The organism is Paraburkholderia sp. GAS42 (assembly GCF_050436565.1).
GTDB lineage: Bacteria > Pseudomonadota > Gammaproteobacteria > Burkholderiales > Burkholderiaceae > Paraburkholderia.
Genome location: NZ_JBNDML010000032.1, coordinates 1 through 57,671 on the forward strand (window position 1 = coordinate 1; position 57,671 = coordinate 57,671).

Sequence of the window (57,671 nt, forward strand, 5' to 3'; positions counted from 1 at the left end):
GGCGGGCACTTCCCGCGATCGAGTCCGGATATAAGTCCGCAACCACCCTCCTCGCCACGCACAATCGCCTTGCAAAAGGGAGGCGACCATATAAGAAATGTCGTGTTTCTGAACGCTGGATGCCTCAGTGAACCATCGTCACGGGTGTGATCGTCCGTATCGAGAGCGCCGCAAGCGTTGCCAGTCTTCTAAACAACCCCATATGACTGGCGTCGATCACCATCACGTCGGGCCGGGTCGTTGCGGCGTAGGCGGCAATGGCTTTCGTGCGGCGGCCGAATACCCGTTTCCATTTGTACGGTACGCCGGCCTCTTCGAGGATCGCGCGAGCGTCGACCAGCGCCTTCAGCATGGCCCGTTTTTCCAGCCGCGCCAGTGAGCTTCGGGTATGAAAGGCTGCCGCGCGTCCCTGATCGACGGGTTCGAGTATTTCGAGCAGTTCGACCTCGGTAACGCAGCGCTCCAGATACATGAACGCCGCAAAGCGCGCGGCCTCTGCTGCACCTTCGTGATCGAGAACAGGGATTAGCATGCGGAACATCGAAAACTCCTGACGGATATCCTGTTCCTTCAGGTTAGCTAAAGCCGCGTTAACGCCGCGTAAAAGTTGCTGTGAGTAGCGCGCGTGTGCAATCTGGCCTGGTGGGCACCGCGATTGGATACGCCGCATTAACGGCGCTCCCCTGTCCTTTTATAAAATCGCTACACCGTTGCTGGGAGAATCTCCCTATCGAAGAGTGGGGTCGCAAATGCCGGGGTTTCGTCCATATGGAGATGCAGCGGAAGATCACGTGGAAACAGGTGAGCACGGCGCCGTAATCGTCCGCCGTCGAATGCTTCGCCGCTTATGCTTCGGACTTGCGGTGACTTCCAGCGTGCTTGCGCTGCTGGCGATGAGCCTGGGCTTTTCCACGATTGGCGTCGCCGGCTATGTCGCAGCAATCTTGCCGTTTGCGTTCTTTTCGTAGAAGTCTGTCGCAAGCGCTTGTGGGAACACGCCAAGGCGTGATGGGGGCGAAAACAGCACGAAGTGTATGAATCGGACATAGGCCGACGATGTGCTCTTACGAACGCTTGCGACAGCCTGGTTTTAAAACGACAAAGCGGGAACTGAACTGTATTGAACTAGACTAAATCTGACAGTGGTCGGTTTCTCGTGCTGATGTGCGCTGGCGCGAAGGGCGTAGCCCGAAGCGACAACGCACGCGGCAAACCGCAAGGAGTCCACCATGACTCAGGAACAGAAAGTCATCCGCGCCAAGGTCGGGATGCTGGAGCTGGCCCGGCAACTGGGCAACGTCAGTCAGGCCTGCCGTGTAATGGGCTATTCGCGCGACAGCTTCTACCGTTTCAAGGAACTGTACGATAAGGGCGGTGAAGCGGCCCTGCAGGAAATCTCCCATCATCGTCCGGTGCTGAAGAACCGCGTGGATCCGCAGGTCGAGGCCGCCGTGCTCGAACTGTCGCTGGAACTGCCCGCCTACGGCCAGATCCGTATCGCTAACGAAGTGCTCAAACGCCATGCCCTGAGCGTCTCGCCACAGGGTGTGCGCGGCGTCTGGTTGCGTCATGATCTCCAGACCATGAACCATCGTCTCAAGGCTCTGGAAGCCAGATCCGCCCAGGAGGGGATGGTACTGACCGAATCACAGCTGGCCGCGCTCGAGCGCGCCAAACTGGAAAAGGAAACACACGGCGAATTCGAATCGGAATGCCCCGGCTACTGCGGCGCCCAGGACACCTTTTACGTCGGCACGCTCAAAGGCGTGGGTCGCGTCTATCAGCAGACCTTTGTCGATACCTACTCGAAAGTGGCGTTTGCAAAGCTCTATGACCGCAAGACGCCGCTGCCGGCCGCCGACCTGCTCAACGATCGCGTCGTACCGTTCTTCGACAGCTACGGCATCCCGCTCGCACGGGTGCTGACCGACCGGGGCACGGAGTATTGCGGCAACCCGGAACACCATGAATATGAGCTCTATCTGGCGCTGGAGAACATCGACCACACCCGCACCAAAGCGCGTTCTCCGCAAACCAATGGCATCGTCGAACGGCTACACAAGACCATGCTCAACGAGTTCTATCGTATCGCCTTCCGCAGGAAGATCTACGACTCGATCGCAGCCCTGCAGACCGATCTGGACGGGTGGCTTGACCAGTACAACAATGAGCGCGAACATCAAGGCCGATGGTGCTACGGCAAGACGCCTATGCGTACCTTCCTCGATTCACTCGAACTCGCCAGGGAGAAACTCATCCCTCACTGAATCGACTTTGTTACTTCACTCTCCGACTACCTGTCAGATTAAGTCCAGGCTAATACAACTGAACACTCAACCGTCCGTGGATACCCGATCCGCCAGCAACAACCGCCGTGCCTCGGTCACCGCACCCGCCATATCCAGCCGCAACGATGCATAAGCGGACCGCTTCACGTTATCCGGCAACGTCCAGTCCCACTTTTCGTTATCGACGTTCTGGATCGCCTGCAGCGCTGCGGTCGTTTCCGATACCGTCATCGTCGAAATCCGCTGCAACGCATCCCGAACCGCGCCAACGCCCGAAACCCGAACGCTCACGGCCGGCCCCTGATTCCACGCATCCAGATTTTCAGCACGCAGCAGAACGACCAGCGCATCGTTCAGCCAGTCGCCAGCCCACGTCGCCAGCATCACGCTGTTGCCTTCGACGAAAATCGATCGCGTCGCCAGGTTAGCTGAAGCAAAGTATCGACGCGCTTCGTCCAGCAGTGCGCGACCCTTCGTGTCCAGAAACACAACGGGCTCCGTTTCAGCGAGCACGCGAAACATCTCGCGCCGCACTTCGTCATGAACTCTCGCGCCCGTGCCGTCGAAGACGGGTGGCGCACCGCCCCGGTCCGGATGAACGAACACCGTCTTCCTTTCGGCGTCGACATCCTGCACGCGCCAGCGCTGCCCGGCGAAAATGATGCTCTGGCCCGGCGTCAACGGATGCGTAACCGGCAGCGAACCGAGTTGCCGGCTGCCGGCCACCACACGGAATTCGTCGTCGCTCGAAAACGACGCGTAGAACTCGTAGTGATTCACGATCCGCTCGCCAGCAGAGCCATGCAGCAGCAAGCCACCCTTTAAGCCGCCCTTTTCCTGGACAATCAGATCCCTGCTGCCGAGGCTGTGCAGAATGGCCGCAAAAGCCGGCTTGTCGATGCTGTCGAAGGGACCGTCCACGACGAGCGTCTGCCACAGTTCGACAGCCGTGACGCCGCCGCGCTCGGCGATGATCGACAGTATCTGCTGCACCAGTGTCGACGGATGCAGCCCACCTGCGCGTGGCGGCTCAAACCAGCGTTGCAGCAGCAGCCTGACCATTGCAATCGATTGCACCAGTCCTTCGCGCAACCGGTCCGAAAAATCTGAATCGTCGCGCAGCTCTGCCTCGACGCAATAGCAGCGCAGGATCGCAGCTTCGCCCTTGCGACGACCCGAGCGTCCGAGCCGTTGCCGCAGGCTCGCCACGGAAGGCGGCGGCCCGATCTGCGCCACGCTCTTCACGGCGCCGATGTCGATGCCGAGTTCGAGCGTCGTCGTGCAGACGGCGCTCGCCGGGCGGTCGCCCGCCTTGAGCGCGCGTTCCGTCTCCTCGCGCAACTCCTTCGACAGACTGCCGTGATGCGGCCAGAATTCGTTTGGATAACCGTCTCGTTCGCACGCGCGACGCAAGAGGCTCGCGTAGTTTTCCACCAGCCGGCGACTGTTCGGAAAGATCAGGTTGTTCGATCCGCGCAACGCGCGATAGATCTGGTTCGCCACTTCGAGCGTACTGCCGGGCACGTCGTCTTCGAGCGCGGGCCGCTCGTCCGGTGCCAGGTCAAAGTCGAGCCGCGCGCCCTTCTCCACGAATCCCTTGATCAGAACCTTCAGTTCCTGGTCCGCGCTTGCCGACTCGATGATGTCGATGGGCCGCGTTGCCCGCGCGCGCAGAAAATTTGCGGCAAGCTGCATGTCGCCGAGCGTCGCCGACAACCCCACGCGCGGCACCGCCCTGCCGCAGACGCGATCCACACGATGCATCAGCGACTGCAGTTGCATCCCGCGCTCGGAGCCGATGAACGCGTGCAGTTCATCGACGACCACATACCGGAGCGCGCTGAAGATCGAAGCCAGCGACGAACCGCGATTGACGAACAACGCTTCGAGCGATTCCGGCGTGATCAGCAGCACACCCGCCGAATGCTTCAGGAAGCGCTGTTTGCGGCCCGCGGACACGTCGCCATGCCATCCGGTCACCGGAATGTCGAGCGACTCACAGAGCCGCTCGAGACGCAACCATTGATCGTTGATCAGCGCCTTCAGCGGGCTGATGTACAGCACGGATCCGACACAACGCTCATCGCGAAGCAGATTCGACAGGATCGGCAGAAACGCCGCCTCAGTTTTTCCGGCGGCGGTTGCGGCCGCGATGATGACATCGCGGTCCGCACCGATCAACGCGGGCACCGCCCGCTCCTGCGCGTCGCGAAGTTCCGTCCAGCCTTCGCGCCAGATCCATCGGCGGATCCGTTCGTCGAGCAGGTCGAAACTTCGCGAGTCAGTTGAGCCGGAAGCTGGTGAGCTCATCGTCGCTGTCCGTTGCGATGTCCGCTGCACCGCCGGTGTCGCGCTCGACTTCAAGGCCGCCGATCATCTGCCGCCAGTCCGCCTCCGGGTTCTGTTCCAGCACGGCCAGCAGGTTGACGAACGCGGTAATCGTAGTGCGTGGCGTGCGGAAATACGCTTCGCCCAGACGTGACGCGCAATGCGCCATGAAATCCTGGATCGCTTCGGCGGGAAGGAGCGCCCTGCCCGCGTCGCCGAATGCGTGGACGATGCGGATCTTGTCGAGCAGCACGTAGAAATCTTCCGGCGTGAGGCTCGCGAGCCGGATCACCGGCCCGCTATAGTCGACGAGCCCGTTCGTCGCAAACGCGTTTTCCGCGAGGCGCGACTGCAACGCCGGATAACTGTAGAGACCGCGCCGCGTATCGAGCAGAAACTCGGGCGTGCCGCCCAGCACGAAACCCAGCCCGACGGCCGAGCCTTGCAGCGAATCGTTCAGGATGCGCAGGATCTGTTCGTAGTTGGCGTTTCTCGCCTGCACGTTCGCGAGTTTGTACAGGTTCACCAGTTCGTCGAGGCACACCATCAACCCGCTGTAGCCGGCCATTCGCACGAAGCGGCCGAGCAGCTTGAGCTGGTCGTACATATTGGCGTCGTCGACGATGGTCCGCACGCCCAGCGCGTTGCGCGCGTCGGTGCGCGTCGAAAATTCGCCACGCAGCCAGCGAACCGCGTCGCTTTTGAGCTGCTCGTTGCCTTCTTCGAAACCACGGCAGTACGCGGCGATAACGTCCGCGAAATCGTAGCCGTTGACCATCTCGGTCAACTGTCCCAGCTGCGCGCGAATGACCGCTTCGCTCGTGCGGCCCGTTGCCTTCGCTTCAGTCTTCGCCTGACCGATAAACTTTTCGACGACGCCCGCCAGCGCTCCGCCTTCGGGCTTCGTACGCGTCGCCATGTTCTTGACGAGTTCGGCGTACAGCGACCTCGCCTGACCGCCCGACGCGTGAAGACGCCGGTCCGGATTCAGGTCGGCGTGCACGGTGACGAGCTTTTTCTCGAGCGCGATGGCCCGGACCAGGTTCAGAAAAAACGTCTTGCCCGCGCCATACTCGCCCACGACGATGCGAAAGCTCGAGCCACCATCGGCGACGCGTTCGACGTCCTGGAGCAGCGCTTCAAGTTCGCGCGCACGGCCCACCTGAATCAGATGCTGCCCGACCCGCGGAACAACGCCGGCGCGAAGAGACTGCAAAACCGCGTCGCGGTCTTTGGGGCGAATCGTTGTCATGCTGCCAACCTTTGAGCTAGATCCTGATTGATCTCTACCGGGTCATCCCCGTCTGTGAGCGGCTCGTCCCAGTGATCGAGCGACGCCTCGTTGACCTGTTCGATCGCGCCGTCGAGCATCAGCTCGAGGTCCGCCGCGGCATCGGCGAGCTCGGCGCGCGTCCATGTGGGACGGGAAACCAGAAGCCGCAGGAAGGTCGAATGCGCGTCGTCCAGACCGAGCAGCGCCGTCGGCGATGCTTCGATCTCTTCAGGTTCATCGGGTTCTTCCGGCTCCGTCGCAAGTATCGCGACATCCGATGCCGACGGCTGCTCTTCGACGAACACATCGGCAAGAATCGCCGACACGCGCGCTGTTTCGTGCTGAAGCGCGGCGATCCTCGCGGCATCGAGCACGAACCCGCGGTCCGCGGACGATGCTCCCCGCGCTACGCCCTTCGATGCCCGCGCCGGCTTCGTTACACCTGAAGTACCCGAAGCACCTACTGTTCCCGGTGCCGCACTCGCGCCCTGATGCAGATCGATATATAGGCGCTGCGGGTCGAGATCAAGCATACGATAGATCTTCTCCAGCAATTTCACCTCTTCCCGCGAGACCGTGCCGTCTGCATTGGCGGTCTGCACAAGAAAGCACGCAATCGCCTGTTTGACCTCAGCGGGCAGCGGTTCGAGCTTCTTCTTCAACCCGGCGCTGGATGCCGTCTGCGCGAGCTGCACAAGATTTCTCGCCTTCAGACGGGTCTGCTGCAGCGGCGCAAGATGAGACCATGCGTCGATTTCCCGTTCGATCAGCGCGATTTCCGCATCCGATGCGCTGCCGTCCGCTTTCGCCACCGCAGCGGCCAGGTCGACCATCAAGGTCGCGACGAGATAGGCATCGTCGGCCTTGACGACGTCGGTCGTTGCGGGCGCAACGAACAGCGCCAGCGCGTCGTCGGCCTTCGGCGTGCGTGCGCCGAGCCGCACGTCCGGCTCGACCGCCACGCCCGACTGCGACAGCGCGGCGAAAAACGACGCCAGCTTGTCACGCGTCAGATTGCCCATGACCTTGAAGCGCCCGAGCAACGCGCCAAAACGCGTGACAACCGTCCCGCCCGCGACCTCGCCAGCGAGCGCGCCGATTTCCTGATGCGTCGAATCGGGCCACAGATCCGGCGGCAACATCAGCGTGGCTTCGAGCGAACCCTGTGCGTCGGGATTGCGGCCCAGATAACGGCTGTATGCACCGAGCGCGTCGGCGGATTCGTTCATCAGCAGCTGCAGCCTGTTGCGCGGCCCGGTTACCGCGGCCACGTCCGGCAAGCCGAGCAGAAATCCCGGCAACGGTACGTTCTGGAGCGCCTTGAACGCGGGCTGCGGCAGCACATTGAGCCGCGTGCGATTCACCGGCACCAGCATGCCTTCGTGGAAGCGCTCGCGGTATTTGCGCACGAAGATCCGGTCGAACTCGTTCGCGCAACGCGTCACGGCTGTACGACGGATCATCATGGGGTCCAGCTTGACCCACGCGAGCGCCCAGCCGGCCGGCACCGGATGGTTGTCGACCGCGGCCTGCCCGAAGGCGACACGCACGTTCAGCGGGACCTGATAGCCGGTCGCGGAGCCGTTCGGCGCCGTCTGCTCGTAGACCTTGCCGGTTCGCGACGTCATCAGGCCGATGATCTCGAGCAGGTTCCGGACGTGTCTTTGCCACGTATAGTCGGCGTCGAGATTCAGCATCCGCTGCAATTCCCGGACCATCTCGCCGTATTCGGCTTCGCTCACCTTTCCGGCCGCGCCGTCGATCAGCACGCGCCGCTCGAAGCCGTACAGATGCAAAAACAGATAGCCGGTGTTGATCGGCGATTTCCTGCGATCGGATCCGAGCCATTCGAGGTAGGTGCGCCGCTGCTCGCCTGAAAGCGTCGCGTAGTTCAGCGAGACGAAGCCGACCTCCGCTGCGGGATCGGCGCCCGATTGCGCCACATGCGCCTCCATATCGAGCACGCACGCGTCAACCGGCCCGGGCCGGGCCCGACGGAAATCGCCGACGTAAAAGAAGCCCCGGTCGATCGACACATCGGCGACTTCGACCGTTTCGCCCGGCATGACCCAGCGCGTCGAAGATGTCGCTGCGCGCGCAGGCGTGTTGATCCGGTAGCCGTCGGGAGCGGCGCTGTCTGAAACCGAAACGGTTACCAGCGGCTCATCGCCGTGGGAGCCGGAAGGATTGGTCATGGAATAACAGGCTCGTGAGCCTTGTGCGAAGTGAATGCAGGCGCTGCATGAGCGCGGGCGCCCGATCTGCTCCGCCCCCGCCCCATTTTTGTCCTCGCCTGACGGTCTTCGGTCTGTGCCCGCACATCGCGGACCGGCTTGGGTTAGCCGCTGATTATATTACGGGTCTTTTAGGGTCAAAGGACGGGCGCGAAGCCGCGCCGCGCCGCAATAGCAAGGCCCGCGATCCGCCTCGCATGGCTGATCGCGGGCCCGACGGTGTTTCGGCGTAAAGGCGGAATGCCGTTACGCTCAACCTCCTCCGCCCTGCGTGCCGAGCGTGATCTTGTTCGTGACCGATGTCACACCGGGCACGCCCTTGGCCACTTCTTCAGCCTGCGGGATCTGCGCGCCGTCCGGCACCGAGCCGGTGAGCGTGACCGCGCCACCGCGTGCGCGAACGAAAACGTTCGACACATCAAACCCTTGCGCCTTCGACAGCGCACGACGCACGTCCAGCCCGAGCTTTCGATCCGTCTTCTTCATCGCCTTTGCGCTCGGGGCCGAGGCGGGTGCCATGGCGTCGCTCGACTGGGCCCATGCGCTCGATGCCACCGACACGCAGACCACCACGCCCAGCGCCTTCAACATCTGTATTGCTTTCATGACCTCTCCTCTTGTTTGATTCGTCGATCGTTCGGGCCGGTTCAGATGCCGTCCCGCATCGCAGCACGCGCACTGCATTACTCCGGACGCCCGCCAGCGCGCATCAACGCGCGACGAGCCCCCGCACCACCCTGTTTGCTCAGGTGGCACAAAGCAATTTAATCCACCCAGGCACCAAGCGCAAAGAATTTAGCGGTGCGCGGGAACCAGCGGCCCGCCGCGCGCGGGCTGTCGGGCCCGTCATTCCACATCTAGCGCACCATCTGCACGCCGGGTGCGTCGTACGGCGCCAGCAGGTGATGCGCGTACGCCAGCGCTTCGACCGGCCGGCTGAACAGATACCCCTGCTGCTTGTCGCAGCCGATGGAGCGCAGAAAGGCCGCCTGCGCCGCTGTTTCCACGCCTTCGGCAGTGACATTCATACCGAGCGAATGGGCCATCGCCACCACCGCCTGCGTGATCGCGACCGAATCGCGATGATCCGGCAGGCCGGCAACGAACGAGCGGTCGACTTTCAGGTTGTGCAGCGGAAACCGCTTCAGATATGACAGCGACGAATAGCCGGTGCCGAAGTCGTCGACCGAAATCCGCACGCCCAGGTCGGTCAGCGCCCGTAACATCGGCAGCACGGCCTCGCTGTCGCGCATCAGGAGGCCTTCGGTGATCTCGAGTTCCAGCGCGCCCGGATCGAGCCGGGTGCGCGCGAGGCAACCGGCGATCCGCTCGACCAGCCCGTCATTGAACTGGCGCGGCGACAGATTCACGGCGATCACGAGATCCGGCGCGATCGTGCGGCGCCACCCGGCGGCCTGCTCGCACGCGCGTTCGAGCACCCAGTGACCGATCGGGATGATGAGGCCCGTGTCTTCCGCGACCGGGATGAATTCCGCCGGCGACACCTGACCCAGCTCCTCGTGATGCCAGCGCAGCAGCGCTTCCGCGCCGATCGTGCGGCCGCAGCCGCTGTCGATCACCGGCTGGTAGACGAGGCTCAGTTCGCCCGCGGCCAGCGCGCGGCGCAGCGACTGCTCGATCGTGAAGCGGCGTTGCAGACGCTGGTTCAGCTCGGCGGTAAAGAACTGGAAGTTGTTCCGGCCGCGCTGCTTCGCGTGATACATCGCAGAATCGGCGTTGCGCATCAGCATCGTGGCGTCCTGCCCGTCGCCGGGCGAGAGACTGATGCCAATCGACACGCCGAGGTAATACTCGTTGTTCGCCACTTCGAACGGCACGGCAATCGTATCGAGCACCTGGCGCGCGAGCGTCGCGAGATCCTCGACATCACGATACCCGCTCACGACGATCACGAACTCGTCGCCGCCCACGCGCGCCAGCGTATCCGCATCGCTCACGCAGCGCGCGAGCCGTGCCGCGACGCTGCGCAGCAACGCATCGCCGGCATCGTGTCCGGCGGTGTCGTTGACCTTCTTGAAGCCATCGAGATCGACGAACAGCACGGCGATCCGTTCGGGTGGCGCAGAGCCATCAGCGGGCTCGAAGAGTTCGCGCATCCGGTCGCCCAGATACGCGCGGTTATAGAGACCGGTCAGCGAATCGCGCGTCGCAAGCTGCCGAAGCTGCCGATGCGCCTCGCGCACCGGCCCTATATCGTTGAACGAGATGAGCACCGAACCCGTCTCGCTTTCGCCGGGCTTGATGATCGGCACGACGTTTTCGGTGATCCACACCATCTCGCCGTCAGCCAGCTCCAGCCCGATGACGAGGCCTAACAGCGGCTTGCCGCTTGCAAGCACACGACGCGTCGGCTGCTCGCCATCCGGAATGGACGACCCGTCTTCCCACACCGCGCGCTTCATCACGCTATGGATGCTCTCGCCGATCAGGCTCGTCCTTGCATGCAGCATCCGCCGCGCGCTGGGATTGCACGCCAGCACCACGCCCTCGCGCGACTGCACGACGATGCCCTCGTTCAGATGATCGACGACCAGCCGGTGATGTTCTTCGCTTTGCGCGAGACGCCGCGCGATGGTGTCCTGATGGACCGCAAGCCCTACGCTGCGACCGATGTCGCGCAGGATTGCTTCCTCTTCCCTGCCCGGCCGCCGCGGCGCGCGATAGTAGACGGCGAATGCGCCGAGCACGGTGCCCGCGTCGTCCTGCAGTGGAATCGACCAGCACGCACGCAATCCGATTGGCAACGCGAGATGTTTGTAGTTCGCCCAGAGTGGATCGGTTTCGATGTCTTCGACCACCACCATGTGTCGCTCGAACATCGCGGTGCCGCATGAGCCGGTCCCCGGCCCGATCGCGAGACCGTCGATCGCCGCGCTGTAATGCGCGGGCAATGACGGCGCAGCGCCGACCCTTGCGCGGCAGCCGTCCTCGTCCAGCAACAGGATCGTGCACGACGACCCCGCGCCCAGCAGCGCTTCGGCGCGTCGGCATACTTCGACAAGCAGTTCCGGCAACGGCGTATTACGCGTGATCAGGCGCAATACGCTCTGTTCGGACGCGAGCACTTCCTCGGCCAGACTCGACCGGTAGCGTGCGCTCTCCGGCTCGACGTCAAAGGCGAACCCTGCGGTCTCTTGACGAATCATAGTTGCGCTCCCTAACCCGACATCGGCAGTTCCAGAGCCCTGGCGCACTGGGGTTTACGCTAATCGCTGCGAAAAGAAGCGTGGGATCGACCACAGGACCGACAATACACGAAGCCGGCACCGGGCCGGCGTGGTTAATATTTAGCAAACACCGGGAAATGGGCGGGGTGCGGCGGCGGCTTTCAGGCGCGTCGGCCCGCGCGCCGGTTGTCAGCGTCTGCACGAAGTGTGCGGCAGCGCTTGCGCATCGTGGCAGACTATCCGCATCTACCGTGATGGGGCCGATCATGGAGCGTCGTTTTATCGATCGGGCGGAAGCGGGCCGCGTGCTCGCGTGCCAGTTATATGCTTACGCACACCGCAGCGATGTGGTCGTGCTCGGTCTGCCGCGCGGCGGCGTGCCCGTCGCGTTCGAAATCGCGCAAGCGCTTGCCGCGCCGCTCGACGTGCTGGTGGTTCGCAAACTCGGCGTGCCGGTGCAGCCCGAACTCGCAATGGGCGCGATCGCGTCCGGCGACGCGCTGTACGTCGATCGCGAGTTGCAGGACGATACAGGCGTGACGCAGGCGGAATTCGAGCGGGTGCTGACGCAGGAAAGGCTCGAGTTGAAGCGACGTGAGGCGCTGTACCGCGAAACACGGCCGGCGCTCACGGTGACGGGACGGATTGTCATCGTGGTCGACGACGGCATGGCGACCGGCGCGACGCTCAGGGTAGCGGCGCAGGCGCTGCGTTCGCAAGCACCGGCCAGGATCATTGCGGCGCTGCCGGTCGCGCCCGCGAATGCGGCGCGCCGGCTCAGCGATGTCTTCGATGAATTCGTCTGCGCGATGACGCCCCACGTCTTCTTCAGCGTGGGCCAGTTTTACGCGGACTTCAGCGAAACCGTCGACGATGAAGTCCGCGACCTGCTCGCGCGCTCATCTCGCGACGCGCGCTGAAACGCCCTGCAATGCGCTGCTTTCAGGCGGCCTGCGCGGTGAGCGCGAGCGGCAGATAGTTCTGCAGATATTCCTCGAAATCCGCTTTCACCTCGGGATGGCGCAGCGCGAATTCGACGGTCGCCTTCAGATAACCGAGCTTGCTGCCGCAATCGAAACGCGTGCCGAAATAGCGATACGCGAGCACCTGTTCTTCGGACAGCAGCGACTGCAACGCATCGGTCAATTGCAGTTCGCCACCCGCGCCCGGTTTCAGCGCGCGAATGTGTTTGAAGATCGTCGGCATCAGCACATAACGGCCAACCACGCCGAGATTCGACGGCGCCTTCTCGGGCGCTGGCTTCTCCACAATCCCCGACAGCTTGATGACATCCTCTTCCCACTCGCGGCCATCGACTACGCCGTACGAGCGGCTCTCCTCGCGCGCAATGGTTTCAACGCCCACCACCGAGCTGTGATAGTGGTTGAATACATTGACCAGCTGCTTCATGACCGGCTCTGAACTGTGCAACAGATCGTCGGCGAGGATCACGGCAAACGGGCTCTCGCCAACCAGCTTTTCCGCGCATAGCACGGCGTGGCCCAGGCCGAGCGCCGTGGCCTGGCGAACATAAAAACAGTCGACGTTCGCCGGCTTGATGCTACGCACGAGATCGAGCAGTTGTTCCTTGCCGCGTGCTTCGAGCTCGGCTTCGATCTCGTACGACTTGTCGAAGTGATCTTCAATGGCCCGCTTGCTGCGGCCCGTGACGAAAATCATCTCCGTGATGCCTGCCTCGATGGCCTCTTCCACCGCGTACTGGATCAAAGGCTTGTCGACGATGGGCAGCATTTCCTTCGGGCTCGCTTTGGTAGCGGGCAGGAAACGTGTCCCGAGGCCCGCCACGGGAAACACGGCTTTAGTGACTTTCAGCATGGTTGCGTTCTCACATCGGTTGATGACTGTGCGTCTCGCCAGACTCCGGCGGCTCCGCGTTCCTCGAAAAGACTAACGGAAAATAATTCGTGCGGAGAATCGAAATTACTATTAAATCTCGATATGCATAATCATTCAGACGGAGTTGCCATATTATGAAATCACATCGGAAACAGTTACACGCCAGTTATGCGGGCGGCGGAAGGAATTTCCGGCCGGACGGCCGTTGATCCGCAAGATGCAGGCAGCGTGCCGGCGGCGTCCGTCGTGCATTACTCGTGCTCTTCCATGGGCGGCAGCTTGCTGCCCTGATTCATCCGGAAACGGCTGATCGGCTCGTTCTTCAATGCCTCACGGTACGCGGAAATCGCGACGAGGATCAGCAATACGGCGACACCTGCCAGCAGATGCATGTTCATGGCGCTACTCCCTGGTTCCAGCAATCCGGCCTTCAAACTAGCATGAAAAAACGGGCAAATAATTCGGGTGTCCGGATTAGATTCTTTTTTCTTCAATCCTCCATCAGTGCGCCTTTTAATTACCTTTGAAAGGCGATTTTTTATTCATTTATTCATTGTCGTCGCGCATTACGATAGTCGTGCGACCGTGGGCCCGCATGCCGGCCCACGCGTGTGTATCTGCCGCATCTGCCTTGGCACACGCATGAACAAGGATTCCGCATGAGCGACCCGGCATTGAACGCCTCCGGCACATCGCTGCCATTCACGGCTTCACCCCGCAGCGGCACGCACGCGGAAAGCGCCGCCAAAGAACACATCGTCGATGCGATGCGGGGTTTCGCCGCCCTGCTCGTTGCCTATTTCCACTGCCGTCAGGTCACGTGGGTCGGCATGGAGACCTTCCACCGCACAGCAGGCAAGGTGCTCGACTTCAACACGATCGTGTCGTATCTGACGTTCCCGATCGCGTGGGGCTCGGCGGGCGTGCCGATTTTCTTTGTCATCAGCGGTTACTGCATCCATCGCGGCGGCGCATTGCGTCTCGCTGCCAATCCGGCGTACAGGCTCGACGCGGTGAACTTCTGGGCACGCCGGTTCGCGCGCATCTACCCGGTGTTGCTGGCCGCCCTGCTGCTGACCTTCGCGCTCGATTCAATCAGCTATCAGCTGCCGCCTGTCAGTCACAAGCTGAAAGACATCGGCCTGCATGTGTTTCTGGTGAACCTGTTTTCGCTGCAAGGCGTTGCGGGCAGAACGTACGGATCGAACGGTGCGCTCTGGACGCTCGCGCTCGAAGTGCAGTTCTACGCCGTCTATCCTCTGCTTTTTGCATTGCGCCGTCGGACAGGCATGCCGTGGGTCGTGGCGATCATCGCGGCGATCAACGTGGTGTCGGCGCTCGTGCTCGAACGACATGACATACAGTTCTTCACCTCGTACTGGCTTTCATGGACACTCGGCGCCTGGATTGCCGAAGCGAAAGTGCACGCCGGCGCTCGCACCCGCCCGCTATCACCATGGCTTTATGCAGCTGCGGCGGCATTCATCCTTGCCGGCTTTGTCGCGTTTCACTTCGGGCAATACGCCGCGTTCCAGTTTTGGGCGATCGGTTTCGCATGCTATCTGCTGAAAGCGCTCGATCGTCCCGCTTCTAACGCGCCGCGCTTCGCGCTGCTGTCGCGTCTCGGCGATTTCAGCTTCTCGCTTTACGTCGTCCATCTGCCGCTGTTCGTGCTGCTGTCCGCACTGGTGTTTCACTCGACGCTTCAGGTCGCGATCTGGCCGTCGTTCGCATTCCTGCTGCTCGCCATTCCTTTTGCGTGGGTGTTCTACCGTCTGGTCGAACTGCCTGCGATGAAATGGTCAGCGAGCCTCAAGCCCAAGGTAAAAGCGGCGCGCGCTCGAGTCTGAGCGGGCGCCGCCTGTTGTCTCTCGTCGTTACCGGCTGCGAATGCCGCGGCCGGTAATAGCGATATGGCCGTGTTATGCCACGGCCGCCTTCTTCAGCTTTCCTGCCTTGCCTGCCTTCCCCGCCACGTCCTTCAGAATGCGCTCGACGCCTGCGACATAGCTCGCCGTGCCGAAGCGCTGCACCGCCGTCCGATGACCATTCGCTACGATCAGTTCACGCAACGCCACGTCTTCCTGCAGTTTCGCGAGCGTGATGGCGAGCGCCTGTGCGTCGCCGGGTTCACACAACAAACCGTCGACGCCATCCTCGACGATTTCGAGCACGCCACCCGCACGCGCTGCAACGACCGGACGCAGTGCCAGCATGCCTTCGACGATCACACGTCCAAACGGCTCTGGCGTGATCGACGTATGCGCGACGACATCCACCGCGCACATGCAGGCCGCCACGTCATGCTGGAATCCGAGAAAATGCACGCGCTCGCCAAGACCGTGCGCGTCGACAAAGGCGCGCAGGCTGGCTTCGTAATCGTCTTCACCGAACAGCGCCGCACCGACGAACACCGCATGCATGCGCGGGTTCAGCACCATCGCTTCGAGCAGGACATGCTGGCCTTTCCAGTGCGCGAGGCGGCTGAACGAGCCGACGAGAAATGCATCCTGCGGCAAACTGAGGCGCGTGCGCAACGTGCGTTGCGGAACGCCGCGCAACGCGTCGAACGGCGCCGCGGAAATGCCGTTGAACACGACATCGATCCGCTTGCTGTCGAAGTCGGTCAAATCAGAAAACGCCTGCGCCGAAGCAGCAGAATTCGCGACTACATGCGACAGTCCGAATTTTGCGCACCACTTGATGATGGCCAGCTGCTTGCGGCCAAAGTGCTGCGCGCTGACGATATCGCGCAGATGCCAGACCACCGGCCTGCGCGCGATTCTGCCCGCGACGGCGCCGATCACCATCGCGCGCTGTGTGTTCGCGTAGATCACATCCGCGTCACGCGCACGTGCGGCCACCGCGCGCACGAGCGACGCCAGTCCCGTCAACGCCGATCCTTTCGGCAGCTTGCCACCCTGCTTGCGCACATGACGCAACGCGCCGGCGTCCAGCACGTCGACCGCGACGCCCGCTTCATCGAGCGCGGCGCGAAACGGTCCGTCGTCGAACAGGGTGACCTGGATGCGTGCACGCAGTGTCTTGACGACTTCGAGCAGCGACAGCTCGGCGCCGCCCAGCACGCCGCTTTGATCGATCGCCAGCACGCCGATGCTTCCAGCTTCAGCCGAACCGCCGGATGGCGGCGTCGAACCATACGCAGGCAATGTAGCGTTGCGCAGCGCCGGCACCTTTTCCTTGACGTGCTCGAAGAAACGTTCACGGAAGTACTTCGCAGAAAACTGCTCTGCATTCGCGCGACAATCCGCAGGCGAAAAGCGCGCGATGTTTCCGTCAAAGCTCTCGACGGCTGCGATGATCGAGTCCGTCGTCTGTTCGTCGAAGAACATACCCGTGGGCCGCGCGTCGTAGATGTCGCGTACGGTTTCGAGCGCCCCGCCCTTGCCATACGCAATCACCGGCGTACCGCAGGCCTGTGCTTCGACTACCGAGATGCCGAAGTCCTCTTCGGCGGCAAACACGAACGCCTTCGCGCGACGCATCTGGTCGTGCAGCACCGCGAACGGCTGGTAGCCCAGGATCTCGACGTTCGGCGTCGCCTTTGCGCGGATCTTCTGCATGTCCGGGCCGTCGCCGATAACAACAAGACGTCGTTCAGGCATCTTTGCAAACGCCTCGACAATCAGATCGATCTTCTTGTACGGCACCATCCGCGAAGCCGTCAGATAGAAATCTTCCTTATGCTCGTTGACAGAAAACGCGTCGACGTCGACGGGCGGAAAGATCACCTGTGCATCGCGCTGGTAAACCTTTTTTATCCGCCGCGCGATGAAGGCCGAATTGGCGACGAATTCATCCACCGAATTCGACGTGCGGATATCCCAGTTGCGCATGTAGTGAAGAATCAGCCGCGCGATCGCGGAACGCGGACCATTGATCAGATTCGACTGCTTCAGGTATTGATGCTGCAGATCCCACGCATAGCGGATCGGCGAATGCACATAGCTGATGTGCACCTGATCGGGCCCGGTCAGCACACCCTTCGCAACAGCGTGGCTGCTGGAAATCACGACATCGTAGGCGGACACGTCGAGCTGCTCGATCGCGAGCGGCATCAGCGGCAGCCACGCGCGATACTTCTTGCGCGCGAACGGCAGGTTCTGGATAAACGACGTGGTAACAGGCTTGTTGCGAATGAACGAGCGGTCGTCGAGAAAGTCGACGAGGCTAAACAGATCCGCATCCGGAAAGCACGCAATGATCTGCTCGAGCACGCGCTCGGCGCCGGCATAGGTCACGAGCCAGTCATGCACGATCGCAACACGGACGGGCTTGCCTGAAGGCGGCAAACGACGCGCCGGCACATCCGGACGCGGCGTGACCGGCAGCAGCGCGTCTGGCAGACGCGCCGTCGGCGCGTCGGGTTTCGTGCGCAGGACGGGTTCGTCAAGGACGTCGTGATTCATGCGCTTTTCCTCATGTTCAGTCGCAACAGCAGCGAGCGGGCAAGCCCGCGCACGGCAGGCGTCATCGTGAGCGACCAGCCAGTATTCGCGAACACCACCAGTGCGCCCGCGGCGAGTGCCACCGTAAAACTGGAAAGGAAGGCGGCCAGATACAGGCTGCCCATCAGAAACACGAGATGCGGGAGCATGTCGAGCCAGATCGGCCGCGCGCGGATCGCCGAGAGCCACAGCAGCGCGGCGTAATCGAACAGCGCCCGTCCGGCGACCACCACTGCCGCGCCCGTCAATCCGAAATGTGCGATGCCGAACCACAGGCCGCCTGCGAACAGCGGCAGTTCGACGAGCGCAATCTTCGCCGCCGCAGCCGGATTCACCTGCGACTGGATCAGCACGCGTGTGACATTCGCCTGCCCGATGAGCCAGATGCTGAGCACGAGAATGCGGCCCACGGGCGCGGCCTCACGCGCGACTTCGGGGCCCACCCACAGGTGCAGAAATGGTTCGAGCGCGAAAATCGCGACGATCGCAACCGGCGTGAAGACGGCATTGAGAAACTCGAGCGCCTGCTGCGCAAGCACGTCCGCGTGATCCCGCCGGACTGCCGACAGGCGCGGAAACAGCGTGCGCACAAAGGCGGTCGAAACGATATTGAGCCGGTACACGAGGTTTTGCGGCACCGTGTAGTACGTGACGAAACGCGCGCCCATCGCGGTGCCGAGCATCATGCGGTCAAGCGAATCGGAGACCATGTTGGTCATGCTGGTCACGAGCATCCAGCCGCCGAAATTGAACAGCCCCTTCGCGACCTTGAACTGCGGCGGCATGATGCAGCGGATGTTGAGCACCTTGAACGTCGAACGACCGAGCAGCAGCGCAGCAAGGAGTCGGGCGACCACCGCTGCGGCCAGCACGGTCTGCAGGTTTGGGGCGATCAGCCAGGCCATCGCAAGCGGCAGCAACTGGAACAGGAACGTGCCGATCGTCTGATTGGTGTTGTAGATACCGAAACGCTCGGCGCCGTTAATCGCACCGGCGAACACCCACGAGACGTTTGCAATGGGAATCGCGACGGCGAGCCACGGCAGCGCCATATAGACCTCGTGCTGCATCGCTGGCGACACGCGCGTGAAATACGCGGTGTAGATAAACGCGCCGAAGTAGATCACGAGGCCACCGATGATGCCGGTGCCGAGATTGAGCCAGAACGCGCTCCAGAACACGCGGGCACACTCTTCCTCATCGTTCGAAGCACGCGCCTTCGAGATGTGATTCTGCGCGGCCATGCTCATGCCGAGATCAAGAATGCCGAAGTAGCCGATCAGCGTCCATACGAGGCTGATCACGCCGTAGCGTTCCACGCCAAGCGCCCTGATGTAGGCTGGCACCGTCACGAGCGAAACGAACGTCGGCAGCACGAGCCCGCAAAAGTTGATCGCTACGTTCTTGAGGATGCCTTTTTCCATCAGATGCCTTTGAGTCAGTATTGCGCCCGCCGCTGGCGCGATAGGAGATGCTTCGAGTAAAGCACGTAAAAAATGGGCACTGGCGTTGTTAAACGCCAGGAAAATAATTCGATGTGGGGCGTAGAAAGCGCCTTAAAAAAGGCTTCAAAACGCTTCTGGATCAGCTTGGCTTCCAGCGGTACATCAATACCTTGCCGCGCGCGTCTTCTTCGACGAACACGAGGTATTCGCCGTCGCTGCGACGGGATGCGCTGATGCCGTTCGGCACGTCGACCCAGCCCGAGGCACGGCCCACTTCCGGGCCTGGCCGGATGACGCCCACTTCCTGACCGGAATCCTTGTCGTACACATGCACGGCCGCGAACGGCTCGACCGCGAATACGTACTGTCCTTCGACCGTGAGGCCGACGATCGTCGAAACCGGCCGCGCCTTCGTTTCCCATGGCAGCGTGACGGCGTAGCGCTGCACCGGCTTGCCCGACGACCATTTGTCGTAGCGCACCAGCACGCGTCCCGCTTCCTTCCAGAACGCGCGATCGACTCCCAGGTCCGCCGTATAGCCCGTCGCGTACATCGTGTCGCCCGCCGGGTCGTAAATCGCGCGACGCAGTTCGGTGAACGGCGCCGGAACCGGATACGTCGTCATGTTCGACCATGCGTAGATCGGGTTACCGTTCGAATCCAGTCCGCCAAAATGCAGGCGGAAAATGCCCTTCGTGTCGCGTGCGCGCCAGATATCGCCGGCCGAATCGACCCACCAGCCCCAGCCGCCCGGCAGCTTCGCGCCACTCGTGTTCGGCGAAAACTCACTCGCGTCAAAGCGGCCGTTGCCGTTCGCGTCCCGCCAGATCCAGTCGCCGCCCGGCGGCGCATTCGGCACATGCTCGACCGCTTTCGCGCTCCCCGCGATGAAGCCCGAAGGGATCGCGGTCTCGCCATCACGCGCCGCGTCGAAGCGATAGATCTTCACGTGATCCGCGTACATGTCGGTGAGAAACAGGAACGTGTGCCCCTTGAGCTTGCGGGCGATCGGCATGCCTGGCCATTCGCTCACCGTGAATACCGGGTCTTCCGGATACTTGAAGCGGTTCGACAGAAAACCCGCATATTTCCAGTCCTGACCCGACGGTTTCGACAGATCGAGCTCAAACCGTTTGTTGCCGGTATAAACGCTGTTGGGCCGCGACGGATCGATCCATGCGCCGTCGACGAACAGCAGCCCCTGCACCTGCCACACCTGGCGCCCATCCGGCGCGTAGCTTTCGAGCGTCGCGCCAAGATTCGCGCCGATGACCTTGCGCGTCGGCCCGACGCCATTGGTGGATACGTAGACGTTGCCGCGCGCGTCGACACCCACACCGGTCAGGCCGTTAAAGCGCTGCGGCCCCGGCTTTCCCGGAACGCCCGAAAAAATCCCGCCACGTTCGCCAAGCGTGCCGCTCGCTGTATAGCGGCCATTCGTCCTGCTGAAAAACAGCACCTGCTGGCGCGGTCCGTTATCCGCAACAACAACGCGGCCCTGTGCATCGACCGCGACGTCCGCCACCACGGTATCGTCTGGCAGCGGTAGTTCGTCGTTCAACCGCTGGCCGTCCGCCGTGTAATGCGCCAGGCGCCTTGTGCGGTCACCGCGCGGACCGGTCAATACCCAGAGCGAACCGTCCGGCGCGAGGGCGATACGGCCCGGCTCACGCACGCTCCACGTCGTCTTCTGCATCATCGATTCGGCGTCGTAGACCTCGATGCGATCGCGTGCCGTGTTCGACACGTATAACGTCGTGTCGCTCGCGGCGAGCCCGTCGATTTCGGCCTTCGTATCCGACGGGACTTCGTTCACCAGCAGAAAACTGGCAGCGAGCCGCGCACGCGGATCCAGCGCCAGCGATACATTCGCGCCGCTCTGAAACGGCGAGCTGCGTTTCGGATCGGCGATCTCGCGACGCGACACGCCGTACCACTGCTTGCCCTTCTCCGGCCAGACGCCGGGCGAAACCAGATGGCCGCCCTCGTTTCCGACTGAAACCGCCAGAAATTCGTACTTGCGATTGATCGCGACAGCTGTGCCGCCCAGGTTGCCCCAGCCATGCGTGTCACTGGCGACGCCGAGCACCTTGCCGTTCTGGTAGATGCTCGCTTCGGCGCCGCTTTCGTCCCAGATCGTGTTCGTGTAGACCTTGCCGTCGGGCGAAACAGCGATCGCGGCAATGTCGATCTGCGTCCACGTGCCATCGCCGAATCCGAACGTGTTGCCGATCCACGACGTTTTCACGTTCAGCACGTTTTCGGCATACAACGGGCACGACGCCAGAAACACCGCACAGAACAACGCACCTGCGCGCTTCGTCACGAATCCGGTAAAAAGCGGGGCAAACAGCGAACGCGGCAACGACAATCCTCCAGACAGTGCCCGTTCGCGGCGCACTTCGCGCGCGATCGATGCAGGTCGAAAACACCGGCCTACCTTACGCGGGAAATTCACGCCGACGAAATTCGAAAATAATTCAAAAATATTCAAAGAAAATCCTTTGATGTCAGCGTTGCTGAAAGAACGCGTACGAATAAAACCCGACAGGGCGCTCATTGAACGTTCCGCGCTGGATAACCCGCTTTTCACGTTTGACTCTCCGCCATTCCGCCGCCATTCCGATTACGCCGACGCGAATGAGATGGGCTGAAGCGCATGCCAACCTCGCGTCCGATCTGTTCGATTACATTCTGATTCTATTGTTTCTGTTTATCTATCCTGCTTTCGTTTTTTCATCAGTTTATTTTCCCTAGAATGAACGGCACTCCCCGTTGCCCACAGGATGGATTCGCGCCACTGAACGGCGCCAGGATGTATTCGTGCACGCGGCTTACAACGCACCTTTCCGGACGGTCCATGACAGCAAGCGTACAGCCAGTCTCGCCCTCCCATACCCACCGCATTGTCCAGCTCGACGGGCTGCGTGCGCTCGCCGTTCTCGCTGTCTTCGCCCAGCATGCGCTCAAGGCGCCGCTGTGGATGGGCGTCGATCTTTTCTTCGTGCTCAGCGGCTTTCTGATTACGGGCATCCTGCTCGAACGCAAGGCGCGCCAGCAGTCGTATTTCAGCTATTTCTACGCACGGCGTATACGTCGCATCCTGCCGCCTTATCTGCTGCTGATGCTTGTGTCGTCGCTCGCTTTCGGGCTCGGCTGGGCCCGGCACTGGCAGTGGTACGCACTGTTCGCGACGAACATCGGCGACGCGCTCGGGCAAAGCGGACATGACAGCCTGAATGTGCTGTGGTCGCTTGCCGTCGAAGAGCAGTTTTACATCGTGTGGCCGTTTGTCGTCCTGCTGCTGCCGCAGCGCGCGCTGGCGATCGTCGCCGCGGCCCTGATCGTGCTTGTGCCGTTGCTGCGTGCGGTCGCCACGCCGTGGTTCGACACGTTCTGGCCGATCTACTATCTCACGCCGTTCCGCATGGATCTGCTGTCGGCCGGCGCACTGCTCGCCGTGGCCGTGCGACGCGATCGCAACGCGCTCGAACCGTTCAGGCTGCCGGCCGTCTTCGCGCTGTTTGCAGCGCTTGTCGTGCTGGGCTGGCTGCATCTGCACTTTCCGCGCTTTCGCGCGGCGAATACGCCGCTGTCGAATGCCGGGCTCTACAGTATCTCGCTCGTGCTGTGCACGTCGGCACTCGTGATCGCGCTGCAGTCAAAGGGCATCGTGAAGCGGGTTCTGTCACATCCCGCGCTCGTCTACATCGGCACCATCAGCTACACGATCTATCTGGTTCATCTGACCGTGCTCTACATGCTGTGGCCGCTTGAACTGAATCGCTATGTCACCGCGGCGCTCGCACTCGCGATCACCCTCGCCTATGCGACGCTTACATGGTTCGCCTTCGAACGACGCCTGGTTCACGGTTCGTCGTCACGTCGTGCAGTGGCGCGGTCAATCGCGTCCCGCAACGACTCCGCGCAATCGCGGACCTGACCATGAAGCACCCATGAAGCAAAACACCCAGTCTCCGCGCGCCATCGTCGGCGCCCTGCTCCTGACGACGCTCATCGCGCTTTCCGGCGCGCAGCCCGCCTGGGCCACGCAGCGGGAAGTGTTGATCGAAGCCTACGGCGATTCGACCACGCTAGGCATTTCGTGCAGCGAGGGCCATTGCGGTCCGCGTGTGCAGAACGCGGTTACGTATCTGCAGGACGCGTTGCAGTCGGCACATGGCTGGCGCGTCTCGGTGACCAATTTTGGCGTCGGCGGCACGACGGCGTCGCAGTTGCGCGATGGCACCGAGCGCGGCCACGGCATCCCGTGGAAAACGCGGCTTGCCGCGTCGTCGGCGCAGATCGTGACGATCAACTACGGCATCAACGAAGTGATGCACGGCCAGACGCCCGAGCAGTTTTACGACGCTGAAACCGACCTTGTCGTCACCGCGCTTGCGCTCGGCAAACTGCCGGTGCTGGAAACAGCGAACCCGATGCCTGACGGACGCCTCAACGCAAAACTCGCAGCGATGGCGTCGATGACGCGCCGTATCGCCACGGAACAGCACGTGCCGCTTGTCGACCAGTTCGCCTACATTTCCGCGCTGCCGGACTGGAAAGCGATGATGTCCGATGGCGCGCATCCGAAGCCGGAGCTTTACCGGATCAAGGCAGGACAGGATTTCAACGTCGTCGATCCGCTGGTGCGACAGATCCTCGACGGCGGCAAAGCCGTTCACGTTTCCCATCAATGAATCACACTACCCTGAAGGATATTCCATGAGCACACCACGCAAGGCGATCATCACGGGCGTGTCCGGACAGGACGGCGCATATCTGACGAAACTGCTCCTCAACAAGGGCTATCACGTCACCGGCACTTACCGGCGCACGAGTTCCGTCAACTTCTGGCGCATGGAAGAACTTGGCGTGCTCGACCACCCGAATCTTTCGCTCGTCGAACACGATCTGACTGATCTCGGTTCGACGCTGCGCCTGCTCACCGCCACACAGGCCGACGAGGTGTACAACCTCGCCGCACAGAGTTTCGTCGGCGTCTCGTTCGACCAGCCCATTACGACCGCGGAGGTGACCGGCGTCGGCGCGCTGAACCTGCTCGAAGGCATCCGCATCGTGAATCCGAAGACGCGTTATTACCAGGCGTCGACATCCGAAATGTTCGGCAAGGTACAGGCCGTTCCGCAGCGCGAAGACACGCCGTTCTATCCGCGCAGCCCATATGGCGTCGCCAAGCTGTTTGCGCACTGGTCGACGATCAACTATCGCGAATCGTACGGTCTCTTTGCGAGCAGCGGCATCCTGTTCAATCACGAATCGCCGCTACGTGGCCGCGAATTCGTCACGCGCAAGATCACGGACACCGTCGCCAAGATCAAGCTCGGCAAGCAGGACGCGCTCGAACTCGGCAACATGGACGCAAAGCGCGACTGGGGCTTCGCACTTGAATATGTGGAAGGCATGTGGCGCATGCTGCAGGCCGACGAGCCCGACACCTTCGTGCTGGCCACCAACCGTACCGAAACCGTGCGCGATTTCGTACGCATGGCGTTCGCCGCGGCGGGCTATCAGCTCGAATGGTCCGGCAGGGCCGAGCAGGAAACCGGCGTCGATGTTGCGACCGGCAAGACGCTCGTGCGTGTGAACCCGAAGTTCTATCGTCCGGCCGAAGTGGAACTGCTGATTGGTTGCGCGGACAAGGCGCGCGAAAAGCTCGGCTGGAAACCGGAGACAACGCTCGAACAGCTGTGTCAGATGATGGTAGCCGCCGATCTCACGCGTAACGCGCATCATCAGACTTTCTAATGGAGCTGTGCTGCAAAAAAGCGCGACCTTGCGGTCGCGTTTTTTTTAACTACCGCCGATGCGATTTAATGAACACCGCCCGCCGCGATCGCTTCGTCATACACCGACGCAACACGTTTCGCGATCACCGCATTGTCGAAATTCGCACGCGCATACGCACGGCACGCGTCGGCGTCCGGGAGTTTCAGCGAGCCATCGAGCGCGGCCGCGAGACCGTCGGCGATCGCCGCGGCGCCCGTCGTTGGGAGCACCAGATCCTGTGACAGCCCGGCGACGGCTTCGGGCAATCCGCCCACTGGCGTAACAAGCACCGGCGTGCCCGATGCGAGCGACTCCACCGTGATCAGCCCGAAGCCTTCGAGCGCCACCGTCGGCACAACGCTGATCGTCGCGGCACGATAGAGCGCGGCGAGATGCTGGTCGGGCACGAAACCAAGCAGCTTCACGTTGTCCGCGAGACCCGCCTCGTCGATGCGCGCCTGCAGTTCCCCTTCGAGTCTTCCCTTGCCCGCGATCAGCAGCAGCACATCCGGTTGCTGGCGCTTGAGCAGCTTCACCGCATCGACCAGATCCTCCAGGCCCATGCGGCGCACCAGACGCCGCACCGCCAGTACGATGGGCCGTCCAAGCGGCAACTGAAGCTTGAGACGCGCTTCCGTCGGCGAGATCGGCAGATTGAACTGCTCGACGTTGACGCAACCCGGCACGACGCGGATGCGCTCCGGCGGAATCCCGTAGCGCGACGTCAGGATCTGGCCGAATGCATCCGACAGCACGATCAGTCGCGACGAACGCGAATAGACGGCCTGCTCCAGATAACGCTTCGCACGCTGACCCAGCGAATCGGCGCCTTCGACGTGGCTTTCATCGGCCCACGGTCCCTGAAAATGCGAGACCTGCGGAATCCCGCGCGTCACGTCGAGACCCGGAAATGTGTACAGCGCGAAATGTGACGAGATCACATCCGGCCGCTCGATATCAATCGCATCACGCAGTGCGCGCCGAGCGGCCATGAGGCGTCGCGGCAGCGACTGCGCCGCGGAGCCGAAACCGCGGATCGCACCGTCGGTGTCTTCTGCCACGCGCGGCGAGCCGGCGACGACGCCGCGTACCGCGACGCCCGCGCCCGGCAGCGCGCCGACGAGCGAGTAATACATGCGATCGAGTCCGCCGGCGCGCTCGGGGAACCAGTGCATGCCGATTTGCAGCGATTTGATTGAACGGGTTGTCATGGCTGTTCCCTGTGGTTGTGACTGCAACGATTCGCTGTGACTAACGCAGCGCGTTGAGTGGCGTTCATTCGGCCGTCTCCCTGCGCGCCAGCACGCTGGCCCCGAGTGCATCGGCTTCTCCGCCGCGCGCCTTGCGCGGATCGTCGCGCCGGCCTGCCAGTTGCCGATAGAGGTCGATGTATTGCCTTGCCATGCGTGCCCAGCCGAAGCCGGTCGCAAGTTCACTGGCGGCAATACCCATCGCACGACGTACCGGGTCCGAGGCTGCAAGACGCGAAATCGCACCGGCCAGCGCATGCGGATCATCCGGATCCTCGAGCACGATGCCGCACTCCGGCGTGATGATCTCCGCGCCACCCGCCGTGCGCGCCGTGACGACCGGCAGGCCCGCGGCCATCGCTTCGAGCAGCGAGAGGCTCATCGCTTCGTAGCGCGACGGAAACACGAAGGCGTCGACCGAATGCATCAACACCGGCATCTCTTTGACGAGCCCCAGAAAATGCACACGATCGCCGACGCCGAGCGAACGCGCCTGTTCCGGATACGGACTGCCCGGCAGATAACCGGCGACCGCGATGTGCACGTGCTCGGGCAATTCACGCAATGCCTTCAACACCGTGCCGAGATTCTTGCGCGGTGTGCGCAGATCGCCGACGAAGAGCAGCAGGAACGCGTCGGCAGGCAGATTGAATCGCGTGCGATCGCCCCCGGCGGCCGCAAAGCCCTGCGTATCGACGCCGTTGTAAATCACATCGACGCGGTTGCGCGGCGTCAGCCCGATCGCGCGGATTTCGTCAGCGACCTTTTGCGACACGGCCGTGATCACGCGCGAGCGCCGGTAGGCCCAGCGTTCGAGCTGCGCATTCAGGCCGGTATAGAGAAACTGATACGCGGACCATACGCCCTTCGCGAGTCCGAACGGGTAGTACTTGCTGCCGAACCAGCCGCTGTGCACGAAGTGCGCAGTGTTGACGTCGGCGGCGACCCACGAGATAAAGCCGTTCACATGCAGGACGTCGTACTCATGACGATGCCGGCGCAGCCACCATGCGCTTTTCAGCGCGAACACCTGCTGGCGGATCAGGTTGGAGGGCCACCATTTGCCGATCCGTATCGGGATCCAGCGCACATCCGGATGCGCCAGGAGTTCTGGCGCGACGTGCGAAGCAATGAGGGTCACCGCAATATTTTCTTCCAGGGCTGCACGCGCAATTTCATGGTTGACGCGTCCCTGGCCGTCGTTATGACGCACGACGTGCGTGACAATGGCGACTCTCAATCAGTGCCCTCCATGGAGAATGAGATTCCGTCTGCGGTTCAGCTTTTGCCAGTGCGCCGCGGACAGGATCGAGAAGAAGCTCATGAACAGCAGCAGACCGCCCGTGCCCACGAGCGAGTTGGTGAAGACCAGCATCGAGAAACATGCGAGACCGAGGCTGAGACACGCACCCACGAACTTGTCGTCGCGCAGCGCGAACGACGCCAGCACCGCGCGCATCAGCAGCCACAGGATGCCGGACATGTAGAGCAGCGTGCCGGGCCAGCCGAGCACGAACGGAATGTTCATCACGCCGCTGTCGAAGTTGCCGTATTTGCCCAGTTCGCCGCCGCTGTCGCTCGACAGCTTGGTCGACGTGCCCGTCGCGCCGAGGCCCTCGCCCTGCACATCGGTGAACGCGGTCTTTGCGAACGTTGCATAGAACTGGTTACGCGCGGCATAGCTCGTGTCGTCGTTGAGGTTGACGAGGGTTTGCAGACGCGTCTGCATACGCTCGGCGACCGGACCGACTGCAAGGAGCGGCACGCACAGGCCCGCGAGCAGCAAGGCGGTCGCGATGATCCGCACGCGCACGCGGTTGCTGGACTTGACGAGCTGGATCAGAAGCGCGACGACCCAGCCGCCCCACGTCGAACGTACGAGGCTTAGCGCGAAGGCGAGAAAACCCAGCGCGCCCGCGATCCAGCGCACGCGATGCTGCGCGGCCATCACGAACACCATTGCGCCCATCATTGCGAGCGCAAACGGCCCGGACGAATTCATCGTACTGAACACACGCACGCCGAGCGGCACGGCATCGCCCTGCGAGTTCATCTGCGAGCCGAGCATCCACATGGCGTCCCACGGCGGCATGATGAAGAATTGCACGAGGCCATACGCGCCCATCGCGAGCATGCCCCAGATGAACGTATTGACGATTACGTCGCGATACTCGGGGTACTGGCGCGTGTGCGCCATGATGTGAAAGCCGATCAGGACCGGATAGAGCCAGTTCGCGAGGTCGTACAGCGCGGCCAGCGGTCCGCTCGATACGACACCGACGAGAAACGCGTACGCGAGGCCAGCGAGGATCAGCAGCACCGGCAGGCCGCGTCGTTGCGCGAGCACCGGGTAATAGCGCAGCAGCGACAGCGCGCTGATCATCGTGACGGCCAGTGGTGCGACCTGGATCAGACTCGTCGGCGTGAACGAGCCTTTCGACCAGTCGGCGAGACGCCGCACTTCGGGGCTCAGAAACCACAGCCACCACATGAAGCCGACGTACTGCGCGGGGCTTTTGAAATACAGCCAGAAGCCCGTGAGAATCGCGAGCACGGGAAATGCGAGCGTCAGCACGGTGCCCTGATGCGCACCGATCATCATGGCCGTGACGAGCCACAGCAGTGCCTGCGGCAGCCACGCCTTGCGCTCGCCGCCTGGCAAGCGCGATGAACGGTCGACCTCGACGCGTGCGACGGCCATCGTTATTGCCCCCTGCCGGCTTGATGCCGCGACTGCGGCTGCGCGGACTGCCCGCTAGCGCCGCTACCGCCGGCCCGGCGCCGCGCTTCGTCCACTGACCGGCCGCGCGGCGAAGCGCGCCGGCCCATCAACTCGCGTGTGATACGCACGTGTTGCTGCGCGAACTGTTCGGTGGTGAGCTTGCGCGCGATCAACTGACGGGCGGCGGCCTGCGCCTGACGCAATGCATCGTCAGGCGAAGCGACAAGGCGATCGACAGCCTGTCGCAGCGCTTCCGGATCGAACGGCGGCACATAAGCCGCCTGACCGTCGGCGAAATAGTCCTTTAGCGCGCCGACATCGGTGACGATCATCGGCTTGCCGACCGCAGCGGCTTCGAGCATCACGGTGATGCCCGATGCGTGCGCATTCGGCCGCAGCGGGACGACGATCACATCGGCCCAGTCGTACAGCTCGCGCTGCTTCTTAAGGCCAGCCGCCGGCGCGATATCGACATTCGATGCCCGGAGCGACGCCGGAATACGCCGACGGGTTGCGAGCCGCACCGTGTAGCGCGGATCGTTGCCATAGGCGTTGATGAGGCTCACCCAGTCGCGATCCCGATCGTTGCCGATCGCGGCGATACGCACCGGCGTATGCGGCTGCCATGCAGTCGGCTCCTGCACCGGAAAATCGCGCGTATTCAGCCCGTAGTAGACGTGCACCGCGTCGCGGCCGAGATAACGGCGGCACAGCGCGGCGTTTTCGGAAGCAAGCGTCGTCAGCACATCGGCGCGCGCAACCAGCTTGCGATACGCCCAGCGGCGCAGTACACCGAAGTCGGGCCATTTATCGAGCAGCCACACGCTTTGCGCGAGCAGCAGCGGCTGGCGGCTCTTCCGGCGATTCAGCAGCAGCAACAGCGCCACCGACAGATATTCGTGTTCCGTGTGCGTCCACACCACGTCCGAGCGCAGGATTTCATCCCGATTGCGCAGCGTGTGAATGAAATCGAAGCCGAGCATCGCCTTCAGCCCACGACGCAGCAGGCGTATCGGCAGACCCTCACGCGCGTCCTGCGAGTAGCTCAGCGCAAACTCATCCGATTCGGCATGGTGATAGCCGTACAGGCAGCCGATATTCTCGCCCTTGCGGTAGAAACGCGGATCGGCACCGTAAAACAGATGGACGTGGACGTTGGTCACACTCATGCAGGGACTCCGGGCTTGTTATGGACGGCATCGATTCGAAGCACGCATCGATGCACCGGAACGCAACAGGTGCGCATCACGATCACGAAGCCGCGCGTCGCGCTTCATGCGCGCCGGTACGAACAGCACGCCAGCGCGACAGCGTCGCGCGGCCGCGCTTCGACGCGAGCGCGAGCACCGCGTGCGCCATGCCCGGATACACGCGCGTACCGACCAGCGTGTACCACCACCATGCCGCCTCACGACGCAACGGCGGCAGATGATCACGCAGGATCAGATGCAGGTTGTAGGCGGCGTTGCGTACCGCCTGCATCGTCTGCGCATCACGACGGTCGTCATCGAAACGTTCAGCGGGAAAATGATCGACGGCGACCTGCGGGTCGTAGACGAGCTTCCAGCCCGCATGCTTCACGCTCATGCTGAACGCCATGTCGTTGTGAACCTGGGCGCCCGCGCCACGCAGGCGCGGATCGAAGCGGATCGTACGGATCGCTTCGCGCCGGTAGCTCATGTTGGCGCCCTTCAGCATATCGACTTCACGTGCACCGCCGACGCCCAGATGGTGATTGCCGATGATCTTGCCCGACGCGCGCAGCTTGCCGACGAGCGGTCGTGCGCCGTCGAGAATGCCGCCCTTCTCGTGTACCCAGTCGCGGCCACCCAGCGCCCCCAGCAGCAGATCGCTTTCAAATGCGCTGGCGATACGCTGTGCCCAGTCGGGTCGAGGCGCGGCGTCGTCATCGGTGATGGCGATGACATCGCCCTTCGCCACGTCGAGGCCGCGATTGAGTGCCGCGACCTGTCCCGGTACCTCGACGATCGCAATACGCAGCGGCAGCGTGCCCTTCACGGCGGGATCGTGCAGACACGCAAGCGTCTCCCTGTCGTCGGGGCGCACAACGACGATCACTTCGTCCGGCGCGCGCTGCTGGCGCTGGAGCGCGGAGAGGCAGCGTGCGAGATCGGCGGGACGGCGAAACGTCGGAACCAGAACGGATAGTTTCATGATGGGTCCTTTCGGGCGCTTACGCGCTCAGGTATTCCTGCACCGCTGCATAACCACGCGAATAGTTGCCGCGCGCCCCCGCTGGCATCGCGTTGAAAATCGCACCCTGCACCGTCACGCCCGCGTTATGCAGACGCTTGAGCGCATCGTTGATTTCCGGCTCGCTGTGCATGCCCGAACGCAGCACAAGGAACGTCGCGCCCGCGTGCACCGCGACAATCGACGCGTCGGTCACCGCAAGCACCGGCGGCGTGTCGATCAGGATCACGTCGTAGCGCTTTGCAAGCGCTTCAAGGTACGTCTGCAGACGCGGCGACATCAGCAGTTCCGACGGATTCGGCGGACGACGGCCGCACGAGATGAAGCTGAGGTTTTCAGTTTCCGTGTGACGGATCGCTTCCTCGAGGGAGATCTGGCCGCTCAGCAGCTCAGACAGGCCGATATCCTGCGTGCCGCCGAGATAACGCTCCAGCGAGCCGCGACGCATGTCGCCGTCGATCATCAGCACACGCTTGCCAGAATGCGCGAGCAGCGTGGCGAGATTCACCGTCAGGAAGCTCTTGCCGACGCCCGGCATCGGGCCGGTCAGCACGACGATGCGGTTGCGCGCATCCATCATCGTGAACTGCATCGACGTGCGCAGGCTGCGCATGCTTTCGACGGTCGCATCCTTCGGGCGCGCGGCCGCCAGCACCTTGCGAAGACGATTGCCGCCGCGCTCGAAGCTGTTTTCCAGCACGGCCTGCTCCGGGCTCATCGGCACGAGGCCATACACCGGCAGGCGGAACATGCGCTCGATGTGCTCCGGATCATCGATGCCCTTGAACATGTTGCGACGCAGGAACACGAAACCGGTGCCCACGATCAGGCCCAGAATCACGGCGGCCGACAGGATCAGCACCTTCTTCGGCTTGACCGGCGCACCCGGACGCAGCGCCACATCGACGATATGCACGTTACCGCCCGTGCCCGCCTTCTGCACCGACAGTTCCTGCACGCGATTCAGCAGCAGCACGTAGATGTCTTCGGCCACCTTCGCGTCGCGTTGCAGCTGCACGGCCTTCACTTCCGTCGCCGGCAGATTGCGGAAGCGGTCGGCGTATTTTTCGCGTTGCGCCTGCAGTTCAGCGAGCTGCTGACGCGCGGCGATCAGCATCGGATGGTCGTTGCCAAAGCGTTGTTCGAGCGCTGCCACCTGGATACGCAGCGCGGAGATCTGCGATTCGTACTCCACACTGCCTTGCAGGTACACCTTCGCTTCATCGCTCGCGTTGATGGAGCCGGACTTGCTTTGATACGCGGTGAGCGCGGCTTCGGCGCGTTCAAGATCGCCCTTCAGGCGCGGCTCTTCGCTCTTCAGGAAGTCGAGCATCTTGCTCGCGTCGGCCTGCTTGCTCGCGATGTGCGTGCGCAGATATGACTGCGCGACCGCATTGGCGATTTCCGCGGCGCGTTGCGGATCCTGGTTTTCCAGCGAAATCTGGATGACGCCCGTGCCCTTGCCCTGCTCGGACACCTGAATCGCCGACTGGAACGACGCGATCGCATCGAGGTCGTTCGCGCGCATCACGTTGAACTGCGTGCCCGGACGCGCTACGAGCCTGTTGACGAGAATCGACACGCCGCTGCCCTGCGCCGGCTGCCCTGCCCGACCGTGCAGCAGCACCGAACCGTTCGGCGCCTGCAGTTCGAACTGGTCGTTGGCCAGCGCGGTCATGATCATCTTCTGACCTTCGAGCGCGGGCGGCACTTCAACGTAATCGACGTCGGCGATTTCACCGCCCCACGCGTAGCCGCTGAAGCGGTCGAGACCCGGCCACGGACGCGCCGGTTCGCCCGGCGTCGCAAGACGCGCGGCGAGGCTGCCGATCACCGGGAGCATCTTCGGCGCGACGCTGAAGTTCAGCTTCAGTTGCTGAACCACCGGCGTCACCACCCCGCGGCTCTTGATCATCTCGATCTCGGCGTCGGTGGGTAGCGACGTCTGGCCGGACGAAATGTTCGCGCCGGTCTGCGTCTGCGTGAGCGCCTGCGACGTGTTGTCGGACTGCTCGACGCGCACGTGCGCATCGGCCGAATACACCGGCTTCGCGACGTAACAGTAGAACGCAGCGACCGCGACGATCGACAGCGCAATGGCAATCAGCCACCAGATGTCGTCGATGATCACCTGCACCAGTTGACCGAGGACGACGTCCTCTTCTTCGGTCCTGGCCGGGCCGGCCAGATGCGTGTTTGCGTGAGTGCTCACAGTTCGATCCTGGTTGGTTCACCTCAGGTCCACGGGGTCCGCAACGATGCGTTGTGCGGGCCGCGTGGGCCTTCCGGCGGGTCAAGCGACTAGCGCGTCAGCTGCTTCAGATAGAACAGGGTCTGGACGGTCGGCAGCACCTGCTGCAGCACACGGTTGAACGTTGTCGACGCGGCAGTGCCCACGTAGACCACATCCATCGGTTGCAACTGGAATTGCGTCGACAGCATGATGGCGTTCGGCTGCGTCATGTCGAGGCGATACACATCGGGCGTCGTCGGTTTGCTTTGCATGCCGCGCATCACATAGATCTGGCGCGGGTTCGCATCGGTGTCGAGAATGCCGCCAGCCTGCGTGAGCGCATCGGCGATCGTCAGACGGCCCTTGATCATCGTCAGCTGGACCGGTGCCTTGACCTCGCCCATCACGAACACGCGGCTGTCGATACGGTCCGGCACGTTGATGATGTCGCCGTTCTGCAGCATCACGTTCTGCGTGGTGTCGCCGTTATCGAGCATGCGGTTCGCGTCGAGCACGTACAGCTGCTTGTTGCGCGTGAGGCGCACGCGCTGCAGATCGGCGTCACCGGTCATGCCGCCCGAGCGTGTGATCGCGTCGACGAGCGACAGCGGCACATCGCTGATCGCGAGCGGTCCCGGCGTTTTCACCTGGCCCGTCACCTGCACCTTCTGGCTGCGATACGACAGGATGCGCACGTCCACCTGCGGATTCTTGATATAGCGCACGAGGCCTGAGGTAATCTGGTCGCGCAGTTCGCCCACCGTCTTGCCGGCTGCACGGATGCGGCCGATGAACGGGAAATAGATCGTGCCGTCAGAGGCCACCGTCTGGCCGTACGGATCGGCCTGACCCGGCAGCGCCGTCGTGTACGGCTGCTGAAGCACGGCGCCCACCGATTGCGTGGTGTTGCCGCCGGCGGAGAGCGTGCTGCCGTTCGGCGTCGTCAGTTCTGGGTGATCCCAGACCGTCACGCCGAGGATGTCCTGCGGCGCGATCCGGTAGACCCATTGCGACGGATCGGCAATGCGCGACTCCGGCAGAACCTGCGGCACGGCCGCGGCCTTCGCCTGATCCATCACGACCTGCGCGTTGATCAGATGCACCGGATAGTCTTCAGCGGGCGCACTTTGCTGGTCTTCCTTCAGCCGCGACGTGTCGAGGTAATTCCCCGGCGCTGTCGCACAGGCCGACAGAAAGGCCGTCAGCAGCACAGAGAGTGTGGTATTTCGCATCAGCATATTTTTTTCAGCCATCCCATGACCAGGTGTTCGATGAGCACGAGACTTGCCCGATAGCCGGCTTCGTGTCCGCCATGCGGATCGGCGACATCGGAGTCCTCCCATTTGCCAAGCGGATAGACCTTGCCGCGCGAAGTCGGATCGAGTGCTTCGACCTCCTTCACCTGCGCGCGCTCGGTGACAAGCACCAGGTCCGCGTCACGCACGAGGCGGCAGTTCAGGCGTCGCGCCCGATGTCCGCTGGTAGCGACGCCGCCCTCGGCGAGCAGGCGTCGCATGACGGGATCCATGCCGTCGCCTTCGAACGCGCGAATGCCGGCCGACTGGAAGGCGATGCGCGCGCCCAGACGGGGCAGCGCGCGCGCCTTGAACAGCATCTCCGCGGCCGGCGAGCGGCACACGTTGGCGTAGCAGACGATGAGGACATTAGCGAACATGGATCGGATCCCTGGTTTGCGTGGCGCGCGGTTCAGCGAGCCGCTGCTTCGCTTGCTGCGTGCGTCACGCGTGCCGGTGCGGCCACGTGTGACGACGCATCGGCCAGCGCATGCTGACGGCCGATCGCGTGATATTCGATGCCGAGTTCCTGCATCGATTCCGGTTCGTACAGATTGCGGCCGTCGAAAATGAGCGGCGTCTTCAGCAATGCCTTGAGGCTCTCGAAATCGGGGCTCTTGAAGACCTTCCACTCGGTGAGAATCACGAGCGCATCGGCGCCCTCTGCCACGTCCATTTCCTCGTTCGCGAATTCGAGACGCGCGAGCTGCTGCGGCGCGTGCTGCAGATCGAGCGCGAACACGCGCTTCGCTTCGTCGATCGAGACCGGGTCGTAAGCTTTCACCCGCGCGCCATGCGCGAGCAACGCGGCGATCAGGCGACGGCTCGGGGCTTCGCGCATGTCGTCGGTATTCGGCTTGAACGCAAGCCCCCAGACGCCGAACGTGCGGCCCGTCAGATCGCTGCCGAGACGCGTCACGATCTTGTGCGCGAGGATCTTCTTCTGGTCGTCGTTGACGGCTTCGACGGCATTCAGGATGCGCAGGTCCGTGCTGTGTTCGTCCGCCGTGCGGATGAGCGCCTGCACGTCCTTCGGGAAGCACGAGCCGCCGTAACCGCAACCGGCGTACAGGAAGTCATAGCCGATGCGCGGATCGGAACCGATTCCGCGGCGTACTGCTTCGATATCGGCGCCGACGCGATCCGCCAGATTGGCGAGTTCGTTCATGAACGAGATGCGCGTCGCGAGCATCGCGTTGGCCGCGTACTTCGTGAATTCGGCCGAGCGCACGTCCATGTACAGCGTGCGTTCGCGGTTGCGGTTGAACGGCGCATAGACGCGCTTCATCACGTCGCGTGCCTTTTCGCCGGGCACGTCCTCGTCGCAGCCGAGCACGATGCGGTCGGGCCGCGTGAAGTCTTCGACGGCTGCGCCTTCCTTCAGGAACTCGGGATTCGACACGACAGAAAACATGTGCTTTTCGCCGCGCGCAGCGAGTTCTTCGGCGATCACTTCGCGCACGCGCAGCGCGGTGCCGACCGGCACCGTCGACTTGTCGACGATCACCTTGAAGGCGTTCATATGACGGCCGATGTTGCGCGCAGCCGCGAGCACATATTGCAGATCGGCGGAGCCGTCCTCGTCCGAAGGCGTGCCCACGGCAATGAACTGCACGTCGCCATGCGCGACCGCTGCTTCGATGTCGGTCGAAAACTTCAGGCGGCCAGCCTTGCGGTTACGCGCGATGACTTCCTGCAGGCCCGGCTCATGAATCGGCACGCCGCCATTGTTGAGCACGTCGATCTTGCGTTGATCCAGATCGAGGCAGAACACGTCGTTGCCGATGTCGGCGAGACACGCGCCCGTCACGAGCCCTACATAGCCGGTACCAATGATCGTCAGGTTCATCTGTTACACCTCGAAAATTTGAACATTCCAGAAACGGAAAACGCATGCGCCGTGCTTCGCTGTCCTGCCCCGCGCTGCGGCGCGCTCAATAAGCGTTGCGGCCGGCAAAACCTTTGTAGAGCGTCAGGACGACGATCTTGATGTCGAGCCAGAAGGTCCAGTGCTGCATGTAGTACAGGTCGAGCTTCACGCGCCCCATCATCTTTTCGATGCGGTCCGTCTCGCCCCGGTAACCGTTGATCTGCGCCCAGCCGGTGATGCCCGGCTTGATGCGATAACGGTGCATATAGCCCTTCACCAGATCCTTGTAGATGTCATCGTGTTCCAGCGCATGCGGACGGGGACCGACCACCGACATCTCGCCCTTTAGCACGTTGATGAACTGCGGCAGTTCATCGAGACTCGTCTTGCGCAGGAACGCACCGACCGCCGTGATGCGCGGATCGCCGCGCGTCGCCTGCGTGACCTTGCCTGTGGTCTCCGCATGCACCTTCATCGAGCGGAACTTGTAGATCTCGAACTGCTGCCCGTCGATGCCCTTTCGCTTCTGCCGGAAGAACACCGGCCCCGGCGACGACAGCTTCACCATCGCGGCGATCACCAGCATCAGCGGCGACAGCGCAGCGAGTGCGGCGAGAGCGAACATGCGGTCGAACACGAACTTCGGCAGCACGCGCACATCGGTAATCGGCGAAGCAGCCAGGTTGATCGCCGGCACGCCCAGCAGATCGACCACCGGCTGATTGAAGAGGCTCAAACTGCGCACATCCGGGATGAAGCGGATGTTCACGAACTCATTGCGAAACTCCATCACGAAGCGGTGAATCGTGCGTTCGTGCGACATCGGTAGTGCAAGCCACAGCTCGCGAATGCCGCGTTTTCGCACCACACGCACCATGCGGTCGAAATCGCGTTCGACTGGAATGCCTTCGAGTTCGACCGGCAGGTCCGCCGCAACCGCCGGCGCTTCGTGACGGTCGCTCTCACGCCGGCCACCCGGTTCATCGAACACGATCACCGGGCTGAAGCCGGCTTCAGGCCGGCTGCGCATCTGTTCGATCAGGAAGCTTCCATACAGCGCGCCGCCGACGATCGCCACCGCCTTCTGGTTGTAGCCTTCGCGACGCAGCCCTTTCAGCACGCCGTGCACCAGCGCCTTGGTCACCATCAGCAGCACGATCGTCGCAATGGCCCAGTACACGAGCCACAGTCGCGACAGCAGGTCCGAGCGGTGCAGGCTGAAGCTCATCAGGATGCCGGTGCCCTCGACGATCAGCCACGCGCCCGACACGCGCCACAGCAGGTCGTACACCGGCTTGCCGCGCCACGACTGGTAGATGCCGAGCGCAGGAAAGAACAGGACCATGAGCAGGCAGTTGAACAGGAGCGAGATGCTCTCCATGTCGTTCAGCCACACAAACGTTCCGTTGTGCACGGCAGCCGCGATGAGTGCGCCTAAGCCCACCATCGCGATGTCGATAATCCTGGATAGAACGCTCAGCATGAGTCGCGCCTCAGTTCGTCAGTCAAATTCCGTCCGTGTTTGATTGCACTTCGTACTTCGCACCGCGCGAGCGGCGGTATGGACAGGCAGTCGTGCCATTCAGCCTGAACACTCGCCCATTGCGAATTGCAGCGAATCCCGGCTATTGACCTGTCGAAGCGAAATATCTGGTCTGAATGAGTGAATACCCTCGTACAGGTATGAATAAAGCGATATTAAAATTCAGGTTGCAAGGCAGCAAAAAATCTCAAATTGTATCGGTAATTGTTACCCAATTTTCCGGATTTTTGATCAGTAATTATTGCCTGAAATATTCATTTTTGCCCATGAAACAGGCAAAATGGACGTATCCTCTGGCTGCGGGTGGTCATGGCGTGAGCACGTCGTCCAACCCTCCTTCACCTCACTTTGTTCGATAAAAAATTCGCGCCTCTTTTTGCGTCAATTTTTTTCCACTTTTATCTTTCCTGATAAATAATTCAGCCACATAAAAATATCCGCTTATTAATTTCGCAATTACATTTTCAGCAACAGGAATTTAGTGCATCTTTTATTGGCACTTTACGTCGTGATACAAATCGACGCATTGATCCAGCCTTGAGGAGCACTCGCATGACAGCGCATATCGCAGCGCCCGACGTCGACATTCGGTCTTCAATCGCCGCCACCGTGAAGCTTAAAGTTCATCCCGTGATTCTGGCCGGCGGGTCCGGCACCCGGTTGTGGCCGATGTCGCGCGAGCAGCATCCCAAGCAGCTGATCGACCTGCTTGGCGACGAATCGCTGCTGCAGTCCACCACGCGCCGTCTCGATGCGCTCGATGCGGGCTACCCCGTTGCGGACCAGCTGGTCGTGGTCAGCAACGAGGAGCATCGCTTCACGACCGCGGAACAGTTGCGCGTGAGCGGCAAGGCGGCCAGGCTGATCCTCGAACCGGCTGGCCGCGATACCGCGCCGGCGCTGACAATCGCCGCGCTGTCGATCATTGCCGATGATCAGGATGGCTTGATGGTTGTCATGCCCGCCGACCATGCGGTGGCGGACGTCGCGCGCTTTCACGCGAGCGTGAGCGCTGGTGTGCAGCAGGCCGCGCTGGGTCACATCGTGACGATGGGCATCGTGCCGACGCGCGCGGAAACGGGCTACGGCTATATCCGCATCGGCGAACCCGCGCCGGACGCCGGGACGTCGGATGCGCGGCGGCTCGACCGCTTCGTTGAAAAGCCGCATCTCGAACTGGCGCAACGCTACGTGAGTTCCGGCGAGTACTGGTGGAACAGCGGCATCTTCATCATGCGCGCATCGACGTGGGTCCGCGCGATCAAGCACTTCCAGCCGGCGATTTATTCGGCGTGCGCGCAGGCCTTCGCGGGCGGCAAGACTGACGGCGACTTTTTCCGTCTGCAACGCGAAGCGTTTTGCGCATCGCCGTCGAATTCGATCGACTACGCGGTCATGGAAAGACTCAACACCGACGAATCGGTGTGCGCGGGTATCGTCGTGCCGCTCGACGCGGGCTGGTCGGATGTCGGTTCATGGGATGCGATCTGGCAGATCCTGCCGAAAGATGCCGACGATAACGTCGGACGGGGTCACGTGATGTTCGAAGGCGCGGCATCGACGTTCGCGCATTCGGAAGGCCGGTTGATCGCGTGCGTCGGCACGCAGGATCTCGTCGTCGTGGAAACGGCGGATGCGATCCTCGTCGCGGATCGCTCGCGTGTGCAGGATGTGAAGAAGGTCGTCGGCCGCATTCGCACCGAAAACGGCCCTGAGGCCGCGAACCATCGCAAGGTTCACCGTCCGTGGGGCTACTACGATTCGGTCGACACGGGCGAACGCTTCCAGGTGAAACGCATCGTGGTGAAACCGGGCGCGCGCCTGTCGCTGCAGATGCATCATCACCGCGCGGAACACTGGATCGTCGTTCGCGGCACCGCGCTCGTCACGCGGGGTGAAGAGCGGTTCATCGTGTCCGAAAACGAGTCAGCCTATATCCCGTTGGGTGTCACCCACCGCCTCGAGAATCCCGGCAAGATGCCGCTCGAGATCATCGAAGTACAGTCCGGTTCGTATCTCGGCGAAGACGACATCGTGCGCTTCGACGACACCTACGGACGTCAGTGAAGTGACAGTGATGTGTGTTGTCAGCCCGTGGGTCGGTCAAGCTACCGGCCGCGGGTGTCTCCTGCGTTCATCCCGCGTGGAAGATGAATTCGGTGGTCGATGCGAAACGGTCGCGATCGGTAGTGCTATCGGACGCGCCTTCCGGATAACGGCGAAGCGGCATCCGGCGCGCGTTCACACCCGCTTGCGCGGCGGCGTGCACACTCGCCGGACTGACTGTCACAGGTTGCGAAGCGGTCGGTGCAAGCGAAGGTGCTGAAGCGGTTGCCAAAGCAGGCACAGGCGCAGGCACAGAAGCGTGGGCAGGACGCGGTGCAGGCATCGGTCGCGACACAGGACGCAGCGACCCGGCATGCAGCGCAGCATCGTGCGCGGCCGCGACCAGCGTGCGTTCGTCACGGTCGATCCATTGCTGCGCCCAGTCGAGCGCGTACTGCTCCGCGGCTTCAGGTGTCTCGAAGCGCGGCCCGACGAGGCCGGAACGCTCGACGCGTTTGCCGTCCTTCATGATCTCCGCCCATGCACGGTACATGTCGCTCTGCACCGCCTGCGCCATCACGTAGATGACGTAGCCACGCCGGTCCGCGAACTGCGTCCCTTGCGACGAGAGCCCCATCCACAGCGCGCCGCGACTGCCATCGTCGTCCTGCGAGGCCAGCCCATAATGGGCCAACGCCTCACCATGCTGGACGGCCGCCGTTTTTTGGGCGCTCGCCGGTACGTCGTCGACCGGACCCGACAGTTGCCGGGTGATCTCGGCGAATGGATCGACGGGACGCGGGTCGTGCGTGACATCATGCGGTGCCTGCCACGATTCGGGGCTCTTCCAGAACACACCGCGCACGCCTTCATCGTCGCGCGCCGAAGGCGTGGCGACAGTGTCCGCTACGCGTTGCGGCGCAACGGGCATCGAAGGTTCCGGAATGTACGCGAACCGGCGACCGGTCTGCGACAGACGCTCGATCATCTCGGCCAGCGTGCCGTTCAACTGCCACTCTTCGAAGCGGCGACGGCATGTCGGCCCCGAGGGATAACGGCCAGGAAGTTTGGACCACGGTTCGCCGGTGGTCAGGATCCACAGCACCGCGTTTGCAACGATGCGCGGTTCGGCGCGAGGACGGCCGCGTCGGTTAAGACGGACAGCCGGTTCATCGGAAACGAGCGCAGAAAGTAGCGCCCATTCGTCATTGTTTAGCTCATCGAAAAACATGCGTTTCTCCACGCAGCACGGCCAGCTGCGGCTTTGGACAAGCACAGATTTCTTGTTTCGCGACCTGTGTCATGCCCCCGGTTGCACAATATGCTTATACGTTTTTGGGGCGTTTAGGGGAAACCGCACAGCCTTAGTGCGGAGAATCCCGTTAGCGACGCACAAAACGTGGTCTCACTCGTGCATCGGAGAATTTGTGCACAAAGCATACCATCACCAGGGTTTGCATGAATATGCACGAGACAAGTGTTACGGATGGAAACAATCTTGTCCTTTTTGCTGCGTTGTTTAGCCCGCTGTCGTCACTGAACTGTCGTGAATTGCAGCGTCAAAAATCGACGATGATGCGCAATGATTCGTTGCATCCGCACGCAAATGCGTCTAACGCACAGGTGTCGTCGCATGTTCTCCGACGACCGTTGTCCATTGCCGCACGCGCCAGTGTGTAACCAGCCCGGCCCGCACATAAGGATCCGATGTGGCGAATGCTTCGGCAATCGCGGGTGAGTCCGCTTCGAACAGCAGGATGGCGCCGTCGACAGGATCGGCGAGCGCGCCCGCGAGCAGCAGTTCGCCGCGTTCTACCGCGGCCCACGCGTACTTCAGATGTTCCGCGCGGTAGTCGCCGCGCCGCGCGAGATAGTCCGCCGATACGTCGTACATCAACAGATAGTGCATGGTCCAGCCTCCATGTTTGCCTGGGGATGTGTCGATGGTAAGGCATCGCGCGATGCCGCCGTGGTGTTGCCTGACAGGCGCCGCATCGCGTGATGTCAGGGAAGAACCTTACGGCCGGGCTGTCAACCAGATTATGGTTTTATCCGTTTTGACGGACAGCTTTGCCATAATGGTGTCAGTGATGGGCCATGGATCTTTCGATGCCCGCTCGCACGACCACCAACAACGTTCAACAACGATGGAGTGTCCCATGAAGATCCAGTCCGCTATCGCTGCGCTCGTCCTTGGCGGCATGCTCGCCTCGCCCCTCGCTTTCGCCGACAACAGCCAGCAGTCGAAGATGACCGCCTGCAACAAGCAGGCAGGCGACAAGAAAGGCGATGATCGCAAGGCATTCATGAAGAGCTGTCTGTCGGCCAGCGCGCCGGTCGCGGCTTCCGCTCCGATGACCCAGCAGCAGAAGATGACCGCCTGCAACACCCAGGCAACCGGCAAGAAAGGCGACGACCGCAAGGCATTCATGAAGGACTGCCTCAGCAACAAGGGTTGAGCGTTGCGCCTCGCTTCAGCAGTCAGCATGTAGTCGCTTTTCGTAGCATCGCGTTATACCTGCATGCCGCGCACGGCGATCCGGCGCGGCATGCAGCTCCTGCTCTCCGCTCTCTTCTCCCCGCTTTCCGCGTTCGCTTCGCTTCCTTCGTCTTCCGTTCGCCCGCGCTTCTGACCTGTGTTCGCCGCTGTGTGCCGTTTTCTTCTATGATGACTGCGGAGACGGCCCCAGTACCCACAAACATAAGCAGCAGGGCCGCCATCTTGTCGTTGATGCCGAAGAGCATTGAACGGAGGCAAGAATGGTTGGGAGACACAAGAACCGCTGGCTAAGGCGCTGGCTCGTCGTCATCGTCTTCTGGGCGGTGCCGGTGGCGATCGTCGCCGTCAACGAGATCCGCGAGGAGATGGCGTACAACGCCGTCGACCTCAACACGGCACTCACGACCTGGCAGTTCACCGATGCACAACGTGCCGCCGGCGCCCCCGCGCACTGTCACGGCAATCCCGACGACGCGCGCGCCGCCGGCTGTCCCGCCGACGTGCTCGCCGCCAACGCGCCACGCCAGCAGGAAGCCATCGACGAATACGCCGTGCGCAAGAGCACGCTCGCAGGCTACCTGTGGCACGCGTTCGTCGGTTACTGGGTGGTGCCGGCCGCCACGCTCTTCGTGATCGGCGCGGTGATCGGCGGCATCCGGCGCGCGCTGCGCCGCCCTCAACCACCCGTCAAGGGAACCGCCAACCATTGACGTCCGGGTCCGGTTCCGGATTGCGGCTTTCGGGCAACACTTTTCGATCGTCGCTGGCCGTCAACCAATCCGCTGAAAAGCGGCAAAAATGACCGGAAGCCGCTGAACTTCCCCTGTGCCTCACAAAAGGCAGACGGGTCCTGAAGTGGGGATCGGCATCGCGCCGGATGTGGTCCAGATGGATAGATTTTTCGCTGCCGACGATCGGTCATATTTACAACGCCACTTTCATAATCGCCCGCAAAGCGCCGCCACATAAGGGTTTTCGCGATTCTACCAGCGCGCTCTTTTGATCCCCGTGTGATATAACTGAAGTTGCAATCCGACTCACGATCAGGTCGCATCCAGGAACCACGATGGGAGAAAAACGATGCAAAGACGAAACTTCATTTTGAAGATTACCGCCGCGCTCGCTTTCGGAAGCCTTGCACTCACGGGCTGTACCACCACAGGAGACAAGCCGGATTCGGCTGCTACCAGCGCGTCGAAGAAGCAGGCGATCGACGCCAGCGTCGACGGCACCATTTCGCGCCTCTATTCCACGGTCCCGGGTTCGCGTGAGCTCGTATCGAAGGCCCGCGGCATCCTGGTGTTCCCCTCTGTGATCCAGGCGGGCTTCATTGTCGGCGGCCAGTATGGTGAAGGCGCGCTGCGCGTGGGCGGGGCAACTGCGGGCTACTACAGCACGGTTTCGGGTTCGTTCGGTCTGACGGCCGGCGGCCAGTCGAAGTCAATCATCTTCCTGTTCATGACACAGGATTCGCTCGACAAATTCCGCAATTCGGATGGCTGGTCGGTAGGCGGCGACGCTTCGGTCGCGCTCGTGAAAATCGGCGCGAACGGCTCGATCGATACAACGACCGCCACGGCGCCCGTCGAAGTGTTTGTGATGACCAATGCCGGATTGATGGGCGACATTTCGATCGCCGGTACGAAGGTGACGCGGCTGAAGATCTAGTTGTACCTGCCTGTGCCATGCCCCGGCAATGCGCCGGGGCATGCGCATCTGCTACATCACACGTCCAGTCACGAACTCGACGACGTGTCGATCACCTTGAAGCGCGACCGCTTCTGCGCACGAATCACTGACTGGTACGCGTCGACATACTGCTGCGCCATCCGGTGCGACGTGAAGCGCTCTTCGAAGCGTTGCCGCACGCCAGCACGCGGCAGCTTGTGCAGACGGTTCACCGCGGCCACCGCGCCGATCTCGTCCTCGACGATAAAGCCCGATACGCCGTCGTCCAGCACTTCCGGCACCGAGCCGCGATTGAACGCGATGACCGGCGTGCCGCATGCCATCGCTTCGATCATCACGAGACCAAACGGCTCCGGCCAGTCGATCGGGAACAGCAGCGCATGCGCGCCCGACAGGAAGCTGGCTTTCTCTCCGTCCGCGATTTCGCCGATGAATTCAACATGTGGTTGCGCGAGCAACGGCTTGATGTCGCGCTCGAAATACTCGCGGTCGGCAGCATCGACCTTCGCGGCGATGCGAATCTGCATGCCACAGCGGCCGGCGATACGGATCGCGGTGTCGACACGCTTTTCAGGCGAAATGCGTCCGAGAAACGCGAGGTATTTCTGTTCGACCGGTTGTGGCGTGTAAAGCTTTTCCGGCAGACCGTGATACACGGTGGTCAGCCACTTCGCCTGCGGCAGCGGCGCGCGTTGTGCGTCCGAGATCGAGATCACCGGCGCGGTGTTGAACGTGTCGAACACCGGCTGCTGCTCGGGCAGATCGAGACGACCATGCATCGTCGTCACGAACGGCGTTTCCTGGCGCTTGAACACCGAAAACGAGTAGTAATCCATGTGGAAATGGAGCACGTCGAACTCGTCGGCCTGACGGCGAACCAGTTCCATCAGCAACATGTGCGGTGCGATGCGATCGCGGATGCCCGGATCGAGGCGCAGTGCGCGCGGCCATACCGCTTCGAGCTTCGCGCTCGTGACCGAGTCGCCGCTCGCAAACAGCGTGACGTCATGACCGAGTTCGACGAGCGCCTCGGTGATATACGACACAACGCGCTCAGTGCCGCCATATAGCTTTGGCGGGACCGATTCGGTGAGGGGGGCGATCTGCGCAATTCTCATTATGAATGTCTCCTGAAACGGGCCGGTGGCGGGCCGGAAAGCGGGGCCGAAAGCGAACCGGGCACCTGCAGCCGCGGACGTCGGCGGCGCCCGAGTATGCCAGCGCGCACCCATGTAATCAATGTAATCGTTGGCGTGAACAGGCTGATTATTGGGCATTTCGCGCCTGAAAACCGCTGGTATTTCAATTGCTGGGCGCTGTTACAGTCGCGAAACATTCACTCCGGCGGCCGCCTGGCCCCTGAAGGAAGGCCGCCCTCAGCGGGCCGGCCACTTCCACGCGGGCAGGTCGAGGTCGTCTTCGCCGGCGATGCGGGTCGCGCCGAGCTGCTTGTCGAGCACGATCGACTGGCTCCCCGCTTCGCGTTCCAGCGATGCAATCAACCGCGCCGCGTGCGACACCACCAGCACCTGCGAATGCGCCGACGCACGCGCGATCAACCGGCCAAGCGCGGGCAGCAGGTCGGGATGCAGGCTCGTTTCCGGTTCGTTCAACACCAGCAACGCCGGCGGACGCGGCGTCAACAGCGCCGCGACCAGCAGCAGATAACGCAGCGTGCCATCGGAGAGCTCCGCGCCCTTCAGCGGCCGCAACAGGCCCTGCTGGTGCATCGTCACTTCGAAGCGCCCGTCGTGATGCGTGATCGTGATGCGCGAGCCCGGAAAGGCATCGTCGATGGACCGATCCAGCGCGGCGGCGTCGCCGATTTCGCGGATCGTCTGCAACGCGGCGGCGAGATCGGCGCCATCGTCGCCGAGCACCGGCGTGTGCGTGCCGATCTGCGGCAAACGCACGGGCGATTCGACGTCGGTACGGAAATGGTCGTAGAAGCGCCACGAGCGGATCTGCTCGCGCACCGCGAGCATTTCTGGCGCGCTTCGCGGATCGGCGAATTCGGTCATCATGCTGTCGAAGCTCGCGACCGTCTGCGGCAGCGTCTGCCATTCGCCGTCGTCATCACGCGTGCGGATCGTCGCGCCATGACGGTCGACCAGCAACGCTGACGGCCGCAACACCGGCCCTCCCCAGATGCATTCGCGCTTGATCACCGGATCGAGCGAGAACTGCGTCTGACCGGGTATCGGCAGACCGAGATCAATCGCGTAGCCGAACTCATCGCCAGCAAAGCCGAGCCGCAGGCTCACCGGCTCCTTGCGTCGCGTGCCCTCCACGGCCTGCTCGCCCGCGAGCATCGCGCGTGAGAAGCGCTCAGGGCCGGCCCAGAGCGTCGATTGCAGACCGCCTTCGCGTGCGAGCGATGGAATCACGCCGCCGCGTGCGGTCACCGCGAGCAGACGCAGCGCGCGGTACACACTCGACTTGCCGCTGCCATTCGGCCCGGTGACGACATTCAATCTGCCGAGCGGCACGATCAGTTCGCGCAGCGACCGGTAACCGGCGATGGCGAGCGCCGTCAGCATGGCAATGCGCGTTGTGCGTTCAAGCCGCGCATCACTTCTTCGACCTGCGCGTGGCCTCGCTGGCCGGCACAGTGCGCAGATCGCGCAGGAACGAATCGCGCCAGACGCCGAGATCGTTCTTGCGCAATGCGGCCATGTTTATCTCATGACGACCCTTGCGTTCATCCAGGGGCATGCCGAGCGCCCGTTGCAACGCCTCGCACATGCCGACCGAATCGTGCGGATTGACGATCACCGCGCCCGTCAGCTCAGCCGCTGCGCCTGCGAACATCGACAACACGAGCACGCCTGGATCATCCGGGTTCTGCGCAGCGACGTATTCCTTCGCGACGAGATTCATGCCGTCGTGCAACGGCGTGACGAACCCGACCTGCGACTCGCGAAACAGCGACATCAGCTTCCAGCGGTCGTACTGCTGGTTCAGATAACGGATCGGCGTGTAGTCGAGCCCGGAATAGCGGCCGTTGATGCGCCCTGCTTCGTATTCGAGATCCTGGCGGATCTGCTGATACGTCGCGACATCGGAACGCGTGGGCGGTGCAATCTGCACGAGCGTGACGTTGCCGCGCCATTCGGGCGAGCGCTCCAGCAACTGCTCGAACGACCTGAAGCGTTCGACAAGCCCCTTCGAATAATCGAGCCGGTCGACGCTCATGATGAGCTTGCGTCCTTCGAGACTCTGCTTCAGGTCGAGCACATGCTGACGGCTTTCATAGCGTTTCGCCTGCTCCGCGATTTCGTCGGGGAACACGCCGATCCGGTACACGCCCGTGCGCAGCTTGCGGCCAAATGCTTCGACGCGATTGCCATCGGTCACGCTGCCCCGTGCATGGCGCGTGATGTAGTCGTGAAACGCGAGTTCGTCGGTGTCGGTCTGAAAACCCAGCAGGTCGTAGCAGCACAGCGACTTCACGAGCTCTTCGTGCGGCGGAATGTTGAGCAGGATCTGCGGCGAGGGAAACGGAATGTGCAGAAAGAAGCCGATGCGGTTCGTCACGCCCTCGGAGCGCAACGCTTCGGCGAACGGAATCAGATGGTAGTCATGAACCCAGATGATGTCGTCGGGTTGAAGCAGCTTGATGAGCTTGTGCGCGAGCCATGAATTGACGCGCCGGTACCCCGCATATTCTTCGCGCTCGTAGCGCGCGAGATCGTTGCGATAGTGGAAAACCGGCCACAGTGTCGCGTTCGAAAAACCGCGGTAGTACTGGTCGTAATCCTTGCGCGTGAGGCCAGCGGTCGCGAACGTCACCGCGCCCTCGGTTTCGAGCGTCGGGCCCGCATTGGCGACGGTTTCGCTCACCACGTCGCCGCTCCAGCCGAACCACACGCCGCCTGCGTCCTTGAGTGCGCCGAATACGCCGACAGCCAGTCCGCCTGCCGAACCCTTCGTTTCAGTCGGCGTGGCCACGCGATTCGATACGACGATCAAACGGCCCATATGTACTGTCCTCCCTGTTCATGCGGCGCCCGAAACCGCGCCGTCTGTCCGGTCCAGTTCACTTCGACCGCTTCGATGCCCGATCGGTTGCAGCCACTTTATGGCTTCGTCTGACCCGGCGTCTTGCGATCGACGTGCCCGGAGATTGTCGGCGGTATCGGTCACGATGAAACGGAGCGTGTCGGGTGCCTGCCAGAACGTGAACTCGAGCGCGAGCACGATCAGCACGCCGAGCGCCGGTTTGTCGATATGGCGAAGCAGGACACTTGTGACCGGATACGGCCGCGCGATCCGCCAGACGATGCGCGTGCCGGTCCAGTAGATCGCGAAAGCCAGCAATGCAGCAACCGCGATGACGATCAGCGCGCCGGGCCAACGACCGAGCGGTGCATCGGCACGATCCCGCAGGTTGTCGATCGTTACCATGAGTGGCATTTTCCGCGTTGGGTTGCGGGGAAAGCTGCCGGATTCGACATACGTCGCGGGCGGCGCCGTCAGGCATGAGGCGCGCGGCCCGTGAGCTCAGGCGACAGTCACTCGGGACGCGGGCGGAACCTCAAACGAAAACTCAGCCGCCTGTCTTGCAGGGAAACGCCTTGCCGAGCCCGAGCGAAATCGCGGTGCTCGCGTTATAGCCGGCGACCATCGGATTTTCCGCGATGTATTTGCGCACGGCGTCCGTCAGCTGCGCCGAGCGGGCATCCTGCGGTAAACAGAAATACTGGCCGACGCGCGGGCCGGTCGTGCCGCCGATCGCATCGATGGTGTTGAAGACGCCGTCCGCCGCGCCTTCGATGTACGCCGCGCACGCGCTTCGCGATGCCACATCAGTCTTCGTGCACAGCTTGTTGAGGTCGCCTCCCGTGAATGCGGCTGCCGACAATGGTACGGCCAGCGCGCTTGCGCAAATCAAAACCCGCAGCATGGTATCCCTTTTATGTGAGCGGTTTGAGGAGCAGCATCAAGCGATCCAGTCGTGGCTGGCCGCTTCGAACCAGCGCGGCACCGGCCGCCGCGCCAAGGCTGCTATTTTGCACTGTTTTACTGCGCCGCTGGGGCGCTCGCGGGGTGCTGCTTCTGCATCTGCTCCATGCGCGCCGTCAATCCCTTGATGGTGTCCGGCTCCTTGTACTGCTTCGCGAAGTCGAGCGCGTTCAGACCGATCTGGTTCTTCACGTTGATGTCTGCGCCGGCGTCGAGCAGCAGTCTGGCCGTCGAGACGTGACCGCCGCGCGCCGCCATCATCAGCGGCGTGGTGCCGTTCGGCGAGCCGGCGTCGATATAGGCCGAGTACTTGAGCAGCAACGTGACGATGTCGTCATTGCCGTTCGCGGCCGCGTAGTGCAGCGGCGTCCAGCCCTTTTTGTTGACCTCGGCGCCCTTGGCGATCAGCAGCTTCACGAAGTCCATGTCGCCGTTCAGCGCGGCCAGCATCATCGCGTTTTCGCCGGCCTTGTCGACAATTTCGACGTTGGTCTTCGGATTGTCGACGAGCGCCTGACCCACCTGGTCCGACTTCTCACGTGCGGCGAGCACCAGCAGCGGCATGCCCTGGTCGTCGGTCATGTTCGGGTCCATGCCCTGCGACAACAACTTGTTCACTTCCTTCACGTCGTCGAACTTGACGGCCTTGATCATCGAATCGGCCGGGGCGGCCTGAACCGGCAGCGCGACAAGCGCCGCGCAGGCAAGGCCGCCCGCCAGCGCGAGGCGCGCCACGCCGCGCCGCACAGCGGCGTGCGCGCGGTGAGCTGTTGCGACGTTCGTGATATTCGCGCTCGGGTTTAATTTCGTCGAAGACTGGGTCGGAATCATTTTCATATATTACTTTAGGAAACTTCCCTATCCATTTGATCTGTATGTATTTTATGCGTCATGTGGATGCCGTTTCGGGAATCCTGAACAGACGGAAAAAATTCTGTGTCGTCGCGGCGGCGAGTTCGGCTTCAGCCATCTCGCGTTGCTGCGCGATGAAGCGTCCGACATAACTTACGTACGCAGGTTCATTAGGCTTGCCGCGATACGGCACAGGCGCGAGGTACGGCGAGTCGGTTTCGATCAGCAGACGATCGAGCGGCACACGGCGCGCCACGTCCTGGACCTCGGTTGCGCTCTTGAACGTGACGATGCCCGACAGCGACACGTAAAAATTCTGCGCGAGCGCCTTTTCGGCCACGTGCCACGACTCCGTGAAGCAGTGCATCACGCCACCTGGCACGCCCGCGCGCTCCTCTTCCATGATGCGCAGCGCGTCTTCCCACGACGAGCGCGTGTGGATGATGAGCGGCTTCATCGTCGCATGCGCGGCGCGGATGTGCGTGCGAAAACGCTCGCGCTGCCATTCCATGTCAGCGATCGAGCGCCCTTCGAGACGGTAATAGTCGAGACCCGTCTCGCCGATCGCGACCACCTTTGGGTGCGCCGCCAGTTCGACCAGTTCGGCGACGGTCGGCTCGCGCATGTCCTCGTGATCCGGATGCACGCCCACCGACGCGTAGACGTTGTCGTACGAACGCGCGATCTCCAGCACCGAAGGCAGCGTCTCCAGATCGACTGAGACACACAGCGCGTGCGTCACCGAATGCGAGCGCATGTTCTCGAGCACCTGCGGCAGGCGGTCGGCGAGTCCTTCGAAATTGATGTGGCAGTGCGAGTCGACAAACATGGTGGTGTCCTGCGGGTTTGACGGATTGACGCGGCGTTGAAGCGGTTTCGCTCAGGCCGCGTGATCGAGCCGGCGGCCGAGAATCACGAGATCGCGCTCGACGCCGTCCAGCACGGCGACGCGCGGCAGCGTGCCCCAGTCGGTGAAGCCAAAGCTGTGGAAAAGCCGCATGCTGGGCTCATTGTGGCCGAACACAAAGCCGAGCAAGGTATCGATCTTCAGCGCCGGCGCGGCTTCCAGCGCGGCGGCCAGCAGCAGCTTGCCGAGGCCTTTGCCACGGGCGGCTTCGTCCAGATAAATACTGACCTCAGCGGTGCGCGAATAGGCAGGACGGCCGTAGAAGTCCGAAAAGCTCAGCCACGCGATCACGCGACCGCCTTCCTCGACCACCCAAAGCGGCCGCGCGTTCGGCCCGTGCGCGTGAAACCAGGCCTGACGGCTCTCGATACTCACCGGCTCCAGATCGGCCGTGACCTGGCGCGACGGCACGGTCGAGTTGTAGATGGCGACGATGGCGGGCAGATCGTCGGGCGTCGCGTCGCGGTACTGAAGGCTCATGGTTCTGGCGGCTTCGAATCGAGGGAAGAGCAGTCTGATTGACTGGGTGAATACGACTACGCAAACAGATCGCGATAGCCAAGAAAGAGTTCTTCGAACACGAGGCGCGCGTTTAGCGGATGGTTTTCAACGGCGCGCTGCCGCGTGACAGTCCGCTGAAACCGTGCGAAGGCGTTCGCGTCGACCGCTCCGGCGCACCGCGCGAGCGCCGCCGAGGCGGCCGGGAAATAGCGCGGCGCGCCTGCCGTGCGCTCTGCCAGCAGATCGTACAGCCAGCGCTGCAGCCAGCCCAGCACGAGCGGCACGGGCAGCTTCTGCAGCGTCTCGCCGCACGCGAAGGCGTCGCAGTTCGGGCCCGCGGCCAGTTGCTTGAGCGTCCAGTCGCGCAGCGCACGGCTGTCGTCGCTTGCGAGCGCCAGCGCGGTGAGCGGCGCGCCGCCGGCTTCGGCGAGCAGCGCGGGGGCATCGTCGACGCCCTGCCCGGCGAGCCATGCCGCCGCGATGTCCGGCGCGGGCGTGGTCATGGGCCACTGGCGGCAGCGGCTGATGATCGTCGGCAGCAGGCGGTCGACGCGCGCCGAGACCATCAGGAACACCACGCCAGCGGGCGGTTCTTCGAGCGTCTTCAGCAAGGCATTGGCTGCGGCGACGTTCAGCGCCTCGGCCGGATACAGCACGACCACGCGCGCACCGCCGCGATGCGAGCCGACGCCCACGAAGTCCAGCAGCGCCCGCACCTGTTCGATCTTGATTTCCTTGCTGGGCGTGCGGGTCTTTTTGCCGTCGTCAGCGTCGGCTTTTTCGGGCTTTGCCTCGTCAGAAGCGGCAGCCGCGAAGCCAGATTCGGCAGCCAGCGCTTCGGGCAACACGATCCGGTAGTCCGGGTGATTGCCCTGGGTGAGCCAGTTGCACGCGACGCACGTGCCACACGGCTCGCCATTCGCGAGCGGGGCTTCGCATAGCAGGCCTTGCGCCAGATGCTGCGCGAAGCGCAGCTTGCCGATGCCGCCTTGCCCGTGAAGCAGCAGCGCATGCGGCCAGTGCGCGCGCAGCTGTTGCAGGCGGTTCCAGTCATCGGTTTGCCACGGATAGATCATGGTTTGTCTTTTGATTCAGTCAGTTGAATTCGATTCTTCATGCAGCCTGCGAGACGTTTTGACTCAATATAATACGACGTTATATATATTTAAATTCAAAGGCTTGCGATCAATTCTTCAAGCTGGATCTGAATTTTTGGGATGCTCTGCGTGGAGTCGATCACGGCGAAACGGTATGGCGCTTCTTCTACGCGACGCAGGTATTCGGCGCGCGTGCGGTTGAAAAAAGCATCCGATTCGCTTTCGAAACGGTCCGGCTCGCGCGCCGCGCTGCGGCGCTCGCTGGCAGTGTCGGCCGGAATATCGAACAGGACGGTCAGATCCGGCTGGAAACCGCCCTGCACCCAGCGTTCCAGCGTTTCGAGCTTGTCGCGCGGCAGGCCGCGGCCACCGCCCTGATAGGCGAAAGTCGCGTCGGTGAAACGGTCGGACAGCACCCAGTCGCCGCGCGCGAGCGTCGGTTCGATCACTTCGGCCAGATGTTCGCGGCGCGCGGCGAACATCAGGAGCGCCTCGGTTTCGAGATCCATCGGCTGATGCAGCAGGATGTCGCGCAGCGACTCGCCGAGCTTCGTGCCGCCCGGCTCGCGGGTCATGACGACTGCGCGCCCGCTCGCGGCGACCTTCTCCGCCAGCCGGTCGCGAAACCAGGCGAGGTGCGTCGTCTTGCCGGCGCCGTCGATGCCTTCGAACGTGATGAATTTGCCCCGCGCCATCATTGACCCCGGATGTATTTGTCGACGGCCTTGTTGTGGGCGTCGAGCGTGTCAGAAAAGATGCTGCTGCCGTCGCCGCGCGACACGAAGTACAGCGCCGTAGTTTGCGCCGGGTTCATCGCGGCCTGCAAAGACGCGACACCGGGCAGCGCGATCGGCGTCGGCGGCAGGCCCATGCGCGTGTAGGTATTGTAAGGAGTGTCGGTCTGCAAATCCCGTTTCTTCAGGCGACCGGCGTAGTTCTCGCCGAGGCCGTAGATCACCGTCGGATCGGTCTGCAACGGCATGCCGACCTTGAGCCGGTTCGCGAACACCGCCGCCACCATCGGCCGGTCGGACGCCTTGCCGGTTTCCTTTTCGATGATCGACGCCATCGTCAATGCGTCATACGGCGTCTTGTACGGCAGATCGGCTGAACGTGTGCTCCAGGCCTCATCGAGCCGCAGCTTCATCAGACGGTACGCGCGGCGGTACACCTCGAGGTCGCTCGCATTTTTGTCGAACAGGTACGTGTCGGGGAAAAAGAGACCTTCGCCGTTGCCAATGGTGGCTTCAGGTGCGCCGATTGCCTTCAGCAGGTCGCCGTCGCTCATGCCTGCGGTGTCGTGCGTCAGGGCCGGATTTGCGTCGATTTCTGCGCGCATGTGGTGGAACGTCCAGCCTTCGATGATCGTCGCGACGTATTCGTTGACGTCGCCGCGCGCGATCTTTTGCAGCACCTCGTACGGGGTGACGCCGGCCTTGAACTCGTAATTGCCCGATTTCAGCTGGCTCTGCAGACCCAGCACACGCGTCATCAGCACGAAGAGTTCAGGCTCGACCGGCACGCCGCCCCTGTTCAGCTGGCCGGTGACGCTGCGCAGGCTGCTATGTGGCTTGATCGTGACGTCGAGCTGCGGCGTGCTGAGATCGATCGGTGTGGTGGCCCAGTGATATCCGCCGGCGATTGCGGCTGCAACCAGCGCAATGAGGATGACGCCGGCGATGAGACATTTCTTCAGAAGGGACATGCGAAACATGGCTGGGGTGGACCCCATATAATACTTGCTTGCCTAAGCTAAAGTCAGAATTGACTTCGACCGCGAATCCATGAATGCACCGCTCGCCCCCGCGCCAGGTACGCCTGTAACGGCTTCCGCCGCTTCTGTTGCGCCTGCCGCTTCCCCTGCACCTGTTTCGTTTCCGCGTCCTGACGCGGCCGATTTCGATGCCGTGCTCACGCGCGGCGCGTTCATGCCGCTCACGCAGTTCGGCGTGATCGACGCCACCGGCGACGACGCTGCCACGTTCCTGCACAGCCAGCTCACCAACGATACGCAACATCTCGACGCCGCGAACGCGCGCCTGTCCGGCTATTGCTCGCCGAAGGGCCGCCTGCTCGCATCGTTCCTGACGTGGCGCTGCGGCGAAGCCGTGCGCCTGCTGATTTCGCGCGATATCCAGCCGGCCGTGCAGAAGCGGCTCTCGATGTTCGTGCTGCGCGCGAAGGCGAAACTTGTCGACGCCACCGCGGAACTCGCCGTGATCGGCTTTGCCGGCGATGTGCGCCCGGCGCTGTCGCACGTGTTCGACGCGATTCCGGATGGCGTTCACGTGAAAATCGACGGGCAACTGGGCTCGCTGATCCACGTGCCCGACGCCGCCGGACGGCTGCGCTATCTGTGGGTCGGCCCGAAGGCTGAAGTCGAGGCGCGCCTGCCCGCGCTCGAAGGCAAGCTCGCGCGCGTGTCGCCGGCCGTGTGGGACTGGCTCGACATCCGCGCCGGCGAGCCGCGGATCACGCAGCCGGTCGTCGAACAGTTCGTGCCGCAGATGGTCAATTTCGATGTGCTCGGCGGCGTCAATTTCCGCAAGGGCTGCTATCCGGGCCAGGAAGTCGTTGCGCGCAGCCAGTATCGCGGCACGATCAAGCGTCGTACGTCGCTCGCGAACGTGGCCGGTGAGCTGGCGACGGTCGCGCCGGGCGTCGAACTGTTCCATTCGGACGATCCGGGCCAGCCGTGCGGGATGGTCGTGAACGCCGCCTCGGCGCCGGAAGGCGGCGTCGATGTGCTGGTCGAGATCAAGCTCGCGGCGCTCGAAGGCGGCTCGGCGCATCTCGGCGCCGCCGACGGCCCGGCACTTACCTTCCTGCCGTTGCCCTATTCGCTGCCGACCGAGATCTGACGCGTTGGCCGCCCACCTCCGTTCGTCCCGCCTGACGGGGCTGAAGGCGACGCGCTCATGTGCCTGATCGTCTTTGACTGGCGGCCGGACGCGTCGACGGGCGCGCTGTTCACGCTCGCCGCGAATCGCGACGAGTTCCTTCGCCGTACCGCCGATCCGATGCACTGGTGGGCCGACGCGCCCGGCCTGCTGGCGGGACGCGATCTGGTTGGCGGCGGCACGTGGCTCGGCGTCACGCGCGACGGGCGATTCGCCGCGCTCACCAACTATCGCGCGCCGCATGAGATGCGGCCCGATGCGCCGACGCGCGGCACCCTGGTCAGCGGCTGGCTTTCAGGCGAACGCGATGAGAATCTGGCACCGCTCGATTATCTGCAGCAGGTCGCGCGAACCGGCGATATCTATAACGGCTTCAATCTGCTGATCGGCGACTTCTCGCGACGCGAACTCGGCTGGTATTGCAACCGTTCGGACGCTGCACCCGTGTTGCTCGAAGCCGGCACGCACGGCATTTCGAACGCGGTGCTCGATACGCGCTGGCCGAAGCTCGTGAAGAAGCGCGCTGAGCTGGCCGCGTTAGTGCAGAACGAAGCGGCGCCGACGCTCACGCAGTTGATCGGGATGATGCGCGACCCGCGTCTCGCCCGCGACGACGAACTGCCTTCGACAGGCATTCCCCTCGAACGTGAACGTGCGCTTTCAGCGGCGTTTATCGACACGCCTGAGTACGGCACACGTGGGACGACAGCACTGCGGGTGGTCGTGGAAGAGAAGGCGTTGAAGGTCAGTATCACCGAGCGCAGCGACGACAACGGCTCGCATCGCGTCACGCGACCGGGAGATTTCGAGCGCGCCTATACGTTCGACATCGCAGCGTTCGACATCGCAACCTGACGCGCCTCCGCTCGCGCTGACGTCTGACGCTGGATCAGTCCACTCCGAACGCATGCCGTAACGCCGAAGCGGCATCGGCATGCGCCTCTGCCACATCAGGCACAAACCCGCCCATCTTGAAGAACTCGTGGATCATGCCCGCGTAGCATTTCAGCGTGACCACGTTACCTGCCGCGCGTAGTTTGTCCGCATAGGCCGCGCCCTCATCGCTGAGCGGATCGTATTCAGCCGTCGCGATCCACGCTGGCGCCACGCCGTGAAAATCCGGCGCGCTACGCGAGCCGTCGGGACGCTCATCTCCCGCATGTCCATCGAGCGGCGCAAAACGCCAGTCATGACGATCGGCTGCATCGCGAATGTATTGTTCGAAGAACCACTGGATCGTCTCGCCCGACAGCAGAAAACCATCCGCAAGCCGCGCATGCGAAGCGGTCTGCTGATGGCCGGTCGTGCCAGGATAGATCAGCAGTTGCAGCGCGAGCCGGATACCTGCATCGCGCGCCAGCACTGCACAGACCGTCGCAAGCGTGCCGCCCGCGCTATCGCCACCGACGGCGAGGCGATCCGGATCGATGCCATATACAGCCGCATTGGCGTGCAGCCACATGAGCGCATCGAAAGCGTCGTTCACGGCGGTCGGGAATTTATGCTCCGGTGCGAGCCGGTAATCGACCGACAACACGACGCATTGCCCATCGCGCGCGAACATCCGGCACAGCGCGTCGTGTGTATCGACGCTGCCGACCGTAAAGCCGCCGCCATGAAAATAAACCAGCGCCGGCGCGAGTTCGGCCCATCCCGGCTCGACCGGATAGTAGAGCCGCGCGCGAATCGACGCGCCGTCGCGAGCCGGGACGGCGACCTCTTCGACGCCGTACATCGGCGCGCTCGCGATCTCGAGAATCGGCGCGCTCTTTTCATAGGACGCGCGCGCCTGTTGCGGCGTGAGATCGTGATACGCGGGGCGCTTCGCCTTCGCGACCATCTCGAGCATCTGCTCGATCTTGGGATTCAGCGGCATCGGACTTCAATGCGACGCGCACGCGCCGCTCGCAGGGAATGAGCGCCGTATGATGCCACGAAGCCGCCACTCAACGCCTGTCGCCTCGATGGTCAATCCGCGGTCTTCACTTCCGGCTTCAGCGACAGAGGATCGGTCGGATTGCGCTGCTGCTCGATATCTTCGTGACGCAACCGCACGGTGTCGAGAATGCCCGGATGCGTCAGGACGTAGAAGCGGCCGGCTTTGATCGCGTCGAACGTCATATCGGCGACATCGGCCGCCGTGCGTTTGCCCGACTGCACCGCGCGATGCAACTGCTTGCCCGCGGCGAGTTGCGAACGCGTCGGCGCGGCGTCG

49 protein-coding genes (1 of these 49 running past the window's edge) are annotated in these 57,671 nt (G+C 62.7%); 13 read left to right on the forward strand and 36 right to left on the reverse strand.

What is annotated here, in order from left to right; translation table 11 throughout:
* Positions 1-124 precede the first annotated feature (124 nt).
* Entirely contained in the window at positions 125-541 is a 417-nt protein-coding gene (locus P3T16_RS31815; RefSeq protein WP_429345251.1) for a universal stress protein, read from the reverse strand.
* A 688-nt stretch (positions 542-1,229) separates the two neighbouring features.
* On the opposite strand from P3T16_RS31815, the gene P3T16_RS31820 reads away from it, so the two are divergent.
* Positions 1,230-2,267 (forward strand): IS481 family transposase, encoded by a 1,038-nt coding sequence (locus P3T16_RS31820; RefSeq protein WP_429345252.1) that lies wholly within the window; start codon positions 1,230-1,232, stop codon positions 2,265-2,267.
* Positions 2,268-2,333: 66 nt separating this feature from the next.
* Here the strand turns inward: P3T16_RS31820 and P3T16_RS31825 are convergent, their stop codons facing one another.
* The 5 genes from P3T16_RS31825 to P3T16_RS31845 all read right to left on the reverse strand — a co-directional run bounded on the left by P3T16_RS31825 (position 2,334) and on the right by P3T16_RS31845 (position 11,290).
* Positions 2,334-4,598 carry a DEAD/DEAH box helicase gene (locus P3T16_RS31825; protein ID WP_429345253.1) on the reverse strand — a complete coding sequence of 755 codons (2,265 nt, stop codon included), beginning with the start codon at positions 4,596-4,598 and terminating at the stop codon, positions 2,334-2,336.
* A complete protein-coding gene (locus P3T16_RS31830) occupies positions 4,570-5,868 on the reverse strand; it encodes an ATP-binding protein (protein ID WP_429256334.1) in 1,299 nt (432 codons plus the stop codon). Before P3T16_RS31830 ends, P3T16_RS31825 begins: the two co-directional genes overlap by 29 nt.
* Positions 5,865-8,084 carry a TerB N-terminal domain-containing protein gene (locus P3T16_RS31835; protein WP_429345254.1) on the reverse strand — a complete coding sequence of 740 codons (2,220 nt, stop codon included), beginning with the start codon at positions 8,082-8,084 and terminating at the stop codon, positions 5,865-5,867. The genes P3T16_RS31830 and P3T16_RS31835 overlap by 4 nt, the downstream gene beginning before the upstream one ends.
* Before the next feature lie 291 nt (positions 8,085-8,375).
* Positions 8,376-8,729, reverse strand: coding sequence for a BON domain-containing protein (locus tag P3T16_RS31840; protein WP_429345255.1), 354 nt, complete (start codon positions 8,727-8,729; stop codon positions 8,376-8,378).
* A 251-nt stretch (positions 8,730-8,980) separates the two neighbouring features.
* Positions 8,981-11,290 carry a putative bifunctional diguanylate cyclase/phosphodiesterase gene (locus tag P3T16_RS31845; RefSeq protein WP_429345256.1) on the reverse strand — a complete coding sequence of 770 codons (2,310 nt, stop codon included), beginning with the start codon at positions 11,288-11,290 and terminating at the stop codon, positions 8,981-8,983.
* A 287-nt stretch (positions 11,291-11,577) separates the two neighbouring features.
* On the opposite strand from P3T16_RS31845, the gene P3T16_RS31850 reads away from it, so the two are divergent.
* Complete coding sequence (locus P3T16_RS31850; RefSeq protein ID WP_429345257.1) at positions 11,578-12,231, forward strand: phosphoribosyltransferase; 654 nt, start codon at positions 11,578-11,580, stop codon at positions 12,229-12,231.
* 22 nt (positions 12,232-12,253) lie between these two features.
* On the opposite strand, the gene galU is transcribed toward P3T16_RS31850, so the two are convergent.
* Together galU and P3T16_RS31860 are read right to left on the reverse strand one after the other, a co-directional pair.
* The gene (gene galU, locus P3T16_RS31855) at positions 12,254-13,147 is read right to left on the reverse strand and encodes a UTP--glucose-1-phosphate uridylyltransferase GalU (RefSeq protein ID WP_429256339.1); all 894 of its coding nucleotides are present in this window, start codon (positions 13,145-13,147) and stop codon (positions 12,254-12,256) included.
* A gap of 272 nt (positions 13,148-13,419) precedes the next feature.
* The gene (locus P3T16_RS31860; protein ID WP_429256340.1) at positions 13,420-13,566 is read right to left on the reverse strand and encodes a hypothetical protein; all 147 of its coding nucleotides are present in this window, start codon (positions 13,564-13,566) and stop codon (positions 13,420-13,422) included.
* 261 nt (positions 13,567-13,827) lie between these two features.
* Here P3T16_RS31860 and P3T16_RS31865 point away from each other — a divergent pair, with 261 nt between their 5' ends.
* Positions 13,828-15,018, forward strand: a complete 1,191-nt coding sequence (locus tag P3T16_RS31865) for an acyltransferase family protein (protein WP_429345258.1) — start codon at positions 13,828-13,830, stop codon at positions 15,016-15,018.
* Between the two features lie 72 nt (positions 15,019-15,090).
* Here P3T16_RS31865 and P3T16_RS31870 read toward each other — a convergent pair whose 3' ends face one another.
* From P3T16_RS31870 to P3T16_RS31880, 3 genes are all read right to left on the reverse strand, one after another.
* Positions 15,091-17,598, reverse strand: coding sequence for a glycosyltransferase family 4 protein (locus P3T16_RS31870; protein WP_429345259.1), 2,508 nt, complete (start codon positions 17,596-17,598; stop codon positions 15,091-15,093).
* Positions 17,595-19,061, reverse strand: coding sequence for a flippase (locus tag P3T16_RS31875; RefSeq protein ID WP_429345260.1), 1,467 nt, complete (start codon positions 19,059-19,061; stop codon positions 17,595-17,597). Before P3T16_RS31875 ends, P3T16_RS31870 begins: the two co-directional genes overlap by 4 nt.
* Positions 19,062-19,221: 160 nt before the next feature.
* Positions 19,222-21,408: a hypothetical protein gene (locus tag P3T16_RS31880; protein ID WP_429345283.1), complete on the reverse strand. Its 2,187-nt coding sequence runs from the start codon at positions 21,406-21,408 to the stop codon at positions 19,222-19,224.
* Here P3T16_RS31880 and P3T16_RS31885 point away from each other — a divergent pair.
* From P3T16_RS31885 to gmd, 4 genes are all read left to right on the forward strand, one after another.
* Entirely contained in the window at positions 21,305-21,736 is a 432-nt protein-coding gene (locus P3T16_RS31885; protein ID WP_429345287.1) for a hypothetical protein, read from the forward strand. The genes P3T16_RS31880 and P3T16_RS31885 overlap by 104 nt on opposite strands.
* Positions 21,737-21,942: 206 nt before the next feature.
* On the forward strand, positions 21,943-23,025 hold the full coding sequence (locus P3T16_RS31890; RefSeq protein WP_429345261.1) for an acyltransferase family protein: 1,083 nt from the start codon (positions 21,943-21,945) through the stop codon (positions 23,023-23,025).
* Positions 23,026-23,038: 13 nt separating this feature from the next.
* On the forward strand, positions 23,039-23,782 hold the full coding sequence (locus tag P3T16_RS31895) for an SGNH/GDSL hydrolase family protein (RefSeq protein ID WP_429345262.1): 744 nt from the start codon (positions 23,039-23,041) through the stop codon (positions 23,780-23,782).
* Between the two features lie 25 nt (positions 23,783-23,807).
* The gene (gmd, locus tag P3T16_RS31900; protein ID WP_429256346.1) at positions 23,808-24,851 is read left to right on the forward strand and encodes a GDP-mannose 4,6-dehydratase; all 1,044 of its coding nucleotides are present in this window, start codon (positions 23,808-23,810) and stop codon (positions 24,849-24,851) included.
* Between the two features lie 65 nt (positions 24,852-24,916).
* Here gmd and P3T16_RS31905 read toward each other — a convergent pair whose 3' ends face one another.
* From P3T16_RS31905 to P3T16_RS31950, 10 genes are all read right to left on the reverse strand, one after another.
* A complete protein-coding gene (locus P3T16_RS31905) occupies positions 24,917-26,083 on the reverse strand; it encodes a glycosyltransferase family 4 protein (protein ID WP_429256347.1) in 1,167 nt (388 codons plus the stop codon).
* A gap of 64 nt (positions 26,084-26,147) precedes the next feature.
* The gene (locus tag P3T16_RS31910; RefSeq protein ID WP_429256348.1) at positions 26,148-27,362 is read right to left on the reverse strand and encodes a glycosyltransferase family 4 protein; all 1,215 of its coding nucleotides are present in this window, start codon (positions 27,360-27,362) and stop codon (positions 26,148-26,150) included.
* A complete protein-coding gene (locus P3T16_RS31915; protein WP_429256349.1) occupies positions 27,363-28,823 on the reverse strand; it encodes a glucose-6-phosphate isomerase in 1,461 nt (486 codons plus the stop codon). It abuts the gene before it with no gap.
* Positions 28,824-28,825: 2 nt separating this feature from the next.
* On the reverse strand, positions 28,826-30,013 hold the full coding sequence (locus P3T16_RS31920; RefSeq protein WP_429345263.1) for a glycosyltransferase: 1,188 nt from the start codon (positions 30,011-30,013) through the stop codon (positions 28,826-28,828).
* Between the two features lie 82 nt (positions 30,014-30,095).
* A complete protein-coding gene (locus tag P3T16_RS31925) occupies positions 30,096-31,019 on the reverse strand; it encodes a glycosyltransferase family 2 protein (RefSeq protein WP_429345264.1) in 924 nt (307 codons plus the stop codon).
* A gap of 19 nt (positions 31,020-31,038) precedes the next feature.
* Complete coding sequence (locus P3T16_RS31930) at positions 31,039-33,246, reverse strand: polysaccharide biosynthesis tyrosine autokinase (protein ID WP_429345284.1); 2,208 nt, start codon at positions 33,244-33,246, stop codon at positions 31,039-31,041.
* Positions 33,247-33,359: 113 nt separating this feature from the next.
* On the reverse strand, positions 33,360-34,529 hold the full coding sequence (locus tag P3T16_RS31935) for a polysaccharide biosynthesis/export family protein (RefSeq protein ID WP_429256352.1): 1,170 nt from the start codon (positions 34,527-34,529) through the stop codon (positions 33,360-33,362).
* The gene (locus P3T16_RS31940; RefSeq protein WP_429256353.1) at positions 34,523-34,966 is read right to left on the reverse strand and encodes a low molecular weight phosphotyrosine protein phosphatase; all 444 of its coding nucleotides are present in this window, start codon (positions 34,964-34,966) and stop codon (positions 34,523-34,525) included. Before P3T16_RS31940 ends, P3T16_RS31935 begins: the two co-directional genes overlap by 7 nt.
* A gap of 32 nt (positions 34,967-34,998) precedes the next feature.
* Positions 34,999-36,435, reverse strand: a complete 1,437-nt coding sequence (locus P3T16_RS31945) for a UDP-glucose dehydrogenase family protein (protein WP_429345265.1) — start codon at positions 36,433-36,435, stop codon at positions 34,999-35,001.
* A gap of 85 nt (positions 36,436-36,520) precedes the next feature.
* Complete coding sequence (locus P3T16_RS31950; protein ID WP_429256355.1) at positions 36,521-37,939, reverse strand: undecaprenyl-phosphate glucose phosphotransferase; 1,419 nt, start codon at positions 37,937-37,939, stop codon at positions 36,521-36,523.
* 612 nt (positions 37,940-38,551) lie between these two features.
* Between P3T16_RS31950 and P3T16_RS31955 the strand changes: the two genes are divergently transcribed.
* Positions 38,552-40,066 carry a mannose-1-phosphate guanylyltransferase/mannose-6-phosphate isomerase gene (locus P3T16_RS31955; RefSeq protein ID WP_429345266.1) on the forward strand — a complete coding sequence of 505 codons (1,515 nt, stop codon included), beginning with the start codon at positions 38,552-38,554 and terminating at the stop codon, positions 40,064-40,066.
* A 67-nt stretch (positions 40,067-40,133) separates the two neighbouring features.
* Here the strand turns inward: P3T16_RS31955 and P3T16_RS31960 are convergent, their stop codons facing one another.
* Complete coding sequence (locus P3T16_RS31960; protein WP_429345267.1) at positions 40,134-41,276, reverse strand: transposase; 1,143 nt, start codon at positions 41,274-41,276, stop codon at positions 40,134-40,136.
* 381 nt (positions 41,277-41,657) lie between these two features.
* On the reverse strand, positions 41,658-41,954 hold the full coding sequence (locus P3T16_RS31965; protein WP_429345268.1) for a YciI-like protein: 297 nt from the start codon (positions 41,952-41,954) through the stop codon (positions 41,658-41,660).
* Positions 41,955-42,204: 250 nt separating this feature from the next.
* Here P3T16_RS31965 and P3T16_RS31970 point away from each other — a divergent pair, with 250 nt between their 5' ends.
* From P3T16_RS31970 to P3T16_RS31980, 3 genes are all read left to right on the forward strand, one after another.
* Positions 42,205-42,504 (forward strand): PsiF family protein, encoded by a 300-nt coding sequence (locus P3T16_RS31970; RefSeq protein WP_429256360.1) that lies wholly within the window; start codon positions 42,205-42,207, stop codon positions 42,502-42,504.
* Between the two features lie 301 nt (positions 42,505-42,805).
* A complete protein-coding gene (locus tag P3T16_RS31975; RefSeq protein WP_429256361.1) occupies positions 42,806-43,255 on the forward strand; it encodes a hypothetical protein in 450 nt (149 codons plus the stop codon).
* A 370-nt stretch (positions 43,256-43,625) separates the two neighbouring features.
* Positions 43,626-44,213, forward strand: a complete 588-nt coding sequence (locus P3T16_RS31980) for a BPSL1445 family SYLF domain-containing lipoprotein (RefSeq protein WP_429345269.1) — start codon at positions 43,626-43,628, stop codon at positions 44,211-44,213.
* 68 nt (positions 44,214-44,281) lie between these two features.
* On the opposite strand, the gene P3T16_RS31985 is transcribed toward P3T16_RS31980, so the two are convergent.
* From P3T16_RS31985 to mltG, 11 genes are all read right to left on the reverse strand, one after another.
* Entirely contained in the window at positions 44,282-45,352 is a 1,071-nt protein-coding gene (locus P3T16_RS31985) for a glycosyltransferase family 4 protein (RefSeq protein ID WP_429256363.1), read from the reverse strand.
* A gap of 258 nt (positions 45,353-45,610) precedes the next feature.
* Positions 45,611-46,774 (reverse strand): AAA family ATPase, encoded by a 1,164-nt coding sequence (locus tag P3T16_RS31990; RefSeq protein ID WP_429345270.1) that lies wholly within the window; start codon positions 46,772-46,774, stop codon positions 45,611-45,613.
* 31 nt (positions 46,775-46,805) lie between these two features.
* Positions 46,806-48,215 (reverse strand): alpha,alpha-trehalose-phosphate synthase (UDP-forming), encoded by a 1,410-nt coding sequence (otsA, locus tag P3T16_RS31995; protein WP_429256365.1) that lies wholly within the window; start codon positions 48,213-48,215, stop codon positions 46,806-46,808.
* 18 nt (positions 48,216-48,233) lie between these two features.
* On the reverse strand, positions 48,234-48,641 hold the full coding sequence (locus P3T16_RS32000; RefSeq protein ID WP_429345271.1) for a hypothetical protein: 408 nt from the start codon (positions 48,639-48,641) through the stop codon (positions 48,234-48,236).
* A 142-nt stretch (positions 48,642-48,783) separates the two neighbouring features.
* Positions 48,784-49,140, reverse strand: coding sequence for a Rap1a/Tai family immunity protein (locus tag P3T16_RS32005; protein WP_429256367.1), 357 nt, complete (start codon positions 49,138-49,140; stop codon positions 48,784-48,786).
* Positions 49,141-49,256: 116 nt separating this feature from the next.
* Positions 49,257-50,030 carry an ankyrin repeat domain-containing protein gene (locus P3T16_RS32010; RefSeq protein ID WP_429345285.1) on the reverse strand — a complete coding sequence of 258 codons (774 nt, stop codon included), beginning with the start codon at positions 50,028-50,030 and terminating at the stop codon, positions 49,257-49,259.
* Between the two features lie 58 nt (positions 50,031-50,088).
* A complete protein-coding gene (locus P3T16_RS32015; protein ID WP_429345272.1) occupies positions 50,089-50,880 on the reverse strand; it encodes a TatD family hydrolase in 792 nt (263 codons plus the stop codon).
* Between the two features lie 51 nt (positions 50,881-50,931).
* A complete protein-coding gene (locus P3T16_RS32020) occupies positions 50,932-51,438 on the reverse strand; it encodes an N-acetyltransferase family protein (protein ID WP_429345273.1) in 507 nt (168 codons plus the stop codon).
* A gap of 56 nt (positions 51,439-51,494) precedes the next feature.
* Entirely contained in the window at positions 51,495-52,535 is a 1,041-nt protein-coding gene (locus tag P3T16_RS32025; RefSeq protein ID WP_429345274.1) for a DNA polymerase III subunit delta', read from the reverse strand.
* A gap of 95 nt (positions 52,536-52,630) precedes the next feature.
* Positions 52,631-53,251 (reverse strand): dTMP kinase, encoded by a 621-nt coding sequence (gene tmk, locus P3T16_RS32030; RefSeq protein WP_429256371.1) that lies wholly within the window; start codon positions 53,249-53,251, stop codon positions 52,631-52,633.
* The gene (gene mltG, locus P3T16_RS32035) at positions 53,251-54,261 is read right to left on the reverse strand and encodes an endolytic transglycosylase MltG (RefSeq protein WP_429345275.1); all 1,011 of its coding nucleotides are present in this window, start codon (positions 54,259-54,261) and stop codon (positions 53,251-53,253) included. Before mltG ends, tmk begins: the two co-directional genes overlap by 1 nt.
* Before the next feature lie 79 nt (positions 54,262-54,340).
* On the opposite strand from mltG, the gene P3T16_RS32040 reads away from it, so the two are divergent.
* On the forward strand, positions 54,341-55,417 hold the full coding sequence (locus P3T16_RS32040) for a YgfZ/GcvT domain-containing protein (RefSeq protein ID WP_429345276.1): 1,077 nt from the start codon (positions 54,341-54,343) through the stop codon (positions 55,415-55,417).
* A 57-nt stretch (positions 55,418-55,474) separates the two neighbouring features.
* Entirely contained in the window at positions 55,475-56,311 is an 837-nt protein-coding gene (locus tag P3T16_RS32045; RefSeq protein ID WP_429256375.1) for an NRDE family protein, read from the forward strand.
* Positions 56,312-56,345: 34 nt separating this feature from the next.
* Here P3T16_RS32045 and P3T16_RS32050 read toward each other — a convergent pair whose 3' ends face one another.
* Positions 56,346-57,332, reverse strand: coding sequence for an alpha/beta hydrolase (locus tag P3T16_RS32050; protein WP_429345277.1), 987 nt, complete (start codon positions 57,330-57,332; stop codon positions 56,346-56,348).
* Positions 57,333-57,424: 92 nt separating this feature from the next.
* Positions 57,425-57,671, reverse strand: partial view of an SDR family oxidoreductase gene (locus P3T16_RS32055; protein WP_429256377.1) — the 3' end only. 623 nt of this gene lie beyond the right edge of the window; only the last 247 of its 870 coding nucleotides appear in the window; its start codon lies off the right edge, out of view — the gene reads right to left on this strand; the stop codon is at positions 57,425-57,427.

Excerpts from the sequence above, each read along its gene's own strand:
- P3T16_RS31815 (WP_429345251.1), bottom strand. The coding sequence starts at position 541 with ATGTTCCGCATGCTAATCCCTGTTCTCGATCACGAAGGTGCAGCAGAG.
- P3T16_RS31820 (WP_429345252.1), top strand. The coding sequence starts at position 1,230 with ATGACTCAGGAACAGAAAGTCATCCGCGCCAAGGTCGGGATGCTGGAG.
- P3T16_RS31825 (WP_429345253.1), bottom strand. The coding sequence starts at position 4,598 with ATGAGCTCACCAGCTTCCGGCTCAACTGACTCGCGAAGTTTCGACCTG.
- P3T16_RS31830 (WP_429256334.1), bottom strand. The coding sequence starts at position 5,868 with ATGACAACGATTCGCCCCAAAGACCGCGACGCGGTTTTGCAGTCTCTT.
- P3T16_RS31835 (WP_429345254.1), bottom strand. The coding sequence starts at position 8,084 with ATGACCAATCCTTCCGGCTCCCACGGCGATGAGCCGCTGGTAACCGTT.
- P3T16_RS31840 (WP_429345255.1), bottom strand. The coding sequence starts at position 8,729 with ATGAAAGCAATACAGATGTTGAAGGCGCTGGGCGTGGTGGTCTGCGTG.
- P3T16_RS31845 (WP_429345256.1), bottom strand. The coding sequence starts at position 11,290 with ATGATTCGTCAAGAGACCGCAGGGTTCGCCTTTGACGTCGAGCCGGAG.
- P3T16_RS31850 (WP_429345257.1), top strand. The coding sequence starts at position 11,578 with ATGGAGCGTCGTTTTATCGATCGGGCGGAAGCGGGCCGCGTGCTCGCG.
- galU (WP_429256339.1), bottom strand. The coding sequence starts at position 13,147 with ATGCTGAAAGTCACTAAAGCCGTGTTTCCCGTGGCGGGCCTCGGGACA.
- P3T16_RS31860 (WP_429256340.1), bottom strand. The coding sequence starts at position 13,566 with ATGAACATGCATCTGCTGGCAGGTGTCGCCGTATTGCTGATCCTCGTC.
- P3T16_RS31865 (WP_429345258.1), top strand. The coding sequence starts at position 13,828 with ATGAGCGACCCGGCATTGAACGCCTCCGGCACATCGCTGCCATTCACG.
- P3T16_RS31870 (WP_429345259.1), bottom strand. The coding sequence starts at position 17,598 with ATGAATCACGACGTCCTTGACGAACCCGTCCTGCGCACGAAACCCGAC.
- P3T16_RS31875 (WP_429345260.1), bottom strand. The coding sequence starts at position 19,061 with ATGGAAAAAGGCATCCTCAAGAACGTAGCGATCAACTTTTGCGGGCTC.
- P3T16_RS31890 (WP_429345261.1), top strand. The coding sequence starts at position 21,943 with ATGACAGCAAGCGTACAGCCAGTCTCGCCCTCCCATACCCACCGCATT.
- P3T16_RS31895 (WP_429345262.1), top strand. The coding sequence starts at position 23,039 with ATGAAGCAAAACACCCAGTCTCCGCGCGCCATCGTCGGCGCCCTGCTC.
- gmd (WP_429256346.1), top strand. The coding sequence starts at position 23,808 with ATGAGCACACCACGCAAGGCGATCATCACGGGCGTGTCCGGACAGGAC.
- P3T16_RS31905 (WP_429256347.1), bottom strand. The coding sequence starts at position 26,083 with ATGACAACCCGTTCAATCAAATCGCTGCAAATCGGCATGCACTGGTTC.
- P3T16_RS31915 (WP_429256349.1), bottom strand. The coding sequence starts at position 28,823 with ATGGCCGTCGCACGCGTCGAGGTCGACCGTTCATCGCGCTTGCCAGGC.
- P3T16_RS31920 (WP_429345263.1), bottom strand. The coding sequence starts at position 30,013 with ATGAGTGTGACCAACGTCCACGTCCATCTGTTTTACGGTGCCGATCCG.
- P3T16_RS31925 (WP_429345264.1), bottom strand. The coding sequence starts at position 31,019 with ATGAAACTATCCGTTCTGGTTCCGACGTTTCGCCGTCCCGCCGATCTC.
- P3T16_RS31935 (WP_429256352.1), bottom strand. The coding sequence starts at position 34,529 with ATGCTGATGCGAAATACCACACTCTCTGTGCTGCTGACGGCCTTTCTG.
- P3T16_RS31940 (WP_429256353.1), bottom strand. The coding sequence starts at position 34,966 with ATGTTCGCTAATGTCCTCATCGTCTGCTACGCCAACGTGTGCCGCTCG.
- P3T16_RS31945 (WP_429345265.1), bottom strand. The coding sequence starts at position 36,435 with ATGAACCTGACGATCATTGGTACCGGCTATGTAGGGCTCGTGACGGGC.
- P3T16_RS31950 (WP_429256355.1), bottom strand. The coding sequence starts at position 37,939 with ATGCTGAGCGTTCTATCCAGGATTATCGACATCGCGATGGTGGGCTTA.
- P3T16_RS31955 (WP_429345266.1), top strand. The coding sequence starts at position 38,552 with ATGACAGCGCATATCGCAGCGCCCGACGTCGACATTCGGTCTTCAATC.
- P3T16_RS31960 (WP_429345267.1), bottom strand. The coding sequence starts at position 41,276 with ATGTTTTTCGATGAGCTAAACAATGACGAATGGGCGCTACTTTCTGCG.
- P3T16_RS31965 (WP_429345268.1), bottom strand. The coding sequence starts at position 41,954 with ATGCACTATCTGTTGATGTACGACGTATCGGCGGACTATCTCGCGCGG.
- P3T16_RS31970 (WP_429256360.1), top strand. The coding sequence starts at position 42,205 with ATGAAGATCCAGTCCGCTATCGCTGCGCTCGTCCTTGGCGGCATGCTC.
- P3T16_RS31975 (WP_429256361.1), top strand. The coding sequence starts at position 42,806 with ATGGTTGGGAGACACAAGAACCGCTGGCTAAGGCGCTGGCTCGTCGTC.
- P3T16_RS31980 (WP_429345269.1), top strand. The coding sequence starts at position 43,626 with ATGCAAAGACGAAACTTCATTTTGAAGATTACCGCCGCGCTCGCTTTC.
- P3T16_RS31985 (WP_429256363.1), bottom strand. The coding sequence starts at position 45,352 with ATGAGAATTGCGCAGATCGCCCCCCTCACCGAATCGGTCCCGCCAAAG.
- P3T16_RS31990 (WP_429345270.1), bottom strand. The coding sequence starts at position 46,774 with ATGCTGACGGCGCTCGCCATCGCCGGTTACCGGTCGCTGCGCGAACTG.
- otsA (WP_429256365.1), bottom strand. The coding sequence starts at position 48,215 with ATGGGCCGTTTGATCGTCGTATCGAATCGCGTGGCCACGCCGACTGAA.
- P3T16_RS32000 (WP_429345271.1), bottom strand. The coding sequence starts at position 48,641 with ATGGTAACGATCGACAACCTGCGGGATCGTGCCGATGCACCGCTCGGT.
- P3T16_RS32005 (WP_429256367.1), bottom strand. The coding sequence starts at position 49,140 with ATGCTGCGGGTTTTGATTTGCGCAAGCGCGCTGGCCGTACCATTGTCG.
- P3T16_RS32010 (WP_429345285.1), bottom strand. The coding sequence starts at position 50,030 with ATGATTCCGACCCAGTCTTCGACGAAATTAAACCCGAGCGCGAATATC.
- P3T16_RS32015 (WP_429345272.1), bottom strand. The coding sequence starts at position 50,880 with ATGTTTGTCGACTCGCACTGCCACATCAATTTCGAAGGACTCGCCGAC.
- P3T16_RS32020 (WP_429345273.1), bottom strand. The coding sequence starts at position 51,438 with ATGAGCCTTCAGTACCGCGACGCGACGCCCGACGATCTGCCCGCCATC.
- P3T16_RS32025 (WP_429345274.1), bottom strand. The coding sequence starts at position 52,535 with ATGATCTATCCGTGGCAAACCGATGACTGGAACCGCCTGCAACAGCTG.
- tmk (WP_429256371.1), bottom strand. The coding sequence starts at position 53,251 with ATGGCGCGGGGCAAATTCATCACGTTCGAAGGCATCGACGGCGCCGGC.
- mltG (WP_429345275.1), bottom strand. The coding sequence starts at position 54,261 with ATGTCCCTTCTGAAGAAATGTCTCATCGCCGGCGTCATCCTCATTGCG.
- P3T16_RS32040 (WP_429345276.1), top strand. The coding sequence starts at position 54,341 with ATGAATGCACCGCTCGCCCCCGCGCCAGGTACGCCTGTAACGGCTTCC.
- P3T16_RS32045 (WP_429256375.1), top strand. The coding sequence starts at position 55,475 with ATGTGCCTGATCGTCTTTGACTGGCGGCCGGACGCGTCGACGGGCGCG.
- P3T16_RS32050 (WP_429345277.1), bottom strand. The coding sequence starts at position 57,332 with ATGCCGCTGAATCCCAAGATCGAGCAGATGCTCGAGATGGTCGCGAAG.